The 55,853-nt window shown below is 59.2% G+C and carries 55 protein-coding genes, 1 tRNA gene and 2 pseudogenes (2 of these 58 running past the window's edge); 20 read left to right on the top strand and 38 right to left on the bottom strand.

Annotation, left to right across the window (positions count from 1 at the left end; genetic code table 11):
* The 4 genes and pseudogenes from JOE33_RS08010 to JOE33_RS08025 form a co-directional block, all read right to left on the bottom strand.
* Window positions 1-889 (bottom strand): annotated as a pseudogene (locus tag JOE33_RS08010) (integrase arm-type DNA-binding domain-containing protein); it reaches 288 nt to the left of the window's first position.
* Between the two features lie 310 nt (window positions 890-1,199).
* Window positions 1,200-2,777, bottom strand: coding sequence for a glutamine-hydrolyzing GMP synthase (guaA, locus tag JOE33_RS08015; RefSeq protein WP_003409133.1), 1,578 nt, complete (start codon window positions 2,775-2,777; stop codon window positions 1,200-1,202).
* Between the two features lie 105 nt (window positions 2,778-2,882).
* Window positions 2,883-4,352, bottom strand: a complete 1,470-nt coding sequence (gene guaB, locus JOE33_RS08020) for an IMP dehydrogenase (RefSeq protein ID WP_004406450.1) — start codon at window positions 4,350-4,352, stop codon at window positions 2,883-2,885.
* A gap of 94 nt (window positions 4,353-4,446) precedes the next feature.
* A complete protein-coding gene (locus tag JOE33_RS08025; RefSeq protein WP_187625120.1) occupies window positions 4,447-4,995 on the bottom strand; it encodes a sugar ABC transporter ATPase in 549 nt (182 codons plus the stop codon).
* Between the two features lie 131 nt (window positions 4,996-5,126).
* Here JOE33_RS08025 and xseA point away from each other — a divergent pair, with 131 nt between their 5' ends.
* The 4 genes from xseA (at window position 5,127) to JOE33_RS08045 (ending at window position 10,606) form a co-directional block, all read left to right on the top strand.
* Window positions 5,127-6,506, top strand: a complete 1,380-nt coding sequence (gene xseA / locus JOE33_RS08030; protein WP_161936305.1) for an exodeoxyribonuclease VII large subunit — start codon at window positions 5,127-5,129, stop codon at window positions 6,504-6,506.
* Between the two features lie 7 nt (window positions 6,507-6,513).
* Window positions 6,514-7,338 (top strand): M23 family metallopeptidase, encoded by an 825-nt coding sequence (locus JOE33_RS08035; protein WP_003409128.1) that lies wholly within the window; start codon window positions 6,514-6,516, stop codon window positions 7,336-7,338.
* A 371-nt stretch (window positions 7,339-7,709) separates the two neighbouring features.
* Complete coding sequence (gene leuA, locus JOE33_RS08040) at window positions 7,710-9,380, top strand: 2-isopropylmalate synthase (protein WP_004406457.1); 1,671 nt, start codon at window positions 7,710-7,712, stop codon at window positions 9,378-9,380.
* Window positions 9,381-9,736: 356 nt separating this feature from the next.
* Window positions 9,737-10,606, top strand: a complete 870-nt coding sequence (locus JOE33_RS08045) for an oxaloacetate decarboxylase (protein ID WP_010428294.1) — start codon at window positions 9,737-9,739, stop codon at window positions 10,604-10,606.
* A gap of 122 nt (window positions 10,607-10,728) precedes the next feature.
* On the opposite strand, the gene JOE33_RS08050 is transcribed toward JOE33_RS08045, so the two are convergent.
* The 22 genes from JOE33_RS08050 to trmJ all read right to left on the bottom strand — a co-directional run bounded on the left by JOE33_RS08050 (window position 10,729) and on the right by trmJ (window position 29,941).
* Window positions 10,729-11,175, bottom strand: coding sequence for a FlxA-like family protein (locus tag JOE33_RS08050; protein ID WP_010428296.1), 447 nt, complete (start codon window positions 11,173-11,175; stop codon window positions 10,729-10,731).
* Window positions 11,176-11,234: 59 nt separating this feature from the next.
* Window positions 11,235-12,026 (bottom strand): amidohydrolase, encoded by a 792-nt coding sequence (locus JOE33_RS08055; RefSeq protein ID WP_010428298.1) that lies wholly within the window; start codon window positions 12,024-12,026, stop codon window positions 11,235-11,237.
* Entirely contained in the window at window positions 12,014-13,162 is a 1,149-nt protein-coding gene (locus JOE33_RS08060; RefSeq protein WP_010428300.1) for a pyridoxal phosphate-dependent aminotransferase, read from the bottom strand. Before JOE33_RS08060 ends, JOE33_RS08055 begins: the two co-directional genes overlap by 13 nt.
* 109 nt (window positions 13,163-13,271) lie before the next feature.
* Window positions 13,272-14,744 (bottom strand): ribosome biogenesis GTPase Der, encoded by a 1,473-nt coding sequence (gene der / locus JOE33_RS08065; protein ID WP_003365072.1) that lies wholly within the window; start codon window positions 14,742-14,744, stop codon window positions 13,272-13,274.
* A gap of 138 nt (window positions 14,745-14,882) precedes the next feature.
* On the bottom strand, window positions 14,883-16,037 hold the full coding sequence (gene bamB / locus JOE33_RS08070; RefSeq protein WP_010428301.1) for an outer membrane protein assembly factor BamB: 1,155 nt from the start codon (window positions 16,035-16,037) through the stop codon (window positions 14,883-14,885).
* Window positions 16,030-16,671, bottom strand: coding sequence for a tetratricopeptide repeat protein (locus tag JOE33_RS08075; protein WP_002552488.1), 642 nt, complete (start codon window positions 16,669-16,671; stop codon window positions 16,030-16,032). The genes bamB and JOE33_RS08075 overlap by 8 nt, the downstream gene beginning before the upstream one ends.
* Window positions 16,672-16,710: 39 nt before the next feature.
* Window positions 16,711-18,000 carry a histidine--tRNA ligase gene (hisS, locus tag JOE33_RS08080; protein WP_032613729.1) on the bottom strand — a complete coding sequence of 430 codons (1,290 nt, stop codon included), beginning with the start codon at window positions 17,998-18,000 and terminating at the stop codon, window positions 16,711-16,713.
* Window positions 18,001-18,022: 22 nt separating this feature from the next.
* Entirely contained in the window at window positions 18,023-19,132 is a 1,110-nt protein-coding gene (ispG, locus tag JOE33_RS08085; RefSeq protein WP_003365075.1) for a flavodoxin-dependent (E)-4-hydroxy-3-methylbut-2-enyl-diphosphate synthase, read from the bottom strand.
* 3 nt (window positions 19,133-19,135) lie between these two features.
* Window positions 19,136-20,140 (bottom strand): RodZ family helix-turn-helix domain-containing protein, encoded by a 1,005-nt coding sequence (locus JOE33_RS08090; protein WP_032613731.1) that lies wholly within the window; start codon window positions 20,138-20,140, stop codon window positions 19,136-19,138.
* A complete protein-coding gene (gene pilW, locus JOE33_RS08095) occupies window positions 20,140-20,898 on the bottom strand; it encodes a type IV pilus biogenesis/stability protein PilW (protein ID WP_054992949.1) in 759 nt (252 codons plus the stop codon). Before pilW ends, JOE33_RS08090 begins: the two co-directional genes overlap by 1 nt.
* 26 nt (window positions 20,899-20,924) lie before the next feature.
* A complete protein-coding gene (rlmN, locus tag JOE33_RS08100) occupies window positions 20,925-22,073 on the bottom strand; it encodes a 23S rRNA (adenine(2503)-C(2))-methyltransferase RlmN (RefSeq protein WP_003314177.1) in 1,149 nt (382 codons plus the stop codon).
* Between the two features lie 33 nt (window positions 22,074-22,106).
* Window positions 22,107-22,532: a nucleoside-diphosphate kinase gene (gene ndk / locus JOE33_RS08105; protein ID WP_002552482.1), complete on the bottom strand. Its 426-nt coding sequence runs from the start codon at window positions 22,530-22,532 to the stop codon at window positions 22,107-22,109.
* Window positions 22,533-22,628: 96 nt separating this feature from the next.
* The gene (iscX, locus tag JOE33_RS08110; protein WP_032613734.1) at window positions 22,629-22,829 is read right to left on the bottom strand and encodes a Fe-S cluster assembly protein IscX; all 201 of its coding nucleotides are present in this window, start codon (window positions 22,827-22,829) and stop codon (window positions 22,629-22,631) included.
* Window positions 22,830-22,843: 14 nt separating this feature from the next.
* Complete coding sequence (gene fdx, locus JOE33_RS08115; RefSeq protein WP_003314175.1) at window positions 22,844-23,185, bottom strand: ISC system 2Fe-2S type ferredoxin; 342 nt, start codon at window positions 23,183-23,185, stop codon at window positions 22,844-22,846.
* Between the two features lie 3 nt (window positions 23,186-23,188).
* Window positions 23,189-25,051, bottom strand: a complete 1,863-nt coding sequence (gene hscA, locus JOE33_RS08120) for a Fe-S protein assembly chaperone HscA (protein WP_032613736.1) — start codon at window positions 25,049-25,051, stop codon at window positions 23,189-23,191.
* Window positions 25,052-25,095: 44 nt separating this feature from the next.
* A complete protein-coding gene (hscB, locus tag JOE33_RS08125; protein WP_032613738.1) occupies window positions 25,096-25,617 on the bottom strand; it encodes a co-chaperone HscB in 522 nt (173 codons plus the stop codon).
* Window positions 25,618-25,627: 10 nt separating this feature from the next.
* The gene (gene iscA / locus JOE33_RS08130; RefSeq protein WP_003365093.1) at window positions 25,628-25,951 is read right to left on the bottom strand and encodes an iron-sulfur cluster assembly protein IscA; all 324 of its coding nucleotides are present in this window, start codon (window positions 25,949-25,951) and stop codon (window positions 25,628-25,630) included.
* A gap of 71 nt (window positions 25,952-26,022) precedes the next feature.
* Window positions 26,023-26,409 carry a Fe-S cluster assembly scaffold IscU gene (gene iscU, locus JOE33_RS08135; protein ID WP_002552476.1) on the bottom strand — a complete coding sequence of 129 codons (387 nt, stop codon included), beginning with the start codon at window positions 26,407-26,409 and terminating at the stop codon, window positions 26,023-26,025.
* Window positions 26,410-26,490: 81 nt separating this feature from the next.
* Window positions 26,491-27,705 carry an IscS subfamily cysteine desulfurase gene (locus JOE33_RS08140; RefSeq protein ID WP_003409112.1) on the bottom strand — a complete coding sequence of 405 codons (1,215 nt, stop codon included), beginning with the start codon at window positions 27,703-27,705 and terminating at the stop codon, window positions 26,491-26,493.
* A gap of 44 nt (window positions 27,706-27,749) precedes the next feature.
* Complete coding sequence (gene iscR, locus JOE33_RS08145) at window positions 27,750-28,241, bottom strand: Fe-S cluster assembly transcriptional regulator IscR (RefSeq protein ID WP_002552474.1); 492 nt, start codon at window positions 28,239-28,241, stop codon at window positions 27,750-27,752.
* A 159-nt stretch (window positions 28,242-28,400) separates the two neighbouring features.
* Entirely contained in the window at window positions 28,401-29,177 is a 777-nt protein-coding gene (gene cysE, locus JOE33_RS08150; protein WP_003365098.1) for a serine O-acetyltransferase, read from the bottom strand.
* Window positions 29,177-29,941 (bottom strand): tRNA (cytosine(32)/uridine(32)-2'-O)-methyltransferase TrmJ, encoded by a 765-nt coding sequence (trmJ, locus tag JOE33_RS08155; protein ID WP_010428323.1) that lies wholly within the window; start codon window positions 29,939-29,941, stop codon window positions 29,177-29,179. The genes cysE and trmJ overlap by 1 nt, the downstream gene beginning before the upstream one ends.
* Before the next feature lie 215 nt (window positions 29,942-30,156).
* On the opposite strand from trmJ, the gene suhB reads away from it, so the two are divergent.
* The gene (gene suhB / locus JOE33_RS08160; protein WP_003314166.1) at window positions 30,157-30,972 is read left to right on the top strand and encodes an inositol-phosphate phosphatase; all 816 of its coding nucleotides are present in this window, start codon (window positions 30,157-30,159) and stop codon (window positions 30,970-30,972) included.
* A 66-nt stretch (window positions 30,973-31,038) separates the two neighbouring features.
* Here suhB and JOE33_RS08165 read toward each other — a convergent pair whose 3' ends face one another.
* The 6 genes from JOE33_RS08165 to queA all read right to left on the bottom strand — a co-directional run bounded on the left by JOE33_RS08165 (window position 31,039) and on the right by queA (window position 37,123).
* Complete coding sequence (locus JOE33_RS08165; protein ID WP_002552471.1) at window positions 31,039-31,578, bottom strand: glycine zipper 2TM domain-containing protein; 540 nt, start codon at window positions 31,576-31,578, stop codon at window positions 31,039-31,041.
* A gap of 108 nt (window positions 31,579-31,686) precedes the next feature.
* Window positions 31,687-32,598 carry a protein translocase subunit SecF gene (secF, locus tag JOE33_RS08170; RefSeq protein ID WP_003314165.1) on the bottom strand — a complete coding sequence of 304 codons (912 nt, stop codon included), beginning with the start codon at window positions 32,596-32,598 and terminating at the stop codon, window positions 31,687-31,689.
* 9 nt (window positions 32,599-32,607) lie between these two features.
* Window positions 32,608-34,476 carry a protein translocase subunit SecD gene (gene secD, locus JOE33_RS08175; protein WP_003409102.1) on the bottom strand — a complete coding sequence of 623 codons (1,869 nt, stop codon included), beginning with the start codon at window positions 34,474-34,476 and terminating at the stop codon, window positions 32,608-32,610.
* A gap of 63 nt (window positions 34,477-34,539) precedes the next feature.
* A complete protein-coding gene (yajC, locus tag JOE33_RS08180) occupies window positions 34,540-34,875 on the bottom strand; it encodes a preprotein translocase subunit YajC (protein WP_002552468.1) in 336 nt (111 codons plus the stop codon).
* A gap of 53 nt (window positions 34,876-34,928) precedes the next feature.
* Window positions 34,929-36,044 carry a tRNA guanosine(34) transglycosylase Tgt gene (gene tgt, locus JOE33_RS08185; protein WP_086004366.1) on the bottom strand — a complete coding sequence of 372 codons (1,116 nt, stop codon included), beginning with the start codon at window positions 36,042-36,044 and terminating at the stop codon, window positions 34,929-34,931.
* A gap of 14 nt (window positions 36,045-36,058) precedes the next feature.
* Window positions 36,059-37,123 carry a tRNA preQ1(34) S-adenosylmethionine ribosyltransferase-isomerase QueA gene (queA, locus tag JOE33_RS08190; protein ID WP_187625122.1) on the bottom strand — a complete coding sequence of 355 codons (1,065 nt, stop codon included), beginning with the start codon at window positions 37,121-37,123 and terminating at the stop codon, window positions 36,059-36,061.
* A gap of 117 nt (window positions 37,124-37,240) precedes the next feature.
* Here queA and JOE33_RS08195 point away from each other — a divergent pair.
* Both JOE33_RS08195 and JOE33_RS08200 read left to right on the top strand, forming a co-directional pair.
* Window positions 37,241-37,325 (top strand) — tRNA-Leu (locus JOE33_RS08195).
* A 166-nt stretch (window positions 37,326-37,491) separates the two neighbouring features.
* Window positions 37,492-37,902: pseudogene (locus JOE33_RS08200) on the top strand (hypothetical protein).
* 156 nt (window positions 37,903-38,058) lie between these two features.
* On the opposite strand, the gene JOE33_RS08205 reads toward JOE33_RS08200, so the two are convergent.
* Entirely contained in the window at window positions 38,059-38,478 is a 420-nt protein-coding gene (locus tag JOE33_RS08205) for a hypothetical protein (RefSeq protein ID WP_010428334.1), read from the bottom strand.
* A 424-nt stretch (window positions 38,479-38,902) separates the two neighbouring features.
* Here JOE33_RS08205 and JOE33_RS08210 point away from each other — a divergent pair, with 424 nt between their 5' ends.
* A complete protein-coding gene (locus JOE33_RS08210; RefSeq protein ID WP_096129901.1) occupies window positions 38,903-39,859 on the top strand; it encodes a bestrophin family ion channel in 957 nt (318 codons plus the stop codon).
* Window positions 39,860-39,941: 82 nt separating this feature from the next.
* On the opposite strand, the gene JOE33_RS08215 is transcribed toward JOE33_RS08210, so the two are convergent.
* Entirely contained in the window at window positions 39,942-40,859 is a 918-nt protein-coding gene (locus JOE33_RS08215; protein ID WP_010428338.1) for a LysR substrate-binding domain-containing protein, read from the bottom strand.
* 187 nt (window positions 40,860-41,046) lie between these two features.
* Between JOE33_RS08215 and JOE33_RS08220 the strand changes: the two genes are divergently transcribed.
* The 9 genes from JOE33_RS08220 to JOE33_RS08260 all read left to right on the top strand — a co-directional run bounded on the left by JOE33_RS08220 (window position 41,047) and on the right by JOE33_RS08260 (window position 49,116).
* Window positions 41,047-41,796: an SDR family NAD(P)-dependent oxidoreductase gene (locus JOE33_RS08220; RefSeq protein ID WP_032613754.1), complete on the top strand. Its 750-nt coding sequence runs from the start codon at window positions 41,047-41,049 to the stop codon at window positions 41,794-41,796.
* Window positions 41,797-41,896: 100 nt separating this feature from the next.
* Complete coding sequence (locus JOE33_RS08225; protein WP_003409041.1) at window positions 41,897-43,198, top strand: MFS transporter; 1,302 nt, start codon at window positions 41,897-41,899, stop codon at window positions 43,196-43,198.
* A gap of 18 nt (window positions 43,199-43,216) precedes the next feature.
* Window positions 43,217-44,065 (top strand): transketolase, encoded by an 849-nt coding sequence (locus JOE33_RS08230; protein WP_010428350.1) that lies wholly within the window; start codon window positions 43,217-43,219, stop codon window positions 44,063-44,065.
* Window positions 44,062-45,081 (top strand): transketolase family protein, encoded by a 1,020-nt coding sequence (locus JOE33_RS08235; protein WP_010428354.1) that lies wholly within the window; start codon window positions 44,062-44,064, stop codon window positions 45,079-45,081. The genes JOE33_RS08230 and JOE33_RS08235 overlap by 4 nt, the downstream gene beginning before the upstream one ends.
* Window positions 45,082-45,130: 49 nt before the next feature.
* Entirely contained in the window at window positions 45,131-46,084 is a 954-nt protein-coding gene (locus JOE33_RS08240; RefSeq protein ID WP_122693589.1) for an alpha/beta hydrolase, read from the top strand.
* A 41-nt stretch (window positions 46,085-46,125) separates the two neighbouring features.
* On the top strand, window positions 46,126-46,413 hold the full coding sequence (locus JOE33_RS08245; RefSeq protein ID WP_054992944.1) for a YceK/YidQ family lipoprotein: 288 nt from the start codon (window positions 46,126-46,128) through the stop codon (window positions 46,411-46,413).
* 28 nt (window positions 46,414-46,441) lie between these two features.
* Window positions 46,442-46,927: an ATP-binding protein gene (locus tag JOE33_RS08250; protein WP_054992943.1), complete on the top strand. Its 486-nt coding sequence runs from the start codon at window positions 46,442-46,444 to the stop codon at window positions 46,925-46,927.
* Window positions 46,928-47,145: 218 nt separating this feature from the next.
* The gene (locus tag JOE33_RS08255; RefSeq protein WP_187625123.1) at window positions 47,146-48,891 is read left to right on the top strand and encodes an OPT family oligopeptide transporter; all 1,746 of its coding nucleotides are present in this window, start codon (window positions 47,146-47,148) and stop codon (window positions 48,889-48,891) included.
* 63 nt (window positions 48,892-48,954) lie between these two features.
* A complete protein-coding gene (locus tag JOE33_RS08260) occupies window positions 48,955-49,116 on the top strand; it encodes a DUF2986 domain-containing protein (protein WP_080009190.1) in 162 nt (53 codons plus the stop codon).
* Window positions 49,117-50,194: 1,078 nt separating this feature from the next.
* Here the strand turns inward: JOE33_RS08260 and JOE33_RS08265 are convergent.
* From JOE33_RS08265 to hmpA, 3 genes are all read right to left on the bottom strand, one after another.
* The gene (locus JOE33_RS08265; protein WP_004406575.1) at window positions 50,195-50,821 is read right to left on the bottom strand and encodes a glutathione S-transferase; all 627 of its coding nucleotides are present in this window, start codon (window positions 50,819-50,821) and stop codon (window positions 50,195-50,197) included.
* Window positions 50,822-50,917: 96 nt separating this feature from the next.
* The gene (locus tag JOE33_RS08270) at window positions 50,918-51,334 is read right to left on the bottom strand and encodes an ester cyclase (RefSeq protein WP_122530364.1); all 417 of its coding nucleotides are present in this window, start codon (window positions 51,332-51,334) and stop codon (window positions 50,918-50,920) included.
* A 77-nt stretch (window positions 51,335-51,411) separates the two neighbouring features.
* The gene (hmpA, locus tag JOE33_RS08275; RefSeq protein WP_122591026.1) at window positions 51,412-52,599 is read right to left on the bottom strand and encodes an NO-inducible flavohemoprotein; all 1,188 of its coding nucleotides are present in this window, start codon (window positions 52,597-52,599) and stop codon (window positions 51,412-51,414) included.
* Window positions 52,600-52,910: 311 nt separating this feature from the next.
* On the opposite strand from hmpA, the gene JOE33_RS08280 reads away from it, so the two are divergent.
* Window positions 52,911-54,332, top strand: a complete 1,422-nt coding sequence (locus JOE33_RS08280) for a sugar porter family MFS transporter (RefSeq protein ID WP_032615722.1) — start codon at window positions 52,911-52,913, stop codon at window positions 54,330-54,332.
* 48 nt (window positions 54,333-54,380) lie between these two features.
* Here JOE33_RS08280 and JOE33_RS08285 read toward each other — a convergent pair whose 3' ends face one another.
* Complete coding sequence (locus JOE33_RS08285; protein WP_122693584.1) at window positions 54,381-55,001, bottom strand: LysE family translocator; 621 nt, start codon at window positions 54,999-55,001, stop codon at window positions 54,381-54,383.
* A 170-nt stretch (window positions 55,002-55,171) separates the two neighbouring features.
* On the opposite strand from JOE33_RS08285, the gene JOE33_RS08290 reads away from it, so the two are divergent.
* Together JOE33_RS08290 and JOE33_RS08295 are read left to right on the top strand one after the other, a co-directional pair.
* Complete coding sequence (locus JOE33_RS08290; protein WP_010429001.1) at window positions 55,172-55,651, top strand: Lrp/AsnC family transcriptional regulator; 480 nt, start codon at window positions 55,172-55,174, stop codon at window positions 55,649-55,651.
* Between the two features lie 94 nt (window positions 55,652-55,745).
* A protein-coding gene (locus tag JOE33_RS08295; RefSeq protein ID WP_187625124.1) for a glyoxalase superfamily protein crosses the window boundary here: on the top strand, window positions 55,746-55,853 show its start. Its footprint extends 273 nt past the window's final position; the window shows 108 of its 381 coding nt (coding positions 1-108); its start codon is at window positions 55,746-55,748; its stop codon lies off the right edge, out of view.

The raw sequence follows: 55,853 nt of genomic DNA on the forward strand, positions 1-55,853 counted from the left end.
CAAATCAGAATCGTAACGGGAGGGAAAGACGTAATCTGAACCACCGGCAAACGTCTTCAACGCAATGAAGAAATCCAAAGCCTGCTGAGATAAGAACACCAAATGGGGGTTGCGGCGTTTCATCCGCTCTTTCGGAATAGTCCACAAGGCTTCGCTGAAATTGATCTCGTCCCAGGTGCGCACCATGGTGAGCAACAGCAGCTTAGCGGCCGCCCTTACCGAGGACGCGGTGCCGATGCGGTCCAGGTAGTGATACATCAACGCGATTTCGTCAGGCCCTAAAGCGCGGTCACGTGGCTCGAATTTAGCGATGCTTGTAGGACGTAACAGATCAGCCGGGCTCTCTACCCTCTAGACACGCTCAATCGCCCATCAAAACACCTGCATCACAATCTCGCGGGAGTGCACGGCCGTCGCTGGAGCTCCACGCTCCACGATTGCATCAGTCAGCGTTCGCAGGTCCTCATGATTGATTTCCACCAGTTTCTGATTACCGAATTGCGGCTTGAGCTCGCGCTCGTAAACAGATCGGCGCATGTCACGAGTCGAATCAGCCATCTGATACCACGCAGCCATTTCTCAGCCCACGCATCAAACGTCTCAGCCCCTTTGGTGCGTGCCTTAGCACGGGCTTTCTCTTTGGCAGGTGACTTACCCGCTGAAACCATCTTTTTAGCCTCGCCCAGGCGCTCTCTGGTTCCGCAAGTATGATGCCACCCACGCCATAACGACCGAACGTAATGGTCTCCTGACGGCCATTGATTGAGTAGTTGTAACGAAATGAGATGGAACCGGCAGCAGTGACGGCCACGTACAGCCCGCCGCGGCCGTTCACCTTGTAGAGTTTTTCTTGCGGTTTGAGGTTCCGCAGCTTGGTATCGGTCAGCATGGCAGTTACGGATTCCATGGAAAAAAATACCATGCTCAGAAAAGCACTCATGCACCACGATAAAACCCAATGAAACCGGGCTGATGATGAGATTTGATACCATGCCCTTCCCTACTAGGGTGACATGGTATCGAGCACCGAACATGGCATTTGGCTCAGTCAATGCCCCATCCCATGCCACATAAAACACGGTCCTCGGCGATGCACAAAACCGCCAGAATTCACCAACCCCAAAAAACCAAAAGCCCGCAATTAAGCGGGCTCCAGGGTATTTCTTGCTAGATCGTGCCGGACAATACCGGACGTCCAATCATTCCCACTCAATAGTAGCCGGCGGCTTGCTCGACACATCATAAGTCACTCGCGAGATCCCTTCGATCTCGTTGATGATCCGACCGCTCACCGTCTCCAGCAGCTCATAAGGCAGGTGCGCCCAACGAGCGGTCATGAAGTCGATGGTTTCCACCGCGCGCAGCGCGACGACCCAGGCGTAGCGGCGGCCGTCGCCGACGACGCCGACTGATTTGACCGGCTGGAACACTACGAATGCCTGGCTGACCTTGTGGTACCAGTCGGCCTTGCGCAGTTCTTCGATGAAGATGTGGTCGGCACGACGCAGGATGTCGGCGTATTCCTTCTTCACTTCGCCGAGGATGCGCACGCCCAGGCCTGGGCCTGGGAATGGGTGGCGGTAGACCATGTCGTAAGGCAGGCCGAGTTCGAGGCCCAGGCGGCGGACTTCGTCCTTGAACAGCTCGCGCAGTGGCTCGACGAGCTTGAGGTTCATTTCCTCCGGCAGGCCGCCCACGTTGTGGTGCGACTTGATGACGTGGGCCTTGCCGCTTTTCGCGCCAGCCGACTCGATGACGTCCGGGTAAATGGTGCCTTGCGCCAGGTACTTGATGTTGTCCAGCTTGCAGGACTCGGCATCGAACACGTCGATGAAGGTGCGGCCGATAATCTTGCGCTTCTTCTCTGGATCGCTCTCGCCTGCCAGGTTGTTCAGGAACTGCTCTTCGGCGTTGGCGCGGATCACCTTGACGCCCATGTTCTCGGCGAACATGGCCATCACCTGCTCGCCTTCATGCAGGCGCAGCAGACCGTTGTCGACGAATACGCAGGTCAGTTGATCGCCGATGGCCTTGTGCAGCAACGCGGCAACGACAGAGGAGTCAACACCGCCGGACAGGCCCAGCAACACGTTGTCAGTACCGACCTGAGCGCGAACCTGAGCGATAGCGTCTTCAGCAATCTTCGAAGGGGTCCACAGTGCTTCACAGCCGCAGATGTCGAGGATGAAGCGCGACAGGATGCGACCGCCCTGCTTGGTGTGGGTTACTTCCGGGTGGAACTGCACGCCGTAGTAACCGCGAGCGTCGTCAGCCATACCGGCAATCGGGCAGCTCGGGGTGCTGGCCAGAATGTGGAAGTCTTCCGGCAGTTTGGTGACCTTGTCACCGTGACTCATCCATACGTCGAGGCCAAACAGGCCGTCGGCGTCGATATGGTCTTCGATACCGTCGAGCAGACGGCTTTTGCCGACTACGTCAACGCGAGCGTAGCCGAACTCGCGCAGCTCAGAACCGGCAACCTTGCCGCCCAACTGCTCGGCCATGGTCTGCATGCCGTAGCAGATACCGAAAACCGGCACACCCAGGTCAAATACCGCTTGCGGGCAGCGCGGGCTGTCGGCTTCGTGTACGGACTCGGGGCCGCCGGCGAGGATCACGCCTTTTGGAGCGAATTCGCGAATCGCTTCGTCGTCCATGTCAAACGGATGCAGCTCGCAATACACGCCGATTTCGCGCACGCGGCGGGCGATCAGCTGGGTGTACTGGGAACCGAAGTCGAGGATCAGGATACGGTGGGCGTGAATGTCGAGGGCCATGACTCATTCTCGTCAAAAAACAGAAACGACACGGGGCTGCGTCAACAGCCCCGGCTATGAAACTTGTTGGCCTGCATCGCGGCATACGCCTCGATGCAGTCCGGATCAACCAACGCGATAGTTCGGCGCTTCCTTGGTGATCTGCACGTCATGGACGTGGGATTCAGCCATACCGGCGCCGGTGATGCGAACAAACTCGGGCTTGGTGCGCATCTGCTCGATGTCGGCGCTGCCGGTGTAACCCATGGAGGAACGCAGGCCGCCCATCAACTGATGGATGATGGCCGACAACGGACCTTTATAGGCCACACGGCCTTCGATACCTTCCGGCACCAGCTTCTCGGCACCTGCGGACGAATCCTGGAAGTAGCGATCGGACGAGCCTTGCGCCTGGGACATCGCACCCAGCGAACCCATACCGCGATAGGCCTTGTAGGAACGGCCCTGGAACAGTTCGATCTCGCCTGGCGCTTCTTCAGTACCGGCGAACATCGAGCCCATCATCACGCAGGAGGCACCGGCCACGATGGCCTTGGACAGGTCACCGGAGAAGCGGATACCGCCGTCGGCGATCATCGGCACGCCAGTGCCTTCAAGGGCAGCGGAGACGTTGGCGATAGCGCTGATCTGCGGCACGCCGACACCGGCAACAATACGCGTGGTGCAGATGGAGCCCGGGCCGATACCGACCTTGACTGCATCGGCGCCTGCGGCAACCAGTGCCCTGGCCGCTTCGCCAGTGGCGATGTTGCCGCCGATGACCTGCACCTGAGGGAAGTTTTCCTTGACCCAGCGAACGCGGTCGATCACGCCTTTGGAGTGGCCATGAGCGGTGTCGACTACAACAACGTCAACGCCAGCAGCGACCAGCGCGGTGACACGTTCGGCGGTGTCCTTGCCGGTACCGACTGCAGCGCCGACACGCAGGCGAGCCTGATCGTCCTTGCTGGCCAGCGGGTAAGCCTTGGCTTTTTCGATGTCCTTGACGGTCATCATGCCCTTGAGCGCGAAATTGGCATCCACGATAAGGACTTTTTCAAGACGGTGCTTGTGCAGCAGTTCGCGCACTTCGTTCTTGTCGGCGCCTTCACGCACGGTGACCAGACGCTCTTTGGGCGTCATCACTTCGCGGACAGGGACATCAAGACGATTTTCGAAGCGTACGTCGCGGGACGTCACGATGCCGACCAAGTCGCCATTGTGCAGGACCGGTACGCCGGAAATGTTGTGCATGCGGGTGAGTTCAAACAGATCGCGGACAGTGGCGTCGGCTTCGATCGTGATCGGGTCCTTGACGACACCGGCCTCGAACTTCTTGACCTTGCGTACTTCGGCAGCTTGCTGCTCGATGGTCATGTTCTTGTGGATGATACCGATACCGCCTTCCTGGGCCATGGCAATTGCCAGACGGGCCTCGGTGACAGTATCCATTGCAGCAGAGACCAAAGGTATATTCAGCTCGATGCCACGGGTCAAACGGGTTTTCAGACTGACTTCGTTAGGAAGTACCTCGGAATAACCGGGCACAAGGAGAATGTCGTCGAATGTAAGGGCTTCTTGACTGATACGCAGCATCGCGGGGGCTCCCGGGCGGGAAATTGGAAGCGCGCCATTATACCCACAGACCCCGCCCGGCTCAATGTAAACCTCAGCCTATTATCAAAGCTGTTTATAGACGCACATTAACGCAGGAGACCGGTCGATCCAGACGTTCGGCGAAGTCATCCAGAAAGGTTTGCGTGAACGACGCATCCAGCCAGTTATTGAAGATGAAACCGAGGTTGGAAAACCCGCAGGCGTCGAGAAAAAGAAAGCCGTTGATGTCATCTTCGTGGCGGCATTCAGGGCAGGTAAAGTTATCGGTGTGACCGGGCATCCAGTCTTCCAGGCTGTCGAACAGTGCCTCCCCCACTTCGCGGCGACACTCCGGGCAACCGGCCTCTTCGGCAAAGTCATTCAGCGGGGTATAGATGCAGCGTTTGGTGACGATTTCCAGGCCGTTGACGACCTGCCCGAACGGCAATGCGTCGGGATTCTTCACCACACGCTTCGCTCCGGGCGCCACCGCGTAAGCCATCTTGTTATAGGTGCGTCCGCAAGTGGTCAGCTCCGGCTCGACCACATCGAGCTTAACCATCCAGCGCAGGATCAGCCGCGCCCTGGCCTCGTGCCCGGGAAAGGTGGAAATTTGCGGGACGATGATGCATTGCGTGTTCATAACGGAGCGTCGCTTAAAGCTGTTCGAGGCCGCAGCTTAATGGGCTGGCCATTCAGGTCAAGAAGCAATCCCGCCTTTACCGACGAGACAGGCCTGTGCGCCAGACCGGCATTGCCATTATGATGCCCGGCATGATCAAAGACCCTTTCGCAAGACTCGGCCTCGACCGGGAAGTCCTTACTGTCAGCCAGCTCAACGGCCGCGCGCGCGTTCTGCTGGAAGACGTGTTCAGCAGCATCTGGGTCGAGGGCGAGATCTCCAACCTCTCGCGCCCGGCATCGGGCCATGTGTACTTCACGCTGAAGGACTCTGGCGCGCAGGTCCGCTGCGCCTTGTTCCGACAGAGCGCGGCGCGTGTGCGTCAGGCACTCAAGGACGGCTTGCAGGTCAAGGTGCGCGGCAAGGTCTCGCTGTTTGAAGGCCGCGGCGACTATCAGCTGATTCTCGATACGGTAGAACCTGCCGGTGATGGTGCATTGCGCCTGGCGTTCGATGCGCTGAAAGCCAAGCTCAGCGACGAAGGCCTGTTCAGCGCCGAGCGCAAGGTCGCGCTGCCACTGCACCCGCAACGCATCGGGATTATCAGTTCTCCGACCGGCGCGGTGATCCGCGACATCATCAGCGTGTTCCGCCGGCGCGCGCCACGGGTCGAGCTGACCCTGATTCCCACAGCCGTTCAGGGCCGCGAGGCGATCAACCAGATTGTCCGCGCGCTGAAGCTGGCCGACAGCCGGGGCTTCGATGCGCTGATCCTCGCCCGTGGCGGCGGCTCGTTGGAGGACCTGTGGTGCTTCAACGAAGAAGCGGTCGCCCGCGCCATCGACGCGTGCGTGACGCCGATTGTCAGCGCTGTCGGGCATGAAACCGATGTGTCCATCAGCGACTTTGTCGCCGACGTGCGCGCACCGACGCCCTCCGCTGCCGCCGAACTGCTCGCCCCGGATTCCAGCGACCTGCATCGACGCGTCGACAACCTGCACCGGCGACTGGTCAGTCGCATGCAGGACCGTCTGATGCGCGAGCGGCTGCGTCTCGAGGGCATTTCCCGGCGTCTGCGTCACCCTGGCGAACGCTTGCGTCAGCAGTCGCAACGCCTGGATGACCTGGACATGCGCCTGCGCCGCGCCTTTGAACAGAACATGCATCAACGTCAGGTGCGTCTGGCGCACATGCAGAGCCGCCTTGCTGCCCAGCATCCAGGCCGGACCCTGGCCTTCTTGCGCCAGCGTCTGGATGCCCTGGCCGAGCGTCTGCCGAGAGCCATTCGCGAACAGATCAAGGCACGCAAGCTGCAACTGCAAAGTCAGGTGCAGACGCTCAACGTGGTCAGCCCGCTTGCCACACTGGGACGCGGTTACAGCATCCTGCTCGACGAGCGCGGCCACGCGATCCGTAACGCTGCCCAGACGCAAACGGGCCAGCGGCTTACCGCCAGGCTCGGCGAAGGCGAACTGCAAGTGCGCGTCGAAGACAATCACCTCACACCCGTGACCCTCTCCCTTCTGGACTGACTGCCTGATGCTACGTTTTATCGCCCCGCTGTTCGCCCTGCTGCTCTGTCTCCCCGCCCACGCCGACAGCTTTATTACCCGCGCACTCGACAAGCCGGTACCCGGCGGCGTGGCGGTCATCGATCTGGGCACGGGCGCTCAGGCACCGACCGCCACCTATCAAGGCAAACCGGTGCTGGTGGTCAAGGAACAGGGCACGCGCTGGCTGGCCATCGTCGGCATTCCGCTGACCGTCAAACCCGGTACCCAGCAAGTCACGTCCGGCGGGCGCACGCTCAACTTCACCGTTGGCAGCAAGAAATACCCGGAACAGCACATCACGCTCAAGAACAAACGTCAGGTCAATCCCAATCCTGAAGACAACAAACGTATCGAGGGCGAACTGGCCGAACAACTGCGCGCCTACCGCAGCTTCAGCCCAGGCACGCCAAGCAATCTGATTCTGGACAAGCCGGTCAACGGCCCGTTGTCGAGCAAGTTCGGCGTGCGTCGCTTCTTCAATGGCGAAGAACGCAACCCGCATTCGGGCCTGGACTTCGCTGTGCCGGCCGGCACGCCGATCAAATCCCCGGCAGCGGGCAAGGTCATCCTGACCGGTAATTACTTCTTCAACGGCAACACCGTATTCGTCGATCACGGGCAGGGCTTCATCAGCATGTTTTGCCATATGTCGAAGATCGACGTGAAGGTCGGCGATCTCGTCCCGCGTGGCGGAGTGGTTGGCAAAGTCGGCGCAACCGGTCGCGCAACCGGGCCGCACATGCACTGGAACGTCAGCCTCAACGATGCGCGCGTAGACCCGGCGATCTTCATCGGCGCGTTTCAGCCTTAAGCCTGTTGATGAGCGAGCGCTACGGCGCTCACTCACCTGCCCCCTCATTGCGCACATCGCTTTCGTCCAACAACAACCTGCACATAAAGCTTCAGATTCCGCTATAAAAAATCGCTAAAGACGCCTTTTCGAGAATTTATTCCAATCTTTTTCAAATGCTTGCCATCATCCATGCCAATGGTTACGGTTGGCCTCATGAAAAGCTCTCAAACCCTTATTCTGTTGCGCCAACACCGGTGCCTCAGCCTGGTCAGCGCCCGACTGCCTGGCTAGCGTGCTGTGCCTCGTCCCTGTGTTCGCAATTCCCTGTGCTATCTATCCAGAACGGCAGGCCGCCCAACCCGGCCCCGTGAATACAAAAGGATTTCCTGATGACCATGCTCAAAGACCCCTCGAAGAAGTACCGTGCGTTCCCGACCATCGATCTGCCTGACCGCACCTGGCCTTCGAAGACCATCGACGCAGTGCCGATCTGGTGCAGCTCCGACTTGCGCGACGGCAACCAGTCGCTGATCGAGCCGATGGACGCAGCCAAGAAGCTGCGCTTCTGGAAAACCCTGGTCAGCGTCGGCGTCAAGGAAATCGAGGCATCCTTTCCATCGGCTTCGCAGACTGACTTCGACTTCGTGCGCACCCTGATCGAAGACGGCCACATCCCGGATGACACCACCATCCAGGTACTGACCCAGGCTCGCGAAGACCTGATCGCCCGCACCTTCGAATCGCTGCGCGGTGCCAAGAAAGCCATCGTCCACCTGTATAACGCGACCTGCCCGTCGTTCCGCCGCATTGTCTTCAATCAGGACAAGGCCGGCGTGAAAGAGATCGCAGTCAACGCGGCCAAGCTGTTCGTCAAATATGCAGCACAACAGCCTGAAACCCAGTGGACCTTCCAGTACTCGCCGGAAACCTTCAGTGCGACCGAACTGGAGTTCGCCAAGGAAGTCTGCGATGCGGTGATCGAGGTGTGGAACCCGACGCCCGAGAACAAGGTGATCCTCAACCTCCCGGCCACCGTGGAAGTGGCGACCCCCAACATTTACGCGGACCAGATCGAGTGGTTTGGCCGCAACATTACCCGCCGCGACAGCGTGCTGATCAGCCTGCATACCCACAACGACCGTGGCACGGGCGTTGCCGCTACCGAGCTGGGCCTGATGGCCGGTGCGGATCGCGTCGAGGGCTGCCTGTTCGGTAACGGCGAGCGGACCGGTAACGTCGATCTGGTCACCGTGGCGCTGAACCTCTACACCCAAGGCATCAATCCCGGTCTGGACTTCTCGGATATCGACGGTGTGCGCAAGGTGGTCGAAGAGTGCAACCAGATCCCGGTGCACCCACGTCACCCGTATGTTGGCGACCTGGTTCACACCGCGTTCTCCGGCTCGCACCAGGATGCGATCCGCAAGGGTTTCACTCAACAGAAGGAAGGCGAGTTGTGGGAAGTGCCTTATCTGCCGATTGACCCGGCCGACATCGGTCGCAGCTATGAGGCGGTGATTCGCGTCAACAGCCAGTCAGGCAAAGGTGGCATCGCTTACCTGCTGGAACAGGAATATGGCATTTCCCTGCCACGCCGCATGCAGATCGAGTTCAGCCAGGTGGTTCAGGGTGAAACCGATCGTCTGGGCCTGGAGATGACCGCCGAGCAGATTCACTCGCTGTTGCGTCGTGAATACCTGCAAGCCAACGTTCCTTATGCGCTGATCAGCCATAAGCTGCAGGAAGAGAACGGCAACAGCTCGGTGGATGCCGAGGTGCACGTCGACGGCGAGACCCAGCACTGGCGTGGCAAGGGCAAAGGCGCCCTGGAAGCACTGGTTGCCGGTCTGCCAGTGGCCGTGGAAATCATGGACTACAACGAGCACGCGATCGGCTCGGGCACCACTGCCAAGGCGGCCGCCTACATCGAGCTGCGCGTGAATGGCGAGCGCGCCGTGCATGGTGTGGGCATCGACGAAAACATCACCACTGCGAGCTTCCGCGCCCTGTTCAGTGCCCTGAATCGTTCACTCAGCCAGACCCAGGCCAAGGCTGCCTGATTCGATAGCCGGATGGCGGACGCAGGTCCGCCATCCGCATCGCCCTCTCCCTTCCCCGCCACACGCTGCACCCACCTCTTGCATTCCGCGCATGACCCTGCCTGTTTCGGCATAATCTTTTTCATTTATGCTGTGGTAGCATGCTGCCCTTACTCCAGAGCGCGCCCAATCCAACAGCAATTCATATGCTGACGATGCCTGCTCGGACTTACCTGCCAGCTGCACCTTTCCTATAAAACCAAGACGACTACTGCATTGATTTCCGGACGAAAAGAATGCTCGGGCAGACCCACCGTGCATTGAAATTACCATCGGCCTCGGTACGCTGAGCTGATCCAATCACATTTGGAGCGATTATGCCCAAGGCTTCCCATCAAGATTTGCGCCGCAGCTTCCGTGCGCTCACCTCGTCGAACTCTTGCTTTCACACAGCCTCGGTGTTCGACCCCATGTCAGCGCGAATCGCAGCGGATCTGGGCTTTGAAGTAGGCATCCTCGGCGGCTCCGTGGCGTCGCTGCAAGTCCTGGCAGCCCCTGACTTCGCGCTGATCACCCTGAGCGAATTCGTTGAACAGGCCACGCGCATCGGCCGTGTCGCACAGCTCCCGGTCATCGCGGACGCAGACCATGGTTATGGCAATGCCCTTAACGTCATGCGCACCGTTGTCGAACTGGAGCGTGCCGGCATCTCTGCACTGACGATCGAAGATACCCTGCTGCCGGCGCAGTTCGGACGCAAATCTACTGACCTGATTTCCACTGCAGAAGGCGTTGGCAAGATCCGCGCAGCGCTGGAAGCGCGTATCGATCCGGAAATGTCGATTTTCGCTCGTACCAACGCAGCGATCATTCCGGTTCAGGAAGCCATCAGCCGGGTTCAGCAGTACCAGGCTGCCGGTGCTGACGGCATTACCATCGTCGGCATTCGTGACTTCGATCACCTGGCACAGATATCCGAAGGCGTGACCGTGCCGCTGATGCTGGTGACGTACGGCAACCCGGAACTGCACGACAACGCGCGTCTTGCCGAGATGGGCGTGAGGGTTTGCGTGCATGGCCACGCTGCGTACTTCGCCGCGATCAAGGCCACCTATGACTGCCTGCGCGAGCAGCGCCAGATCCTGGGCAGCGAATCGAACATGAGCGCGACCGAACTGACCCATACCTACACGCAGCCTGAAGACTACGTAGAGTGGGCCCGCAAGTTCATGAACGTGAACGAGTGACAGGCAACGCCGGACACTGCGCCGCCTGAGCAGGAGCGGACGCAAAGCGTCCGCAACTGCAAGCCCACGCAACAGCGTGCGTGGGCTTGATGAGCGTCCCTGCGGACGCCCGACAGGCGATATTACGCGGTGGTGTTTACACCGCCACCGGTTTCCAGCTGCAACAACGAGGCCTGCAGCGTCTGCAGGTTGGCGCTGATAGTCGCTATCTGCCCCTGAATCGCCATGGATTTCTGAGCTTTTTCTTCCGCCGAGCCCTTACCGCTTTGGGCGGCAGCCAACTGCGCCTTCTGCTCAGCGAGTTGCTTCTGAGCGTCCTTGATCTGCTGCTTTATCTGTTCGATGGTCTGATTGAGAGACGATTCGCTGGAGCCACCAACACTGCCGCCGCCACCCGCCGCACCGGCCTTGCCACCTTCAGTTGACGCCTGATCAGAGCTTTTCTCTGTTTCAGTCGTCGAGGTCGCAGCGGCAGTGACGGCTTTGTTCGTTTCAGCGTCGGCAGGCTTGACCGCTAGCGTCAACGAGCTTGAGTAACTGTTCAGCGTGGATGTATTGATAGTAGTCATGACGGTCTCCTGGAGGTCTGAAACAGCTATCGGCCGACCTGAAACATTCTGAAGTACTTTTATTCAATATTAAAAGAGTCCGCATCCAGACCCGCTGGAAACCGTGTGCGATAGGCTTGCAGGTCTGCCGCGCTGAGCGTTGCCCTGAACACGCCGTCCGCTTCGCCCACGCTCAACAGGCTCTCGCCTTGGAAATCCAGGACCTGGCTGTCGCCGGTGTACGCAAAGCCCTTGCCATCCGACCCGACGCGATTGACTGCCGCCACATAGCACAGGTTTTCAATGGCTCTGGCAGGCAGCAGGCGATTCCAGTGCAGGCGCCGCGCACCCGGCCAGTTGGCGGTGTACAGCAACAGGTCGGTGTCCTGCGCATCACGGCTCCAGACCGGAAAGCGCAGGTCGTAGCAGATCAGCGGGCGCACGCGCCAGCCGTTGAGCTCAAACATCACCTGGCGATCACCCGGCGTGTAGTGTTGGTGCTCACCGGCCATACGAAACAGGTGGCGCTTGTCGTAATGCAGCAGCTCACCGTCCGGTCGTGCCCACAGCAGGCGATTGCGATGACTGCCATCGGCAGCGCGCATCATGACGCTGCCGGTCACCACGGCGTCGATGCGCCTGGCCTGCGCCAATAGCCATGCCGATGTAGGCCCGGCTTCAGGCTCTGACAGGGCCTCGGACTCCATCGAGAAACCGGTGGTGAACATTTCCGGCAGGATCACCAGATCCGCGCCACGCGCCTGATCCAGCAATTGCTCGAAATGCTCGAGATTGGCCTCGCGATCATGCCACGCCAGCGTGGTCTGGATCAGCGCCAGGTCAAGGTTCGGCAGCCCGCTTATATCGCGCATAGTTTCTCCGCCGCCTGACGCAGCGTCTCTTCCTGCTTGGCGAAGCACAAGCGGATCAGGCGCTGCCCTGCTGGCGGGCTTTGATAGAACACAGAAATCGGAATGCTCGCCACACCATGCTCACGGGTCATCCACAAGGCCATGTCGACGTCATTGAGGTCGGGCCTGATCTGCGAGTAATCGACCAACTGGAAATAAGTCCCGCCCACCGGCCGGAAGCTGAAACGCGACTCGGCCAGATGACCACAGAAAAAGTCGCGCTTGGCCTGATAGAAGCCTGGCAGCTCATCGACATGCTCCGGGTGCTCGGCCATGAAATCGGCCAACGCGTACTGCAACGGCGTGACACCGCAGAAGCTTACATACTGGTGCACCTTGCGCAGCTCGGACGTCAGCGCAGGAGGCGCGACCACGTAACCGGTTTTCCAGCCTGTAACGTGATACGTCTTGCCGAACGAGCTGACGACGAAGGCACGCTGATACAGCGCTTCGTGGTCGAGCACACTGACATGACGTGCGCCGTCGAACACCAGGTGTTCATAGACCTCGTCGCTGAGCAGGTAAATATCGCGATCGGCAATCAGCGCGGCCAGTCGATCGAGCTCTGCACGGCTGATCAACGCGCCACTGGGGTTGTGCGGGCTGTTGATGACGATCATGCGGGTACGCGGGCTCAGCGCATCGCTCAGCTTTTGCCAGTCGATGGAGAAGTCATCCAGCCCCAGTTGCACATGAACGCAGCGCCCACCGGCCAATTCGACGGCAGGCTCGTAGCTGTCATAGCACGGGTCGAAGATGATCACTTCGTCGCCAGCACGAATAACGCTGTGGATCGCACAGAAAATCGCCTGGGTGGCCCCCGGTGTGATGGTGATTTCGCTGTCCGGATTGACCGTACGCCCATAGCTGCGGGCGATCTTTGCCGCGACTTGCTGACGAAGCGCAGGCAGCCCGGTCATCGGTGAGTATTGGTTATGTCCTTGAGTGACGTGTCGGCAAACCGCATCACGCAGCGCCTGCGGGCCGTCAAAATCGGGAAACCCCTGGGACAGGTTGATAGCGCCGGTTTCGGCGGCCAGCTGTGACATGACGGTGAAGATAGTGGTGCCCACATTGGGCAACTTGCTGTCGATCATGGAACCCTTTCCCTGCAATCTCCCGGCACCGGGCGGCACGGGTCAGGCAGGATAGCCCATTAAACGGACACAAAAAAAGGCGCCGAAGCGCCTTTTTCCCGATGCTGACTCAGCGCTTGTCGCGGCGCTTCTTGTCGGCCTTCTTGTGGTGCGACATCATCCGACGCTTCTTGTTGACCTGACGGTCGGTGAGCGTGTTCTTGTTGCCTTCATACGGGTTCTCGCCGCCCTTGAACTCGATACGGATCGGCGTACCGACCAGCTTGAGCACACGCCGGTAAGTGTTTTCCAGGTAACGGACGTAGGACTTGGGTACCTTCTCGACCTGGTTACCATGGATCACGATCAGCGGCGGGTTGGCACCACCCAAGTGGGCGTAGCGCAGCTTGATGCGGCGGCTGCCGACCATCGGTGGCGCATGCTCGCTGACCGCATCTTCGAGAATCTGGGTCAGGCGGCTGGTCGGCCAGCGCGTTACCGCGGACTTGAACGAGTTCTGTACCGACTGATACAGGTTGCCCACGCCCGTGCCGTGCAGCGCGGAAATGAAGTGGATGTCGGCGAAGTCGACGAAGAACAACCGGCGCTCCAGCTCGATCTTCACGAAATCGCGTTCGCCCGGCGTCATGCCGTCCCACTTGTTCAGCGCGATGACCAGCGCACGGCCCGCTTCAAGGGCGAAGCCCAGCAGGTTCAGGTCGTGGTCGACCACACCTTCGCGGGCATCCATCACAAAGATCACCACGTTGGCGTCCTTGATGGCCTGCAGCGTCTTGACCACCGAGAACTTCTCGACTTCCTCGTGGATCTTGCCGCGCTTGCGCACACCGGCGGTGTCGATCAGCGTGTACTTCTCTTCGTTACGCTCGAAGGGAATGTAGATACTGTCGCGCGTGGTGCCTGGCTCGTCATAGACGATAACCCGGTCTTCACCCAGCATGCGGTTGACCAGCGTCGACTTGCCCACGTTGGGACGACCAATGATGGCGATCTTGATGCCGTCTTTCTCGCTCGGGCCGGGAATGCGCTTGGCTTCCTGACCTTCGGCGACTTCCTCGACCTCAACGCCCTCTTCAGGCTCATCCTCGTCCCTGGGGAATTCCCGCAGAGCGATTTCGAGCATCTGCGAGATGCCACGACCGTGGGCACCGGCCACCGGAATGGCGTCGCCCAGACCCATCGGGCTGAACTCGGCACGCGCCAGGTTCTCGTCGATGTTGTCGATCTTGTTGGCAACCACGTAGGAACGCTTGTTGCGCTTGCGCAGGTGCTCACCAATCATCTGATCAGCAGCGGTGTAGCCCGCACGGGCGTCCACCAGAAACAGCACCACATCGGCTTCTTCAATGGCCAGCAGCGACTGCTCGGCCATCTTTTCGTCCATGCCATGCTCGTCACCGGAGATACCGCCGGTGTCGATCAGAATATAGGAGCGCCCTTGCCACTTCGCCTCTCCGTATTGGCGATCACGGGTAAGACCGGACAGATCGCCGACAATGGCGTCGCGAGTCCTGGTCAGGCGATTGAACATGGTGGACTTGCCGACGTTCGGTCGACCCACCAGGGCGATTACGGGAACCATGCGGCTCTCCACTTCGTTATTTCAGAAAATACAAAAGCCGCTGCAGGGCAGCGGCCGGAGTTCGGGGCGATGCCACAAAGGCACCGCAGCCTTGCCGAAGCAAGGGCACCCGGGGCCATTGGCCCCGGGCATGGACACTTATTGCTTGATGGTCAGGGCTTCCAGTTTGCCGCTGTTGCCATACACGTAAATCATGTCCCCAACCACCAGCGGACGAGCACGCAGGCCGTCGCTGTCGATACGTTCGCGACCGACAAAACGACCGTCCACCTGGCTCAACAGGTGCAGGTAGCCTTCCATGTCACCGACCGCTACATAGCTGGAATACACTTCCGGTGCGCCGAGCTGGCGGCGAGCCAGTGATTCGTTGCTCCACAGTGCAGAGGACGAACGCTCGTCGATACCTTCGACAGTACCGGAGGCCAGAGTGGCGTAGACGCTGCCAAAGCCCTGGGCGACACCCGAGTAGCTCGAAGCATCACGCTGCCAGAGCACACGACCGCTTTCCAGATCGAGACCGGCGACGCGACCCTGATAGGTAGCGACGTACAGGGTACCGCCGGACAGCAGCAGGCCGCCGTCGATATCGACAACGCGATCCAGTTCCGAGCGACCTTGCGGGATAGCAACACGCTGTTCCCAGATCGGCACGCCGTTGGTGATATCCAGAGCGACTACCTTGCCGGTCGACAGACCTGCCACGGCAAGACGGTTGGTTGCCAGTGGAGCACCCGTGCCGCGCAGGGTAAGCACCGCTGGCGTACTTTCGTAGATCCAGAGCTGCGAACCGGTAGAAGCGTCGAAACCGACGATGCGGTCATCCTGAGTCTGGACAACAACCACAGAACCGTTGGTGGCAGGCGGAGCCAGTACTTCACTGGTCACGCGAGCGCGCCACTTTTCCTCACCGGACGTGGCGTCCATGGCAATCACTTCACCCTTGAGGGTGCCGATCATTACCAGGCCATAGCCCACGCCGACTGCACCGGAAACGGGCAGGTCGAGATCCTTCTTCCAGATCACGTCGCCGGTCAGACGGTCCAGCGACACGACTTCTCCAGTGACGTCAGCCGCATAGATGCGGTCGCCATCAATGGCTGGCACGAGCATGTTGTAAGTCTTGCCCTGGCCGTCGCCAACGGAACGGCTCCACTGCTTGTGCAAAACCACTTCTTCTTTGAAGTCGGTCAGCTCGGCCGGAGGCAATTCCTTTTTGCTGTTGCTGCTGCAACCCGCGGCCAGAATGGCCAGAGCCAGCAATGCTGCATGTTTCCAACGAATCACGTCACGCATCCCCTTTCGCCAGATCGTCGAGCTTCATTTGCAGGCCACCCACTGCTGCGTCTTCGGACAGAGCAGATTTGGCCTTTTGGTATGCAGCATACGCCTCGTCGGTACGACCCAGCTGTACCAGCAGGTCACCCTTGAGTTCTTCACGACTGGCGAGGAAAGCCTTGTCGGCATCGCCGTCGAGCAGCTTCAGCGCGTCATCGGTCTTGTTCTGCGCAGCCAGCACGCGCGCCAGACGCTGACGGGCAATCTCGCCCAGCGTGTCGTTGGCAGGCTTGTCGGCCACGGTTTTCAGCTCGGCTGCAGCATCATCCAGCTTGCCGGCATCGACCGCCACCTTGGCGACGAACAGGCTACCGAACTGTGCGTAGGTAGTGCCACCGAATTCGCTTTTCAGTTTGCCGGAGATCTCGGCGACACGTGCGGTGTCTGCCTGGCCACTGGGCGTCAGTGCGGTTTCCAGCAACTGCTGATAAAGCATCGAGGCGCCTTGCGACTGGCTGGCCTGATACCTGTGCCAGAACTGCCAACCCAGAACCACGACCAGCGCCAGCAGACCACCGGTCAACAGAGGTTTGCCGTTGCGCTGCCACCAGTCCTTCATTACCGCCAGCTCTTCATCTTCGGTACCCGACACCCCAATACTCCTATTCGCTAAACGGCTGTTAAATCAGCTTCAACCCTGCACGACGCAGGAGGCCAGGTGCTCTGACAGAGCATCCCAGGAAATATTTTGTTGTTCACCCTGGCCACGCAGGGGTTTGACGCCAATGACCTTTGCCGCCAGTTCTTCTTCGCCGAGGATCAGCGCGTACAGCGCACCGCTCTTGTCGGCTTTCTTGAACTGGCTCTTGAAGCTGCCGGCACCGGCGTTGACCTGCAACCGCAGGGTCGGCAACTGATCACGCACCTTTTCGGTAAGTGCCAGGGCCGCCAGTTCGGCCGCTTCGCCAAACGCGCACAGGTAGACATCGACCTGACGGGCAATTTCTTCCGGCACCTGCTCAAGGGTTTCAAGCAGTAGAACCAGTCGCTCGATACCCATCGCGAAACCGACGCCTGCAGTAGGCTTGCCGCCCATCTGCTCGACCAGTCCATCGTAACGACCGCCTGCACAGACCGTACCCTGAGCACCGAGTTGATCGGTGACCCATTCGAAAACGGTCTTGCTGTAGTAATCCAGGCCACGCACCAGCTTCGGATTGATCACATAAGGAATACCGGCTGCGTCCAGACGGGCCTTCAGGCCTTCGAAGTGAACGCGGGATTCGTCATCCAGATAGTCCGCCAGTTTCGGCGCATCGACCAGCACAGCCTGGGTTTCAGGGTGCTTGGTGTCCAGCACGCGCAGCGGGTTGGTTTTCAGTCGGCGCTGGCTGTCTTCGTCCAGTTGGTCGAGACGTGCCGAGAGGTATTCGACCAGCGCATCGCGGTAACGCGCACGCGCCTCGCTGGTGCCCAGGCTGTTCAGTTCGAGCTTGACGGCGTTGCGAATGCCCAGCAGGCCCCACAGGCGCCAGGTCATGACAATCAGTTCGGCATCGATATCCGGACCGTCAAGGTTGAAAACTTCTACACCGATCTGGTGAAACTGACGATAACGGCCTTTCTGTGGACGCTCGTGACGGAACATCGGACCGATGTACCACAGTTTCTGAACCTGGCCGCCGCCAGTGATGCCGTGCTCGAGGACTGCGCGCACGCACGCGGCAGTGCCTTCAGGGCGCAGGGTCAGAGAGTCGCCGTTGCGGTCGGCGAAGGTGTACATCTCTTTCTCGACGATATCGGTCACTTCACCGATGGAGCGCTTGAACAGCTCGGTGAATTCGACGATAGGCATACGAATCTGCCGGTAACCGTAGTTATCCAGCAGACGTGCAACAGTGCCTTCAAAGTGACGCCACAGTGGCGTCTGCTCGGGCAGAATGTCGTTCATGCCACGAATGGCTTGTAGAGACTTACTCACAGAAAATCCTTAGCAATCCGGGTTAGCCGCGCACGATGACCGAGGCGTCGGCTTCGGCTTTTTCAGCCGCTTTCTCGCGAATCAAGCGTTCCAGCTCATTCACGAGATTGTCATTGGTCAGTTTCTGCGCGGGTTTGCCGTCGATGTAGATCAGGTTCGGCGTGCCACCGGTGAGGCCGATATGCGCCTCCTTGGCTTCGCCCGGACCATTGACCACACAACCGATGACCGCGACATCCAGCGGAACCAGCAAATCCTCGAGGCGACCTTCCAGCTCGTTCATGGTCTTGACCACATCGAAGTTCTGCCGCGAGCAGCTCGGGCAGGCGATGAAGTTGATTCCACGCGAACGAAGGCGCAACGATTTGAGGATGTCGTACCCGACCTTCACTTCCTCGACCGGGTCAGCCGCCAGCGAGATGCGGATAGTATCGCCAATTCCCTCGGCAAGCAGCATACCGAGACCGACAGCCGATTTCACCGTGCCCGAACGCAGGCCACCGGCTTCGGTAATGCCCAAGTGCAGCGGCTGAACAATCTCTTTGGCCAGCAGACGATAGGCAGCGACAGCCATGAAAACATCGGAAGCCTTGACGCTGACCTTGAAGTCCGGAAAGTTCAGGCGCTCCAGATGCTCGACATGGCGCAGCGCAGATTCTACCAGCGCCTCTGGCGTAGGCTCGCCGTACTTCTTCTGCAGGTCTTTTTCCAACGAACCGGCATTGACGCCGATGCGGATCGGGATGCCCCGATCACGCGCAGCATCGACCACGGCACGGACACGGTCTTCACGACCGATATTGCCAGGGTTGATACGCAGACAGTCAACGCCCAGCTCGGCCACACGCAGGGCAATGCGGTAATCGAAGTGGATATCGGCGACCAGCGGCACCTTGACCAGCTGCTTGATGCGGCCAAAGGCTTCGGCAGCGTCCATGTCCGGCACCGACACACGCACGATGTCGACACCCGCGGCTTCCAGACGATTGATCTGTGCCACGGTAGCGGCCACATCGTTGGTGTCGCTGTTGGTCATGCTCTGCACCGCGATCGGCGCATCACCACCGACCGGTACGGAACCGACCCATATTTTTCGGGATTCGCGACGCTTGATTGGAGATTCGCCGTGCATGACTTATTGCCCTAGCTTCAGGCGAGCAGTTTCGCCGCTGGTAAAAGGTGCTACATCCACAGGCTGACCGTTGTAGCTGACCTGCGCACCGCGCGCATAGCCAAGACGCAGGGTCAACGGCGGCTTGCCGCTGACATCCAGGCTGTCGCCCTTGCGCTTGAGACCGCTGACCAGCACTTTGCCGTTTCCGTCAGTGACCTGGGTCCAGCAATCGGCGACGAACTGTACGGTCACCTGACCGCCACCCGCCATGGCAGGCGCTGGCTGCTCGGCAGGTGCAGTCGGCATCGACGGCACGGTCGGCGCAGCCACGGGAGCTTGCGGCGTGCTCGCCGGTGGCGTGGCGGCAGCAGGCGTCTGTGGTTGTGCGGTTGCGTGACTTGTAGCGTTGGAAGCCGGGGCCGCAGGCGCAGCAGCGGGTGCCTCACTGGCAGGCGCACCGGTATTCAACGGCAAGGAAGTTTGTCCGGAGGCAGGCGTTTCGGCCACAGCAGGCTCTTCCGGCTCGTCAAGCGGGTGAATCTGCGTAGTGCCGTCAGCGCTTTCGACTTCGACATGCTCCATGTTCAGCCCGGACTGGTCCTTGCCGCGCAAGGTGGCCTGATCCTGCCACCAGAAGAAACCGCCGCCGACCAGGATCACCAGCAACAGCAGGCTGACAATACGCAGAATGTTGTGCGACAGCCTGACCGGCTCTTCGATACGGCCCAGCGCGTGAACCGAACTGCCTTTGCCGTCGGTGCCGGTGAACTGATCGAACTGCTCGACGAGCGCCGTCTGATCAAGGTCAAGCAGTTTGGCGTAGGCGCGCACATACCCCCGGGCGAACGTATGCCCGGGCAGCTTTTCAAACTGGCCGTTCTCCAGATTGGTCAGGGAGGTCACGGTGAGATTGAGTCTCAAGGCCACATCTGGCAGCGACCAGCTCCTGCTCTCGCGGACCTGGCGCAGGGTTTCTCCAGGGTTCACGCGATTGGTTGCTACAACTTCGGGATGCGCCGCTTTCATCATTGCTCCGACAGGTATTGCTGATATTCCGGCGTACCGGGATAGAGTCTTTTCAACAGCAGACCATAGCTGGCTGCCTTGTTACGATCATCATATATCTTCGCCAGCCGTGTACCGAGCAATAGACTACGTGCATTTTGCTCGCTGAGTTGGCTAAAACGGTCGTAATAGTCACGCGCTGGCACATATTGCTTGTCTTCGTAGGACAGCTGAGCCATTTCCAGCAAGGATACTGGCAACTGCCGGTCCAGGCGCAATGCCTTGGTAAATTGCTCGCGAGCCTGCTCGCGGTTGCCCAGCTTCAGCGAGGTCATGCCCAGGCTTTCAAAAACCCGTGACCGCTCAGGATACAGGTTGTCGGCAGCCGCCTGTTCAAAACGCTCGTAGGCTTCCTTGTAACGCTTTTGCTCGAACAGAAAGCTGCCGTAATTGTTGACGATACGTGTTTCGTTATTGCTGGCGGCCAATGCCTTGCGAAAGTACTGCTCTGCCAGCTCCGGCTCCATTTCGGTCTGGAATACCAGAGCCAGTGCGGCGTTGGCCTGCGCGTCGGAGCTGTCGAGTTCGAGCGCCTTCTTCAGCGGAACCTTGGCCCGCTCCGTCTGCCCCTGCTGAAAATACCCCAGCCCGAGCTGCACATAAGCCTTGCGCGCTTCCTCGCGCCCCTGAGCCGTCGTCAACGGGTTGACGTTGCCTGTGGACACGCATGCTGTCAGCAAGACGACAAAACATAGCAGCAGCGAGGCACGCACAGACATGGAGTCTCTCTCGGTCAGGTTCGCAGTCAGGTTCGAGTCACCGCAACAGGGGCCGCATCGGCCTCGGCGCTCAACTCACGCACGGCTATATAGCGTTCGCTACGACGTGTGCGGTCCATCACCTGCCCGACCAATTGGCCGCATGCAGCATCGATGTCCTCACCACGTGTGGTACGCACAGTGACGTTATAACCGGCCTGATGCAACAGGTCCTGAAAACGACGTATCGCGTTATTGCTGGGACGCTCGTAACCGGAGTGCGGAAACGGGTTGAACGGGATCAGGTTGATCTTGCAAGGCGTGTCCTTGAGCAGTTCGATCATCTCGACCGCGTGTTCTACCTTGTCGTTGATGTCCTTGAGCATGGTGTACTCGATGGTGAGCACACGTTTTTCGCCCAGACTGGACATGTAGCGACGGCAGGACTCGAGAAGCACTTTCAACGGGTATTTCTTGTTGAGCGGCACCAACTGGTTGCGCAGCGCATCGTTCGGTGCGTGCAGCGACAAGGCCAGGGACACGTCGATGTGCTTGGAAAGCTCATCGATCATCGGTACCACACCGGAAGTGGACAAGGTCACCCGGCGTTTGGAAATGCCATACCCCAGGTCATCCATCATCAGATGCATGGCGGCAATGACATTGTCGAAGTTCAGCAGCGGCTCACCCATGCCCATCATCACCACGTTGGTGATGGCACGGTCGACGGTAGCCGGGACGCTGCCAAAGGATTTGTTGGCAATCCACACCTGACCGATGACTTCGGCGGCGGTGAGGTTGCTGTTGAAGCCTTGCTTGCCCGTGGAGCAGAAACTGCAATCCAGGGCACAGCCCGCCTGGGACGAAACACACAAGGTGCCGCGCTTGCCCTGCGGAATGTAGACGGTCTCGACACAGCTGCCGGACTCTACGCGCACGACCCATTTACGGGTGCCGTCGCTGGAGATGTCCTCGCTGACCACTTCAGGACCGCGAACTTCAGCACAGGCCTTGAGCTTTTCGCGCAGGGCCTTGCTGACGTTCGTCATCGCGTCGAAATCGTCGACGCCGAAGTGGTGAATCCACTTCATGACCTGACCGGCACGGAAGCGCTTCTCCCCGATAGAGTCGAAGAATTTCTCCATTTCCTGTTGAGTCAGCCCCAGCAGGTTGGTTTTACCAGTCGATGCAATCATGAATTCACCCTTCACTCGTCAGTCAAAAATGACTTAGCGAGCGGTTACTTCGGTAGCTGCGAAGAAGTACGAGATTTCGCGAGCGGCGGCTGCTTCGGAATCGGAGCCGTGAACAGCGTTGGCGTCGATGGAATCAGCGAAGTCAGCACGGATGGTGCCGGCAGCAGCTTCTTTAGGGTTGGTAGCGCCCATCAGCTCGCGGTTCAGAGCGATAGCGTTTTCGCCTTCCAGAACCTGAACGACAACCGGACCGGAGATCATGAAGGCAACCAGGTCGCCGAAGAAACCGCGAGCGCTGTGCTCAGCGTAAAAACCTTCAGCTTCGGCCTTGGACAGTTGCTTCAGCTTGGAAGCGACAACGCGCAGACCGGCTTTTTCGAAACGAGTGGTGATCTCGCCGATTACGTTCTTGGCAACGGCGTCAGGCTTGATGATGGAGAAAGTACGTTGAACAGCCATGGTGAAACTCCAGAAGCAGTGATTGAAGCGAAAAATTAAACCCGCGAATTATACGCGGGTTCTGGTGTATTGCCTAACTGCGCGCGTTACTGAACGTCAATCCAGCTCTTCGATCCACAATGTCTGGATCGCCTCCAGGACCTTTTCCCCGCTGCGGTCCCGGTGGTCATCGAATTCAGGCAAGGCCATGACCAGATCACGCAGCCTGGGGAAACTGACGGTGAGCGGATTTACTTCCGGGTGGCTTTCAGCCAGCTGGATGGCGATTTCCTGCACATCAACCCATTTGAGACTCATGAGCAATCCTTGAATCAGTGCGGCGCTTCAGCGGCGTGGTTGAGCGAATACTTGGGTATTTCGACCGTGAGGTCTTCGTTGCCGACAATGGCCTGACAGGACAGACGCGACTGTGGTTCCAGCCCCCACGCCTTGTCGAGCATGTCTTCTTCCAGCTCATCGGCTTCATTCAGCGAATTGAACCCTTCGCGAATGACGCAATGACAGGTGGTGCACGCACACACGCCACCACAGGCGCTTTCAATCTCGATGTGGTGCTCGTGGGCAATGTCGAGAATAGACGTGCCGGGCTCCACTTCTACAACCAGCCCGTCCGGGCAATGCTCGGCGTGGGGCAGAAAAATCACCTGCGGCATCAGTTATTCCTCAATCTCATTCAAGTTGCGCCCGGCCAGTGCGGCTTTTACCGTCGAATCAAGGCGTCGGGCAGCAAATGCATCGGTCACCTGCGACAGACGCTTGGTCTGCTGCTCGATGGCATAACCATCGGTGCCTTGCATCAGTTCACGGAGTTCGTCCATCTGCAGGTTGATGACCAGACGCTCTTCCTCGTCGAGAAGACGCTCTCCATCGGCTTCCAGGGCACCCTGAACAGCCTCGAGCAGGCGCTCGGCATCGACCTGATGTTCACGCAGCACACGAGCAACCTTGTCGTCGCCGGCATACTCGAAGGAATCCTTGAGCATGCGAGTGACCTCGTCATCCGTCAGCCCGTAGGAAGGCTTGACCTGAATGCTCGACTCGATGCCCGAGCCCATTTCACGCGCCGAGACACTGAGCAGACCGTCTGCATCGACCTGGAAGGTGACACGAATCTTTGCCGCACCCGCGACCATCGGCGGAATGCCACGCAGTTCGAACCGCGCCAGCGAACGACAGTCGCTGATCAATTCACGCTCGCCCTGCAGGACATGAATCTTCATGGCCGTCTGGCCATCCTTGTACGTGGTGAATTCCTGACCACGCGCAACAGGAATGGTGGTGTTGCGCGGAATGACCTTCTCCATCAGCCCACCCATGGTTTCCAGCCCCAGCGAGAGCGGAATCACATCGAGGAGCAGCAGTTCGCCACCGTCACGCTTGTTGCCGGCCAGGGTATCGGCCTGGATCGCAGCCCCGATGGCCACCACTTGATCCGGGTCGATCTCGGTCAACGGCTGACGACCGAACAGCTCGGCCACCGCTTCGCGTACTCGTGGAACACGGGTCGAACCGCCGACCATGACCACTGCCTCGACTTCTTCAAGCTCGATACCGGTGTCACGGACCGCACGGCGACAGGCCTTGAGACTGCGCGCAATCATAGGTTCGATCAGCGCATTGAGCGCCTCGCGAGTCAGCGTGCCACGCCACTCGCCGTAGACGACCTCGACAGACTCGGCGTCAGTCAGCGCTTCCTTGGCCGAGCAGGCAGCCTGCAGCAGGCTGCGTTGCGCAGAAGGGTCAATATCGGCAGACAGACCGGCATCAGTAACGATCCAGCTGGCTATCGCATGATCAAAGTCATCGCCACCCAAAGCGGTATCGCCGCCAGTGGCCAGTACTTCAAACACACCACCGGTCAGACGCAGAATCGAGATATCGAAGGTTCCGCCGCCCAGGTCATAGATGGCAACGACGCCTTCGGCCTTTTGATCCAGACCGTAGGCAACGGCAGCAGCCGTGGGCTCATTGAGCAGGCGCAGCACGTTGAGGCCTGCGAGTCTGGCAGCGTCCTTGGTCGCCTGACGCTGAGCGTCATCGAAATAGGCAGGAACGGTGATCACCGCGCCTACCAGCTCGCCACCCAGCGAGGCTTCTGCGCGCTGGCGCAGGACCTTGAGGATGTCGGCGGAGACTTCGACGGGGCTTTTCGGCCCCTGCACGGTGTCGATGAACGGCATATGCGACTCACCGCCGACAAACCGGTACGGCAGTTGCTCGCCCAGCTGCTTGACGTCGGTCAGACCGCGACCCATGAGACGCTTGACCGACAGAACGGTGTTGAACGGGTCCTGGGAGGCGGCGACTTTCGCTGACTGCCCTACTTCGACACGATCAGCGTGATAGCGCACGGCAGACGGCAGAATGACCTGCCCATCTGCATCGGCCAGCGGTTCGGACAGGCCGCTGCGTACTGCAGCAACCAGAGAATTGGTAGTGCCCAGGTCGATACCCACAGCCAGACGACGCTGGTGCGGTTGAGGACTCAGGCCGGGTTCGGCGATCTGCAGTAAAGCCATGCTGTTCAGAATAATCACTGGCGCGCGGCCGAAGCCGCGCGGGGTTAATCGTCGAGGCGCTCTTCTAACTGGCGCACTTCGTGAGAGAGCTTGTCGAGAAACTGCATACGCCGCATCAGCTTTTCAGCGTGCTCGCGTTGTGCAGCATCATTCCAACAGGCCGCGAAGCTCTGGTTCAGTTCGTCCTGAGCGACCTTGAGCTGACGCTTGAAGGTCGCAACGCCGGCCAGATCAGCCTCGTCCTGCAAGTCCTCGAGGTCTTCGCGCAATTGCATCTGCTGCAGAAGAAACTCGGGATCATGCACCGTGACTTCGAGCGGCACTTCGTTGCCGTTCATTGCCAGCAGGTAGCGCGCCCTTTTCGGCGGGCTTTTCAGGGTCTGATAGGCCTCGTTGAGACTGGCCGAGCGCTCCAGCGCAACACGCTGCTCACGCTCGGGGGCATCCGCAAAACGATCCGGGTGCACGTTGCGCGCAAGCTCGCGGTAGCGCGTAGCCAACTGATCAAGATCAAGCTGAAACTCGGGCTTGAGGTCGAACAGGGCGAAGTGACAGGGAGTACCCACAATAAAAGCCTCAGACGTTGAAGCTTTCGCCACAGCCGCACTCACCGCGCGAGTTGGGATTGTTGAACTTGAAGCCTTCGTTCAACCCTTCGCGCACGAAGTCGAGCTCGGTGCCATCCAGATAGACCAGACTTTTCGGGTCAATGATCACCTTGACGCCGTGCATTTCAAACACGGTGTCTTCGCTGGCCGCCTCATCGACGAACTCGAGCACATAGGCAAGACCTGAACAGCCTGTGGTGCGGACACCCAGACGAACGCCGTCACCCTTGCCGCGCCCCTCGAGGGAGCGTCGTACGTGGTTAGCGGCAGCTTCTGTCATGCTGATAGCCATCGGAACTCCTTAGCCTGTTGCATTAGCCTGTTGCAGTTAACTCTGTCGCAAGCCTCTCTTGAAAAGCCTGCTTACAGCAGACCTTTCTTCTGCTTGTAATCGCGAACGGCCGCCTTGATGGCGTCTTCAGCGAGTACCGAGCAGTGAATCTTCACCGGCGGCAGTGCCAGCTCTTCAGCCAGCTGAGTGTTCTTGATGGTCTCTGCTTCATCCAGAGTCTTGCCTTTCATCCACTCGGTCGCCAGGGAGCTGGACGCAATGGCCGAACCACAGCCATAGGTCTTGAACTTGGCGTCTTCGATAACGCCCTGCTCGTTGACCTTGATCTGCAGGCGCATCACGTCGCCGCACGCAGGAGCGCCGACCATGCCGGTGCCAACATCAGGATCTTCCGCGTTCATCTTGCCGACGTTACGTGGATTTTCGTAGTGGTCGATGACCTTTTCGCTGTAAGCCATGATTCTATTCCTCTCACATCAGGGAGCCGCTCTGCAGGTCACGCGCAATGGCGCATGACCTGTGTTGGAGGCGACTTTAAATTAGTGCGCCGCCCACTCGATCTTGGAGATGTCGACGCCGTCTTTGAACATGTCCCACAGCGGCGAAAGTGTGCGCAGCCGGGTGACAGCCTCGCAAACCTTCTGCGCGGCGTAATCGATTTCTTCTTCGGTGCTGAAACGGCCGAAGGTGAAACGAATCGAGCTGTGCGCCAGCTCATCGTTGCGACCCAGGGCACGCAGCACGTACGAAGGCTCAAGCGAGGCCGAGGTACAGGCCGAACCGGACGATACCGCCAGATCCTTGAGCGCCATGATCAGCGACTCGCCTTCGACGTAGTTGAAGCTCAGGTTCAGGTTGTGCGGTACGCGTGCAGTCAGGCTGCCGTTGACGTACAGCTCTTCCAGATTTTCGACCTGCTTGAAGAAACGATCGCTGAGTGCCTTGATGCGCACGTTTTCAGCAGCCATTTCTTCCTTGGCGATACGGAAGGCTTCGCCCATGCCGACGATCTGGTGGGTGGCCAGGGTGCCGGAACGCATGCCGCGCTCGTGACCGCCGCCGTGCATGGTCGCTTCAAGGCGAACACGCGGCTTGCGGCTGACGTAGAGTGCGCCGATGCCTTTCGGGCCGTAGGTCTTGTGAGCAGAGAACGACATCAGGTCAACCTTGAGGCTGGCCAGATCGATTTCAACCTTGCCGGTCGACTGCGCGCCATCGACGTGGAACAGCACACCACGCGAACGGGTCAGTTCACCGATCGCGGCGATATCGTTGATCGTGCCGATCTCGTTGTTCACATGCATGATCGAAACCAGAATGGTGTCGTCACGCAGTGCCGCTTCAATCATCGAAGGCGTGATCAGACCGTCTTCACCCGGCTCGATATAGGTCACTTCGAAACCTTCGCGTTCCAGCTGGCGAGTGGTGTCGAGGACAGCCTTGTGTTCAACCTTGGAGGTGATCAGGTGCTTGCCTTTGCTGGCATAGAAATGCGCAACACCCTTGATGGCCAGGTTGTTGGATTCGGTAGCACCCGAGGTCCAGACGATTTCGCGAGGATCGGCGCTGACCAGGTCGGCGACCTGACGACGGGCGTTCTCGACCGCTTCTTCGGCTTTCCAGCCAAAGACGTGGGAGCGCGAGGCCGGGTTACCGAAGTTTCCTTCGACGGTCAGGCAATCGATCATTTTCTGCGCGACACGCGGATCGACAGGGGTCGTCGCGGAGTAGTCGAGGTAAATTGGCAATTTCATTGAAGCTCTCCTATCAGGCAGGCGCACCGCTCATTCATCTGCGTTCATTCGACGGCGGACGTTTCGATCTTACCCAGTTGCGACATGTGGTTATGACCACGGCGCATATCCTGGCGCTGAGCGACTTCTTGTACCTCACGGCGAGTGACAAGATCCGCCAAGCTGATACCGCTTAGAAATTCGTGAATCTGCTGGCTCAGATCGCACCACAGGTGGTGGGTCAGGCAGGTATCGCCAGCGTGGCAATCGCCCAGACCCTGACACCGCGTGGCATCGACCGATTCATTGACTGCATCGACAACCTGAGCAACCTGGATGCCTTTCATGTCGCGCGACAGCTGGTAACCACCACCCGGACCGCGAACACTGGAAACCAGATTGCCGCGACGCAGCTTGGCGAACAGCTGCTCGAGGTAGGACAGGGAAATCCCCTGCCGCTCGGAGATGTCGGCCAGAGACACTGGCCCGTTCTGCGCATGCAACGCCAGGTCAAGCATGGCTGTTACAGCGTATCGGCCTTTAGTAGTCAGTCGCATGGCGTATACCGCAGAGGTTCGGAATGAGAGCGAGTATGCTATTCCCGAGTAAATGAGTCAACTATTAGACCAAGTAAAACAGTCGGGATTAGCGAAAAGTGCGGGCTGCATCATAGCAAAGGTGCGGCGCAATGGCACGCACCCCGGCCGCCCTGGAACCTAGCCGACCTTGCCTTCCTGGCAGTCCTTGACGCAGTCGAAAACCTCGTCACGCAGCTCCGGCAGCTCCTTGGCGCGGTAATCGCTGCCCAGCCTGCCGAGCGCATCGCACATACCCTCAAGACGCCCGTCGACAGCCTGCAAATGGTCAAGCAACTGGCCAATGGCGCGCGCGACCGGATCAGGCATATCCGCACTGACACCATAGGCATCGAAGCCGAGTTTTTCAGCCATTGCCTTGCGCCTGGCCTCGACCTCGTCGTCCGACTTGACGATGATCCGCCCCGGGATGCCCACTGCGGTTGCGCCCGCAGGCACGGCCTTGGTGACCACTGCGTTGGAGCCGATCTTGGCACCCGCCCCCACCGTGAATGGCCCGAGCACCTTGGCACCCGCCCCGACCACTACGCCGTCTTCCAGCGTCGGATGGCGCTTGCCGGCATTCCAGCTGGTGCCCCCCAGGGTTACGCCCTGATAAAGGGTGACGTCATTGCCGATCTCGGCGGTTTCACCGATCACGATACCCATGCCGTGGTCGATGAAAAAACGGCGACCGATGCGCGCACCCGGATGGATCTCGATACCGGTCATCCAGCGACCGAAGTTCGACACCACCCGTGCCGGCCATTTCCAGCCATTGCGCCACAGAATGTGGGCGAAGCGATGCAGCCATATGGCGTGCATCCCCGGATAGCAGGTCAGGACTTCAAACGCGTTGCGCGCCGCAGGATCGCGGTGGAACACGCTTTGAATGTCTTCTCGCAGACGCTCGAACATTACTGATCCTTTCGCTTGTAGGGTTCACCGCGTGCGGCCTTCTGGGTCTCAGTGAGCACTCCGCGCAGGATACTCAGCTCGGATCGCTCGACTTCACTACGCCCATACAGCCTGCGCAGCCGGGCCATCAGATGCCGTGGCTTTTCGGGATCAAGAAAGCCGATGGCTACAAGCGTGGCTTCAAGGTGGGCGTAGAAACCTTCCATTTCGTCCATCGTCGCCAGCTCGGCATTGTGCGCCGATGCAGGCCTTGAAGCATCGCCCTGCTCTGCGGCGGCCAGCCAGGCCACACGCACCTCATAACTGAGCACCTGTACGGCAGCCGCCAGATTCAGAGAACTGAACGCCGGGTCTGACGGGATGTGCACATGGAAGTGGCAGCGCTGCAGCTCTTCGTTGGTCAGGCCCGCATGTTCGCGACCGAACACCAGCGCCACCTCGGCACCCTCGCCGGCCTGCTCGATGACTTTTTCACCCGAGGCACGCGGATCCAGCATGGGCCACGGCAGGCTTCGATCCCGCGCACTGGTGCCCAGCACCAGACGGCAGCCGACCAGCGCTTCTTCGAGGGTCGCCACCACCTGCGCGCCCTCGAGAATATCGGTGGCGCCGGACGCGCGCGCATCGGCATCGGGCGAAGGGAAGATCCGCGGATCGACCAGCACCAGGCGCGAAAGCCCCATGTTTTTCATGGCGCGAGCAGCCCCGCCGATATTTCCGGGATGGGTAGTGCCGACCAGGACAACACGAATGTTCTGCAACAAGGCGAACGCTCACTGACACGAATTAGGGGTGCAAATCTTACAGAAACGGCTCGGCTAACGCTATGAAGCCGTGCGGGCCGCAACAGTAGAATCGACCGCACCGGACGCAAAAAAACACACACGAACCTGACAACCGTAACAACGCAAGGCTGGAAATAATTCGAATCAGCCCATAGAATGCCCGGCTCTCTTTAACAACCTTAGGTGAATTATCCATGCAGCCCATGCTGAATATCGCGCTGCGCGCCGCCCGCAGCGCCAGCGAATTGATTTTCCGCTCCATCGAGCGCCTGGATACCATCAAGGTTGACGAAAAAGAAGCCAAAGACTACGTAACAGAGATCGACCGCGCCGCCGAGCAAAGCATCATCACCGCTCTGCGCAAGGCCTACCCGACTCACGGCATTCTCGGCGAAGAAAGCGGCCTGCACGAAGGCAGCGGCGAAGGCACCGACTACCTGTGGATCATCGACCCACTGGACGGCACCACCAACTTCGTTCGCGGCATCCCGCACTTTGCCGTCAGCATCGCCTGCAAATACCGCGGCCGCCTTGAGCACGCCGTGGTTCTCGACCCGGTCCGCCAGGAAGAATTCACCGCCAGCCGTGGTCGTGGCGCAGCCTTGAACGGTCGCCGCCTGCGCGTCAGCCAGCGCAAGAGCCTGGAAGGCGCCCTGCTCGGTACCGGCTTCCCATTCCGTGACAACCAGATGGACAACATCGAGAACTACCTGGGCATGTTCCGCAGCCTGGTAGGCCAGACCGCCGGCATCCGCCGCGCCGGTGCTGCCAGCCTCGACCTGGCTTATGTAGCTGCCGGTCGCTTCGATGCGTTCTGGGAGTCGGGCCTGTCCGAGTGGGACATGGCTGCAGGCGCTCTGCTGATTCAGGAAGCAGGCGGTCTGGTCAGCGATTTCACCGGTGGTCACGACTTCCTCGAGAAAGGCCACATCGTTGCCGGCAACACCAAGTGCTTCAAGGCAGTACTGACTGCGATCGCACCGCACCTGCCAGCTTCGCTCAAGCGTTAAGCTGCAGGCATAAAAAAACCGGCGCAAGCCGGTTTTTTTATGTCTTGTGAAGCTCAGCGGCTGGCGTTACTGCGCCTGACCCAATATCAGCTGACCGTTCTTGTCGACCGGAATCTGGCTACCCGGATCACGCTCCATACGAACCTGACCCACCTTCTCGTTCAACTTGTATTTGACGTTGTAGCCCACAACCTTGTCGCTCACATCGTTGACCGTTGTGCAGCGGTTCTGCGTAGTGGTGTAGGTATCACGCTCCTGCATGCCTTCCTGAACCTTGTTGCCCGCATAACCACCACCTACCGCACCCGCGACGGTAGCGATCTTCTTGCCGTTACCGCCACCGATCTGGTTACCCAGCAAGCCACCGGCAACCGCGCCAATAACGCTACCGACGATCTGGTGCTGGTCCTTGACCGGCGCCTGACGGGTAACGGTTACGTCCTTGCAAACTTCACGGGGGGTTTTGATCTGCTGGTTGATCGGCTCTACCGCCAATACATCCGCATACTCAGGACCACCCTTGACCAAGCTATAGGTGGCAACGGCGCCGCCAGCCGTCACGACAGCAGCACCTAACACAGCACCAACAAGCATAGACTTGTTCACTTGAACCTCCTGACCAATCGAAACGCAGCATGACTGCGCAATGCCTAGCCTTGGAGCATAAAAAAAGGCGCGAGTTCAGCACTCGCGCCTTTTTTATGATGGCCGGGCCTACGGGAGGTCGTCAGCCTTCTCGACAACCACTGGAGGAATCAGATCCTCGGTGGTCAGGTTCAGCCAGATCAGCACCACGTTGGCGATGTAGATCGACGAGTAGGTACCCGCCAGTACACCGATGAACAACGCGATGGAGAAGCCTTCCAGGCTGTCACCACCAAATACCCACAATGCCACGATCGCCAACAGGGTCGAAACCGAGGTAGCAATGGTACGCAGCAGTGTCTGCGTGGTGGAGATGTTGATGTTCTCGATCAGCGAAGCCTTGCGCAGCAGACGGAAGTTTTCGCGTACCCGGTCGAAGACCACGATGGTGTCGTTCAGCGAGTAACCGATGATCGCCAGCACTGCCGCCAGCACCGTCAGGTCGAAGGTGATCTGGAAGAACGACAGGATACCCATCGTCACCACCACGTCGTGGATCAGCGAGATGATCGCCCCGACTGCGAATTTCCACTGGAAGCGGAATGCCAGGTAGATCAGCACACCGCCCAGCGCCATCAGCATGCCGAGGCCGCCCTGATCGCGCAGCTCTTCACCCACCTGTGGGCCGACAAATTCGACACGCTTGACCACCGCCGGGTTATCGGCACCAGCCTTGCGTAGCGCCTCGGCAACCTGAGTGCCCAGCTGCGGGTCTTCGCCCGGCATGCGCACCAACAAGTCAGTGGTGGCGCCAAAGCTCTGTACAACGGCTTCGTGATAGCCCGCCGAAACCAGCTCCTGACGGACCTTGCCCAGGTCGGCGGGACGTTCGTAGGTCAGCTCGATGAGCGTACCGCCGGTGAAGTCCAGACCAAAGTTGAGCCCTTTATGGAACCAGCTGAACAACGCCAGTGCGGTAAGGAGCATCGTGATGGCGAACGCAACATTGCGAACGCCCATGAAGTTGATGGTACGTAACATGGCAGCCCCTTAAATCCACAACTTCTTGAAGTCACGACCGCCGTAGATCAGGTTGACCATAGCGCGGGTCACCATGATGGCCGTGAACATCGAGGTAAAGATCCCGAGCGACATGGTCACCGCAAACCCTTTGACCGGGCCGGTGCCCATCGCAAAGAGAATGCCGCCGACCAGCAGCGTCGTCAGGTTGGCGTCGAGGATCGCCGTGTAGGCACGATCGAAACCTTCGTTGATAGCACGCTGAACCGTCATGCCGTTGGCGATCTCTTCACGAATCCGCGAGAAGATCAGCACGTTGGCGTCCACCGCCATACCCATGGTCAACACGATACCGGCGATACCCGGCAGGGTCAGTGTGGCGCCCAGCAAGGACATCAATGCCAGCAGCATGACCATGTTGAGGGCCAGTGCCACGGTAGCGATCAGACCGAAGAAGCGGTAGATCGCCATGATGAACAGCGAGACGAACAGCATGCCCCACAGGGAAGCGTCGATACCCTTGGTGATGTTGTCGGCACCCAGGCTAGGACCGATGGTGCGCTCTTCAGCGAAGTACATCGGTGCCGCCAGACCACCGGCACGCAACAGCAGCGCCAGCTCGGAAGATTCACCCTGGCCGTTCAGACCGGTAATCCGGAACTGGCTGCCCAGTGGCGACTGGATGGTCGCCAGGCTGATGATCTTCTTGTCTTCCTTGAAGGTCTGCACCGGCACGTCTTTCTCGACGCCGTTGACCATCTGCTTGGTATAGGTGGTGGTCGGACGCTGCTCGATGAAGATCACCGCCATGCTGCGCCCCACATTGCTGCGGGTTGCACGGCTCATCAGTTCGCCACCGTGACCATCGAGGTTGATGTTCACCTGGGGACGACCATGCTCGTCGAAGCTGGCCTTGGCGTCAGTCACCTGATCACCGGTAATGATCAGACCACGCTCCACCGCCGCTGCCGGACGACCGCCTTCGCGGAACTCGAACATCTCGGTGGTGCCTTTCGAATCATCCGGGCCTGCACCCAGACGGAACTCGAGGTTGGCGGTCTTGCCCAGAATACGCTTGGCTTCGGCCGTGTCCTGCACACCCGGCAGCTCGACCACGATGCGGTTGGCACCCTGGCGCTGAACCAGCGGCTCGGCAACACCCAGCTCGTTGACCCGGTTACGCACAGTGGTCAGGTTCTGCTTGATCGAGTATTCGCGAATCTCGGCCAGCTTGGCCGGCGTCAACGCCATGCGCAGTACCGGGATACCGTTCAGCTCGGCAGGCGTGATTTCGAAATCGGTAAAGGTCTTGCGTACCAGTGCACGCGCCTGCTCACGCTCTGCATCGTCGGTAAAGCCAAGCTGAATCACATTGCCCAGCTGCGGCAGGCTGCGATAACGCACCTTTTCCTTGCGCAACAGGGATTTGACTTCGCCTTCGTAGACTTTCAGACGTGCATCGATCGCCTTGTCCATGTCGACTTCCAGCAGGAAGTGCACACCGCCGGACAGGTCGAGACCGAGCTTCATCGGGCTTGCACCCAGGTTACGCAACCAGGTCGGCGTGGTACGCGCCAGGTTCAGTGCGACGACATAGTCGTCACCCAACGCCTTGCGCACGACATCCTTGGCTGGCAACTGGTCTTCCTGCTTGCTCAGACGCAACAAACCGCCCTTGCCATTCTCGGCCAGAGAAGAAGCCTTGACCGAGATGCCAGCATCGGCAAGCGCCTTGGCTGCACGATCCACGTCCGCCTGATTGACCTGCAGCGCAGTGCTTGCGCCGCTGATCTGGATGGCAGAATCATCAGGGTAGAGATTGGGTGCGGAATAAATAAAACCGACCACCAGCACCGCCAGGATCAGTACGTATTTCCACAGAGGGTATTTGTTCAGCATCACGCCGCCCGCTTAAAACGCGGGGCGCCTTGCGCGCCCCGTCGATGGGTAAAAAGTTGTTGCTCAGATCGCTTTCAGGGTGCCTTTAGGCAGAGTGGCCGCGATGGCGCCCTTCTGGATTTTCAGCTCAACGGTGTCAGACACTTCGATGACCACGAAGTCATCGGTCACTTTGTTGATCTTGCCCGCGATACCGCCACTGGTGACAACTTCGTCGCCTTTCTGCAGGTTGCCCAGCAGGTTTTTCTGCTCTTTGGCGCGCTTGGCCTGTGGACGCCAGATCATCAGGTAGAAGATGACCAGGAAGCCGACCAGGAAGATCCACTCGAAACCACTGCCCGCAGGACCGGCAGCCGGTGCAGCAGCATCCGCAAAAGCGGGAGAGATGAAAAAGCTCATTTGTCGCTCCAGTTACATAATTAGTATAAAAAGCAGGAAAAACTCGTTCTGTTTCAACCCAGAGGCGGCGTTGGGAGGCCGCGTTTGGCATAGAAGGCATCGACGAAGGCGGCCAATGTACCCTGTTGAATAGCCTCGCGCAAACCAGCCATAAGCAGCTGGTAGTGCCGCAAATTGTGGATTGTATTGAGCATGCTCCCCAGCATTTCCCCGCACTTGTCCAGGTGATGCAGATAAGCGCGCGAGAAGTTCTTGCAGGTGTAGCAATCGCAGGTCGGGTCCAGCGGCGTATTGTCGTGGCGATGGAACGCGTTACGGATTTTCAATACGCCCGTATCGGTGAACAGATGGCCGTTGCGGGCATTGCGGGTGGGCATCACGCAGTCGAACATGTCGACGCCACGACGCACACCTTCGACCAGATCTTCCGGCTTGCCTACGCCCATCAGGTAACGAGGTTTGTCTGCCGGCATGAGGCCTGGCAGGTAGTCCAGCACCTTGATCATCTCGTGCTTGGGTTCGCCTACCGACAGGCCACCGATCGCCAGACCGTCGAAACCGATTTCGTCCAGGCCTTCCAACGAGCGCTTGCGCAGGTTCTCGTGCATGCCGCCCTGAACGATGCCGAACAGCGCGGCGGTGTTTTCGCCGTGGGCAATCTTGGAACGCTTGGCCCAGCGCAACGACAGCTCCATGGAGACACGCGCCACATCTTCATCGGCCGGGTAAGGCGTGCATTCGTCGAAGATCATCACAACGTCCGAACCCAGATCGCGCTGGACCTGCATCGACTCTTCCGGCCCCATGAACACCTTGGCACCATCGACCGGAGAGGCAAATGTCACGCCCTCTTCCTTGATCTTGCGCATGGCGCCCAGGCTGAACACCTGAAAACCGCCGGAGTCGGTCAGAATCGGCCCCTGCCATTGCATGAAATCGTGCAGGTCGCCGTGGCCCTTGATGACCTCGGTACCCGGACGCAGCCACAGGTGGAACGTATTGCCCAGAATCATCTGCGCACCGGTCGCCTCGATATCACGGGGCAGCATGCCCTTGACCGTGCCATAGGTGCCCACTGGCATGAACGCCGGGGTTTCCACCACGCCACGCGGGAAGGTCAGCCGACCGCGACGGGCTTTGCCATCGGTGGCCAACAACTCGAAAGACATACGACAGGTGCGACTCATGCGTGATCCTCTGGTGCCGATTCCTGTGGGGCCGTCGGCGCGGGATTGCGGGTGATGAACATCGCATCACCGTAACTGAAGAAGCGGTAGCCGTGTTCGATGGCCGCCGCGTAGGCCGCCATCGTCTCGGGATAACCGGCGAACGCCGAAACCAGCATCAACAGCGTGGATTCAGGCAAATGGAAATTGGTCACCAGGGCATCGACCACGTGAAACGGCCGGCCTGGATAGATGAAGATGTCGGTATCGCCGCTGAACGGCTTCAATACGCCATCACGCGCGGCACTCTCCAGCGAGCGCACGCTGGTGGTGCCGACGGCAATCACCCGCCCGCCCCGTGCACGGCACGCGGCCACAGCGTCGACCACGTCCTGGCCCACTTCCAGCCATTCGCTGTGCATGTGGTGATCTTCGATCTGCTCGACACGCACGGGCTGGAACGTACCTGCGCCGACATGCAGGGTGACGAACGTGGTTTCCACGCCCTTCGCGGCAATCGCCTCGAGCAGCGGCTGATCGAAATGCAGGCCGGCAGTCGGCGCAGCCACAGCACCCGCACGCTGCGCATAAACGGTCTGATAGCGCTCGCGGTCCGCGCCTTCATCCGGACGGTCTATATAAGGAGGCAACGGCATATGGCCTACACGCTCCAGCAGCGGCAGCACTTCTTCGGCAAAGCGCAGCTCGAACAGCGCGTCGTGCCGCGCCACCATCTCGGCCTCGCCGCCGCCATCGATCAGAATCGACGAGCCCGGCTTTGGCGATTTGCTGGAGCGCACATGGGCCAGCACACGATGGCTGTCCAGCACGCGCTCGACCAGAATCTCCAGCTTGCCGCCGGAGGCCTTCTGCCCGAAAAGGCGTGCGGGAATGACACGGGTATTGTTGAACACCATCAAATCGCCCGGGCGCAGATGCTCGAGCAAATCAGTGAATTGACGGTGTGCCAGCGCCCCCGTCGGCCCATCAAGGGTCAACAGACGACTGCTGCGACGCTCGGCCAGTGGATGGCGAGCAATCAGGGAATCGGGGAGTTCGAAGGTAAAGTCAGCGACGCGCATGATCGGGTTCGTTTAGCAGGGCCGGGAAGTTTATCCGGTTTGACGGCATTAGTAAAAAACCTGCGTAAATCCCTGTTGACCAACAGAAAACTCATCCTTATAATTCGCCGCCATTGAGCCCTGATGGCGGAATTGGTAGACGCGGCGGATTCAAAATCCGTTTTCGAAAGAAGTGGGAGTTCGATTCTCCCTCGGGGCACCACCTTTAAAAAAGACCTTGAATTTCAAGGTCTTTTTTTTCGTCTGCTGGAAAGTGCCATGACTGAATCCGCGATCTGCCCACCTGCCCGGAATCGGCCGCAGAACACCCAGAGTCGCCTTCCGGCGCAGCATGTGGGAACGGAAGTCACACAACCAAGGATAACGCCATGAACAAGATCGTCTACGTAAAAGCTTACTTCAAACCCATTGGAGAATAGGTCACGGTTAAGGTGCCTACCGGCGAAATCAAACAAGGCTTTTTCGGCGAGAAAGAAGTAACGAGAAAAGAGACCCAATGGCAGCAAACCGGCTGGTCTGACTGTGAGATAGACGGTGAACGGCTATCGAAAGACGTCGAAGACGCAGTGGCGCGACTCAATGCTGACGGTTATGAGATTCAAACGGTATTGCCTATATTGTCCGGGGCGTATGATTATGCGCTCAAATACCGATACGAAATACGTCACGATAGATCTGTCTTGAACTCAGGAGATCAGTCATATGTCTTCGGTTATGGCTACAGCTTCACCGAAGGTGTGACTCTGGTGGCGAAAAAATCTCAGTCATCTACAAGCTGAATAAATAATAGTGACTTCCTGTCACTGACGCCGCTCTGCCCTTTGATACGAAAACGCCTGCCTCAACAAGAGGCAAGTGCTCACGCGCAAAAGACCTGCCCGTATCAGCAAGCGCAAGACGCTCGCTTCCACGAAATAACGCGACAGGTCGCGTTGCTACTTTTTGGCGGCAGAGGACGCGCCACCGTCGTATTTGTCGGTGTTGTTGTCGTTATCAAGATCGCGGTCATTTCCGCCGAAGGCCGCATCAGTGTGGTGATCGTTGTCCATGTCCTTGTCGTTACCACCAAACGCTGCATCCGTGTGGTTGTCGTTGTCCAGGTCCTGGTCGTTGCCACCAAACGCCGCGTCGGTGTGGTGGTCATTGTCCATATCTTTGTCATTGCCGCCAAATGCCGCGTCAGTCACGTTGTCGTTATCCAGGTCTCTGTCGTTGCCGCCACAGGTGGCGTCGGTGCTGTTGTCGTTGTCCAGATCACAATCGTTTACAGCGTAAGCAGGTAATGAAGCCCCCACGATGGTCAACGCAAGAAGAAGGCCGCCGATCTTTGCAGTCAGAGTTTTATACGCAAGCATCACTGTTTATCCCTGAAGGTAGAGGAAAAGTACGAGGGTGATTGAATACCGTGATCCGTCAGTCAGACCGTCTGGCTCTAGTTCATTTACCAGACGCTCCGAGCCCGTCTAATCCCGAACGCTTGTGCAGTGCAGCTTTACAGTATCTGACTCTATGACCTGCGTTCTTGAAAATTAGTCATAAGCAGAGCGATGAGTTTTTTATTGCTTAACGTGCGAATCGATACATTATCGTCGTCCGTCCGAAGACTGGACTGTCGCCGGGGGTTCAGTTGTTGGCATGGGCAGTCATGGCCAACACAGCCATGACTGTTTCGCCACCATGGAGAATTAAGCGAGCTTTAAGGCTGGGTCAGTAAGTTTGCAGCGTGGTGTGTTGATTGACCGCGCCAAACCTCTTCCAACCCAGCAAAGGAGTGCCGCAATGCCTGGTCCTTTTGAAAAAAAATGGCTGTGCATCAGCAGAACGGTCACCTACGTTGGCTGGTCACTGTTCTGGCTTCTGCTCTGGGACGTGGCCGTGACCATGGACTTCATGTTGATCCAGGGTGCGGGGATAGATCTCCCACTGATGCCACTCACGCTGCTTTGCTCGGCATTGATCGTGCTGATCAGTTTTCGCAACACCAGCGCCTACAACCGCTGGTGGGAAGCACGCACGTTATGGGGCGCGATGGTCAACAGCTCGCGCAGCTATGGCCGCCAGGTGCTGACCTTGATTGAAGGCAACATTGAAGACAATGCCGATGAGCGCGGCAATCCGGTGAAAGAAGTGCTGTTCAATCGTCACGTGGCTTATCTGCGGGCACTGCGCGCTCATTTGAAAGGCGATGTCAGCAAAGCCAGACTCGAAGGGCTGTTATCGGATTCCGAGATTCAGCGCGCACAAGAGAGCAACAACTTTCCCAATGACATCCTCAACGGCTCGGCGGCCATGATCTCCGAGGAGTTTGCTGGAGGGCGAATCGACAGCATTCGCCTGGCGCGACTGGAATCGACCATGGTCGAACTGTCCAACTGCCAGGGCGGCATGGAGCGCATCGCCAATACACCGCTGCCCTACCCGTACGTCTATTTCCCCAGACTGTTCAGCACCCTGTTCTGCATCATCATGCCGCTGAGTATGGTGACCACCCTGGGCTGGTTCACCCCGGCGATATCCACGGTGGTCGGCTGCATGCTGCTGGCAATGGACCGCATCGGCACTGACCTGCAAGCCCCGTTCGGCGCCAGCCAGCACCGGATCCGCATGGAAGACCTGTGCAACACCATCGAGAAGAACCTGCGCTCGATGTTTGATGCGCCGGCGAGGCAAAAGCTGATGACTGACCCGCAAGACCCGCAGGGCAGTGCCTGGCAACCGCATCGACTGGTCGTTTAGAAGCAGTTGACTGGCGTGCCCATGCTCCACGTCGGCACGCCGGACATTGAGCATCACATTGCCAGACCACAGGCAGTGCGATTCAAAACACAAATCCCTGCCCCAGTTCGCTTTCCATCCATTCCAGAAATCGCCTGACTCTGGGAAAGCCGGAGTGCGCTTTGGGGAATACCAGATGGTGCGCTGCGACTGGTGCAGTCAGGGTTTGGGGGGCGACTTCGATCAGCTCGCCAGTGGCCAGGTACTTTTGCGCCAACAGCGTACTTTCCAGCGCAAAACCCAGCCCGTGGCTGGCCGCTTCGAGTGTCATGTACGAGCGGTCGAAACTCAGCGCGTAGGGTTTTTCCGGGCGAGCCAAGCCATGCCGGGCAAACCATTCAGGCCATTTCAGCAATGTGGCTTCGGAGAGAATCAGTTCGCAGTCGAGCAAGCCTGCGGCGCTCTCTACCGGGCGCCGCGCCAATAATTGCGGAGACGCCAGCACAGCAAATTTCTCGTCACGCAAGGTGCGCACTTCATAGCTTGGCCAGTTCGGCCTGCCATGGCGGATATCCACGTCGATCTTGTCCCTGCTGAAATGCAACGACTCATAGGAACACGACAGGTTGATCTGAATGTCCGGGTGGCTTACCCGAAAGGCTTCCAGCCTCGGCATCAGCCACAGCAGCCCGAAACTGGGCGCGGAATGCAGACGCAGGCAATCAAGGCTGACATCACTGGCGGCACGCTCGGTGGCGACGGCAAGACTGTGCAGCACGCCAGAGACATCTTTCAGGTACTGCTCACCGACTGGCGTAAGGGTCACACCACGGGCGGCCCGAACGAACAGCTGGCGACCAATCAATGCCTCCAGACGAGCCAGCTGGTGGCTGACTGCCGACGGCGTCAGGTCCAGCACTTCGGCTGCTCTGGCCAGATTGCCAAAGCGCGCCGTCTGCTCGAAGGCCTGAAGCGCTTTCAGCGGTGGCAGGCTCTGAGGTGCATCGTCATCAGGCCGCATGGATGCTCCGATGTGTCCGATTATTTGAGTTTCTTTCATTCAACCACTCGCCTGCCGAATTGACGAGAGGTGAATTTTTTTCAGCATCCAGTGATTTTTGCGGCATTGCTCAGGACCGGCACCGGGAACACTCTGAAGTCATCGATCACCCGAATCGAACCCATAACAATAATCAGAGGTAACCCTCATGCTTCTTCAAGGCAAAATTGCAGTGATCACCGGCGCGGCGTCGGCGCGCGGTATCGGTCGCGCAACCGCGATCACCTTCGCCAGCCACGGCGCACGCGTGGTGATTATCGATCTCGACGAGTCCGCGGCACGTGATGCCGCCGCCGCACTGGGCGAAGGCCATCTGGGTCTGGCAGCCAACGTCGCTGACGAAAAACAGGTTCACGAGGCCGTCACGAAAATCATCGCGCACTACGGTCGCATTGACATCCTGGTGAATAACGCCGGTATCACACAGCCGATCAAGACCCTGGACATCCGCCCTTCCGATTACGACAAGGTGCTCGACGTCAGCCTGCGCGGCACCTTGCTCATGTCGCAAGCGGTGATCCCGACCATGCGCGCCCAAGCCTCGGGCAGTATCGTGTGCATGTCTTCGGTCTCCGCCCAGCGCGGCGGCGGCATTTTCGGCGGGCCTCATTACAGCGCAGCGAAAGCCGGCGTACTGGGCCTCGGCAAAGCCATGGCCCGGGAATTCGGCCCCGATCAGGTGCGTGTCAACTCCATCGCCCCCGGCCTGATCCATACCGACATCACCGGCGGCCTGATGCAGGACGAGCGACGCCACACGATTATCGATGGCATCCCGCTGGGTCGTCTGGGCGCGGCGCAGGACGTGGCCAATGCCGCGCTGTTTCTGGCCAGCGACCTGTCGTCCTACCTCACCGGTATCACGCTGGATGTGAACGGCGGCATGCTGATTCACTGACCGCGAGTGGACGGGCTGGCAAACAGCCTGTGTTTGTTCTGGATCGACGATACGCCAGGCGGTTGCCTGGCGGTCTATAAAAACAAGAGATCAGACCATCATGATAACCACCATGACCCTCGACGCGGTGTCGACCACGCGCGCCAATGCCTACCGCAAGACCGCCTGGCGACTGATGCCGTTCCTGATGCTGTGCTACCTGTGCGCTTATCTCGATCGCGTCAATGTCGGCTTCGCCAAGCTGCAGATGATGAACGACCTGGCCTTCAGCGAAACCGTCTACGGGCTGGGTGCAGGCATGTTTTTCATCGGTTATTTTCTTTGTGAGGTGCCCAGCAACCTGATTCTTCACCGGGTCGGTGCCAGACGCTGGATCGCCCGCATCATGATCTCCTGGGGGATCATTTCCGCACTCTTCGCCTTCGTCGAAACCGCCTGGCAGTTCTACGCCCTGCGCTTTCTGCTCGGGGTGGCGGAAGCCGGACTGGCACCCGGTCTGCTGCTGTACCTGACGTACTGGTTCCCCTCTTATCGCCGCGCGCGCATGACCGTGCTGTGGTTCATCGCCATCCCACTGTCCGGCATGATCGGCGGCCCGCTGTCGGGCTACATCATGACCCGCTTCGCAGGCGTTCATGGCTGGGCCGGCTGGCAATGGATGTTCGTCCTCGAAGCGATCCCGACAGTGATCGTCGGCCTGCTGGTCCTGAGCTATCTGAAGGACGGCGTGCATCAGGCGACATGGCTGTCCGCTGAAGAAAAGGAGCTGGTCAACAAGGAGCTGCAAGAAGACAACAGCCAGAAAGTGGTACACGCGTCGGTAGGCGCCTTCATTCGCGACAAGCGTCTGTGGCTGCTGGCGTGCATCTACTTCTGCGTGGTGATGGGCCAGTACGCGATCACCTTCTGGCTGCCGACGCTGATTCGCAATGCGGGCGTTTCCGACCCGCTGCATATCGGCCTGATGACCAGCCTTCCCTACCTGTGCGCAATCGTCGTGATGCTGTTGATGGGGCGCAGCGGCGACAAGCATCGAGAACGCCGCTGGCACCTGGTCGGCCCGATGATCGCAGGCGCGCTCGGGCTGAGTCTGGCGGCGCTGTTCGGCGGCAATCTGCTGCTGTCGGTGCTCAGTCTGTGCCTCGCCGCAGCGGGCATTCTCTCGGCATCATCAATGTTCTGGATGCTGCCCACCACCCTGCTGGGCGGGGTATCGGCGGCCGCCGGGATCGCCGGAATCAACAGCTTCGCCAATCTCGCGGGCTTCTGTTCGCCCTACCTGATCGGCTGGATCACCACCACGACCGGCTCAAGCGCCATCGGCATGTACCTGATTACCGGCGTGCTGTTCATCGGCGCTTATCTGGTGCTGCGCATCCCTGCCGCCTCGGTCAATCGTTGAGTCAACGGAGTAATCACCATGACAGCCACTACTTTATCTGCGCCTGCCACCTCACTGGCGCAGCGTGCCCATAACATTCGCCGGCACGCATTACGCATGGGTCAGGTTCAGGGCCAGGGTTACGTCGGACAGGCGCTGGGCGCTGCGGACCTGCTGGCCGTGTCCTATTTTCACGCGCTGAACTATCGCCCTGAAGACCCTGACTGGGAACAGCGCGACCGTTTTTATCTGTCGATCGGCCATTACGCCATTGCGCTGTACGCGGCGTTGATCGAGGCCGACATCATCCCGCTCGACGAACTGGAAACCTACGGCTCCGACGACAGCCGACTGCCCATGTCAGGCATGGCCACGTATACCCCGGGAATGGAAATCACCGGCGGCTCACTGGGTCATGGGCTGGGCATTGCCGTGGGGGCCTGCCTGGGTTTGAAGCGCAAGAACTCCAGTTCCTTCGTCTACAACCTGCTGTCGGACGGTGAACTGAACGAAGGCTCCACCTGGGAAGCGGCCATGTCCGCCTCGCACTGGAAGCTGGACAACCTGATCGCGATTATCGATGTGAACAACCAGCAGGCCGATGGCCACTCCAGTGAAGTACTGGCGTTCGAACCCATTGTCGATCGCTGGCAGGCGTTTGGCTGGTTTACCCAACGGGTCGACGGCAACGATCTTGACGCGCTCGTCGCAGCTTTCGACAAGGCGCGCCAGCATGACGGCACGCAGCCCAGGGTGATCATCTGCGACACAAAAATGGGCAAGGGCGTGGCGTTTCTGGAGACCCGTGAGAAGACCCACTTCATCCGTGTGGATGAGCATGAATGGGACGTCGCACTGAATAATCTCGACGAGGGGAAAACCGTATGAGCTCTGCCAATCACACCTCGGCTCCGTCCGTGGCCACGAAGAAAAAACTGACCACCTCGGCGATGATCGCGTCTATCGCATCCGAGGGTCAGGCCACTCGCCCGGCTCCGTTCGGCCATGCATTGGCGGCGCTCGCGGAGCAACGTCAGGACATCGTCGGGCTGTCGGCTGACCTGTCGAAATACACAGACCTGCACATCTTCGCCAAGGCGCATCCCGAGCGTTTCTATCAAATGGGCATGGCCGAACAGTTGCTGATGAGCGCAGCGGCCGGCATGGCCCGGGAAGGTTTCGTACCGTTTGCGACCACTTATGCCGTGTTCGCCTCCCGCCGCGCGTATGACTTCATTTGTATGGCGATTGCCGAAGACAACCTCAATGTCAAAATCGTCTGCGGTCTGCCGGGCCTGACCACCGGGTACGGACCCAGCCATCAGGCCACCGACGACCTGGCGATCTTTCGCGCCATGCCCAATCTGATGATCGTCGACCCCTGTGATGCACTGGAAATCGAGCAGGCCGTACCGGCGATCGCAGCGCATCAGGGCCCGGTGTACATGCGCCTGCTGCGCGGTAACGTGCCTTTGGTGCTGGACGAGTACGGTTACACATTCGAGATCGGCAAAGCCAAGACACTGCGCACTGGCAACGACGTGCTGATCATTGCCACCGGCCTGATGACCATGCGCGCACTGGAAGCGGCCAAGCAGCTGCAGGCTGACGGTATCGACGTGGCAGTGCTGCACGTACCCACCATAAAACCGCTGGACGAACAGACCATTCTCGCTGAGGCCAGAAAGCCAGGCCGACTGGTGGTGACGGCCGAAAACCATTCGGTCATTGGCGGGTTGGGCGAGGCAGTGGCGACGGTGCTGCTGCGCAATGGCGTGACGCCCACGTTCAGGCAGATCGCCCTGCCGGACGCTTTTCTCGACGCTGGCGCGCTGCCTACACTGCATGACCGTTATGGCATTTCCACGCCCGCCGTCTGTACGCAAATCAAGGCGTGGCTTTAAGCACTGGCAGGCGCAGGGGCTTATACCCCTTGTGCCTCGGGAGCACGTATTGAACGCCAATGAACTACTGGATCCGGCCTATCGCTCGTTCATGGATGAGCCGTCGAGCTACTGGACACTGCACACGCTTGCCGAGATAAGGGCTCGCGTCAGCGCCACCTGGTCAGCCGCCGCCACAGCATGCAGCGAACAACACTGGACTTCCTCCGATTCAGACAACGGCATCAGGCTGTGTCTTTATCGCCCGAACCTTTCGCTCCCTCATAAGGGGCTCCCCGTCATCCTGTATATCCATGGCGGCGGCTTTGTACTTGGCAGCCCGGAGATGGCCGATGATTACCTAGCAAAGCTGGCCGCCGAGCTCAAGGCAATAGTCATTGCCGTCGACTACCGGCTTGCCCCCGAGCATCCGTTCCCGATCCCGCTGGAGGACTGTTACGCAGCGCTGAAGTGGATATTCTGCAATGGGCCGGTGCACGGCATGAACACCGGCCACGTGGTGATCATGGGCCACAGCGCCGGCGGCGGGCTTGCTGCCGCGCTTGCCCTGCTTGCAAGAAACAGGGGGATTACGGCAATCGCCGGCCTGGTGCTGATCTACCCGATGCTGGATCACCGCACAGGCGCGCCCGACACTCCGCCAGCCAACCCGACTACCGGCACTTTCAGCTGGTCGCGTCAGGCCAATCATTTTTGCTGGGAATGCCTGCGCGGTGACTACGCACTGGACGATGATCGCAAGGCCCTGTTCTCCCCGGCACTGGCCAACGAACTGAGCGATCTGCCGCCCACCTTTATCGGCGTCGGCGCACTCGATCTGTTTCTGGAAGAGGATCTGGCCTTCGGGCTGAGCCTGTCACGCTCGGGGGTGCCGGTGGAATTGCATGTCTACCCAGGCGTGCCACATATGTTCGATCAGTTGCCGGGGGAGCAGACCACGCAGGCTACGCAAGATATTGCCCGCGCCGTGCGCAGGATGATCGCCGCAGGGTTATGCGACTAGAATGACGCACATGTTGCATCAATCCGGAAACAAGGGAATGTATGTTCAAGCAATGCCTGTTACTCGCTGCGTCGATATCACTGAGCGGCTGCTGGAGCCTGATGTATCACCTCGATGGTGAACGTTGCGTCTATCCCGGCACACGGCACGGCTGGGCATGGGGTACCAAAGACGTCGCATCGACCTGGCCCTGGCTGATAGACGTGCCGTTCTCTCTGGCGCTGGATACGCTGCTTTTGCCCTACGACCTCACCGCTTTTCTGCCGGAAAACCTTGGCGGTGATGATCGCGAGTGCCATTTCAATGATGGGCTGAATGTGCTTGGTTGACAGGCACCCACAGAGTAAGGACACGTTGATGCTCGCCACCAGACTTCACCTCCTGTGCGGCAAGATCGCATCCGGTAAATCGACACTGGCAAAATCAATCGCGACCGAGCATTCAGCGATCCTGCTGAGTGAAGATCAATGGCTCTCTCGGCTCTACCCCGACGAGATCACATCAGTGGCGGACTACGTGCGCCTGGCCCACCGGATTCGCGACATCATCGGCCCTCTGGTCATCGACATGCTGAAGGCCGGCATGTGCGTGGTTCTGGATTTCCCTGCCAATACGCTCGCCGACCGCCAGTGGCTTCGCAGCCTGGCTGACGACGCGCAGGTTAAGCATCGACTGCACTTTCTTGATGTGGAAGATGATATTTGCCTTGCCAGACTGCATGCCCGCAACGAAAGAGCCGAGCATGACTTTGCGGCTACAGATGCGCAGTTCAGGCTCATCACCCGCTACTTCCAGACTCCCCACACTGATGAGGGGCTGGATATTCTGGTTCACGGCCTGTAACTCACCGCCTGTAACTCACCAAAGGGTGCGTGGCGATGTCCTTCCGGCACTCTGTTTTCTGAGGTTCCTGCAACAGGCACCCTGCTTAGCCGGTCGGCGAAGATCGGAACAGACGGATGCCTTCACGCCACTACGCAACGAAACCTGTCATATGAACCTTCGGCCGATATGGCGCTCACTTTATAGGTTGCCTTGTCTCATTGCCGAAAGGAATTCGCATGCTTTCGACCTCACCAGCGACCCGTCTTGTCAGCCCTGTCGAGCGTGAGCTCAGTCTACGCGCGGTCATTACCGGGGTTGTGCTCGGTATCCTGTTGACGCCTTCCAATGTGTACGCCGGGTTGAAGATCGGCTGGTCGTTCAACATGTCGATCATTGCGCTGTTGATCGGTTATGCGATCTGGCAAGGGCTGTCGAAGCGCTCGTCCGCGCAGCTGCCGTGGACGCTGCATGAGAGCAACATCAATCAGACTGTCGCCTCCGCCGCTGCGTCGATCATTTCCGGCGGGCTGGTCGCGCCGATTCCGGCTTATACCTTGCTGACCGGCCAGCAACTGGATGCCGTCCCGATGATCGCCTGGGTCTTCTCGGTGAGCTTTCTGGGGATCTGGATTGCCTGGTATTTGCGGCCGTCACTGCTCAATGACACATCGCTGAAATTTCCCGAAGGCATGGCCACTCTGGAAACCCTTCTGCACATCTACAATCATGGACGTGAAGCTGCGACGCGCCTCAAGGTCCTGCTCAGTACCGCGTTGCTGTCGGCGCTGGCCAAATGGATCGACACGTTCATATGGGCGTTCCCGCGCTGGTCGCCAACGGCTCAGCTGGAGCGCCTGACCTTCAGCGCTGACCCCTCGCTGCTGCTGGTGGGGTTCGGGGCGATTATCGGTATTCGCGTCGGCTTGACCCTGCTGATCGGTGCCTTGCTGGCCTGGGGTGGCCTGGCGCCGTGGCTGCTGGAACAGGGGCTAGTGACGTTACCGGCCGACAGCAGCGGCCCGCAGTTCGCTGCGCTGGTGGAATGGTTGCTGTGGCCAGGCGTGAGTCTGATGGTCTGTTCGACGCTGGCTTCTCTGGCCATCCGCCTGTGGACACTGCACGCTTCCACCAAGGCCAGTGGCGGGACGCCCTGGTCAATGCCCAGGCCCGGACCGGCCGCCGGTTTTGCGCTGGCGATCCTGCTGGTCGTCAGCCTGCAGGCGCTGTTGTTCGGTATCAATCTGTGGATGGCACTGCTGACCATTCCTCTGGCGATCTGCCTGGCGGCCGTGGCAGCTCGCGTGGTGGGTGCCACGGGTATTCCGCCTATCGGGGCAATCGGGCAGTTGTCGCAACTGAGCTTCGGCATCGTCGCGCCCGGTCAGGTGCCAATCAACCTGATGAGCGCCAACACGGCCGGCGGTTCAGCCGGGCAATGCACCGATTTGATGAATGACTTCAAGGTAGGCCGGGCGATCGGTGCCACACCGCGTAAACAGCTGATTGCCCAGACCCTGGGGATTTTCGTCGGCAGTATCGTCGGGGTCCTGGCCTATATGGCGCTGATCCCGGACCCGCAATCAATGCTGCTCACCGAAGAGTGGCCAGCCCCGGCAGTGGCGACCTGGAAAGCGGTGGCGCAGACGCTGACGCACGGTCTGGACTCGCTGTCGGCGAGCATCCGCTGGGCAATTTTCATCGGTGGTCTGGCCGGTTTGCTGCTGGGCATCCTCGACAGCACACTGCCCGCGCACCGCGCACGGTACTTGCCCAGCGCTGCAGCATTGGGCCTGGCCTTCGTACTGCCAGCCTCGGTGTCGTTGATGATGGCGCTCGGTGCAGTGCTCACCTGGCTGGTGAACTGTCGCTGGCCATCGCTTACCGAACGCTTCGCCATCACCGCAGCGGCTGGCCTGATTGCCGGCGAGAGCATTACCGGCGTAGGTGCGTCGTTGTGGCAGATGGTTCAGAACGGCGGGTAGCCGGGTGCCTGGCGCGACAGACAAACTGCTATGCTTCGCGCCTGTGCAAGCGAGTTGAAGAACATGAATCGTCGCAAGAAAATCCAGCAGTTGCTGAAAGCCCACGCCAAAAAGGCCAGCGCCAAACTGGCCCCGCAGAGCAAGGCCAAATACATCAGCAAGGCCGACCGCATGAAGCTGGCGGCCGAAGCGGACCAGGACTCGATCAGCCCGTCCGAAGGCTGACCCGCCACGTAAGCGCCATCGTGCGATGCTCTGCGTCTTGTGCCGTTCCGGACGCTTTGCGTCCTCCTGCGACGCAGAGCTTCGAGAGCTGCATTCCCACGCTGGAGCGTGAGGAACGATCAACCCCAATATCGTGCGACGCTCCGCGTCTTGTGCCGTTCCGGACGCTTTGCGTCCTCCTGCGACGCAGAGCTTCGAGAGCTGCATTCCCACGCTGGAGCGTGCGGAACGATAATCTCAACTATCGTGCGACGCTCTGCGTCGTATGCCTTTCCGGACGCTCTGCGTCCTCTTGCGACGCAGAGCGTCGGGAACTGCATTCCCACGCTGGAGCGTGCGGAACGATCAGCCAAAATATCGTGCGGCGCTCCGCGTCGTATGCCTTTCCGGATGCTCTGCGTCCTCTTGCGACGCAGAGCGTTGAGAACTGCATTCCCACGCTGGAGCGTGCGGAGCGATCAACCCCAATATCGTGCGACGCTCCGCGTCGTATGCCTTTCCGGACGCTCTGCGTCCTCTTGCAACGCAGAGCGTTGAGAACTGCACTCCCACGCTGGAGCGGCGGAACGATCAGCCCGAATATCGTGCGACGCTCCGCGTCGTATGCCTTTCCGGACGCTCTGCGTCCTCTTGCAACGCAGAGCGTCGAGAACTGCACTCCCACGCTGGAGCGGCGGAACGATCAGCCCGAATATCGTGCGACGCTCCGCGTCGTATGCCGTTCCGGACGCTCTGCGTCCTCTTGCAACGCAGAGCGTCGAGAACTGCACTCCCACGCTGGAGCGGCGGAACGATCAGCCCGAATATCGTGCGACGCTCCGCGTCGTATGCCGTTCCGGACGCTCTGCGTCCTCTTGCAACGCAGAGCGTCGAGAACTGCACTCCCACGCTGGAGCGGCGGAACGATCAGCCCGAATATCGTGCGACGCTCCGCGTCGTATGCCTTTCCGGACGCTCTGCGTCCTCTTGCGACGCAGAGCGTCGAGAACGGCATACGACGCGGAGCGTGCGGAACGAGAGGTGTCCGGGAGAACACTTCTCGTAAATATGCGCAGTGCAAGCGCTTCAGGCACGCCTGTTACTTGGCGAAAGAATACTCCCCGCCCTGCTCCAACGCCTTGCGGTACGCAGGCCTGCCTTGCAGTCGTTCAACCCACGCGGTCACGTTCGGGTAGGACTGCAGCATTCCCTGGGCTTTGGCGAACTCGCCGATAAAGCTCATCTGAATATCCGCACCACTCAACTCGTCGCCAAGCAGATAAGGCGTCAGCCCCAGGGCTTCGTTCAGATAGCCCAAATAGTTGGCCAGCTCCGACTGGATACGCGGATGCAGCGGCGCACCCGCGTCACCCAGGCGTCCGACATACAGGTTGAGCATCAGCGGAAGAATCGCCGAGCCTTCGGCGAAGTGCAGCCATTGCACGTATTCGTCGTAGGTAGCGCTGGCAGGGTCAGGCTGCAGACGACCGTCGCCATGACGGCGAATCAGGTAGTCGACAATGGCGCCGGACTCGATGACGACATGCGGACCATCTTCGATGACAGGTGATTTGCCCAGCGGATGCACGGCCTTGAGCTCGGGTGGCGCCAGGTTGGTTTTCGGGTCGCGCTGATAACGCTTGATTTCGTAGGGCAGGTCGAGCTCTTCGAGCAACCACAGAATACGCTGCGAACGTGAGTTGTTCAGGTGATGGACAGTGATCATGTCGGGCTCCGCCGGGTGAGAGTGTCTAAAAAAGACTGCGCTACTACCCCGGAGTGCCCTGAAATGATTTTACTTCGATGAACGTACAGGAATCGTTCAGGCGCTTCTGTCACTCGAGGCGCCCGCCGCTTCGCCACGAAGCTCGCGTTCCACTGCCGCTTTATCAATGACCGACCAGACGCCGACGATCTTGCCGTCGCCAAAGGTGTAGAACACGTTTTCGCTGAAGGTAATGCGCTTGCCACGCGCCTCCAGCCCGAGAAAACGGCCTTGCGGCGAGCAGTTGAAGAGCAGACGGGCGGCAACCTGTGGTGCTTCGACCACCAGCAGGTCGATATTGAAACGCAGGTCGGGGATGATCCTGACGTCGTTTTCCAGCATCGCCCGGTAACCGGCCAGACTGATCCGCTCGCCGTTGTAGTGCACGCCGTCGTCGACGAAATCGCTCAGGTCCTGCCAGCGACGGTCGTTGAGGCAGGCGAGGTAGGCACGGTACTGATCGGCCAGGTTCATGTTGCGCCCTCCTTTTCAAAGATACCGACGCAGCCTCGTTGAAAAGGCTGCATACAATTGCGGCCTTACTGTAGCGCTTATGCCAACGCCTGCGCCGGACCAAAAAACTCGTAATGGCTTTGCCGATCCGGTACGCCCAACTCGTGCAGCGCACGTTTCATGAAGGCCATGAACGGCTGCGGGCCGAGAAAGTAGACCTCGATATCCCGACTGGCAGGTAACCACTGCCTCAGATGTGCCAGCGAAGGAAGCCCTGTCAGCCGCCCCGCAGACACATCGCCGGGCATCAAGTCGCTATGCACAACGTGTGCAGCGAACTGCGGATAGCGCTCGCGCCATTCATCAATGACAGTCTGGAATCCCTGTACGCTGGCGTTACGCGCGTAGTGGATAAACACGACGTCTCGATTGCCTGCCTGCAACGCTGTTTCAGCCATGGCCAGCGTCGGGGTGATGCCAACGCCGCCGCTGATCAGCACCAACGGCCTGGCACTGTCGATGAGGACAAACTCGCCCGAGGGCGGGAACAGTTCGACGGTGTCATCCACCATGATCCGGTCGTGCAGATAGCCGGAGGCAACCCCGCCTTGCTGGCGCTTGACGCTGATGCGATAGCCGAGGCCATTGGCCGGCGCAGAGAGCGAGTAATTTCGACGAACCTCGCCACTTTCCGGGTTCAGACGAATACCGATGTACTGACCGGCCTTGTGCGCGATCACCGGTTTACCATCCACAGGCTGCAGATAGAACGAGGTAATTTCGCTGCTTTCCGCGACCTTGCGGGTGACCTTGAATTGCCGTGCGCCCCGCCACCCACCTGGCGCAGCGGCGATGCTCTGGTAAACGTCGTGCTCGGCATTGACCAGCAGGTCAGCCAGTTGCTGATACGCCGCAGCCCAGGCATCAATCACATGATCCGTGGCGGTCTCTGCGCCCAATACCTCGCGAATGGCCCGTAACAGACAGGCACCGACAATCGGATAGTGCTCCGGCAGTATCTGTAGCGCGACATGCTTGTTGACGATCTGCGACGCCAGCGGCCCTAGGTTTTCCAGGTGATCGATGTTGCACGCGTACATCAACACTGCATTGGCCAGCGCTCGCGGCTGTGCGCCATTGGCCTGGTTGGCCTGATTGAACAGGGGGCGAACCTCGGGATAGCCGTCGAGCATGATTCGATAGAAATGCGTGGTCAGCGCTTCGCCACCCGTCTCAAGGATCGGTACGGTGGCTTTGATGATGTCGCGCTGGGTGGTGGTGAGCATGATCGACTCCAGAAATACTCAGGCAGGTTCCTGTAGTGATAGCAACGCGCATGCCAGATAAAAACTACTTGAAAATCAATGAAAAGCATTTTTCTATAGTCAAAAAGACCTAGTCTTATTGACAACAATTGCGAAATTTCTTGTCATTATGACCAGAGAAAGTTAATCGTTTCAGCAGCCTCGCACGCAAGGCTTTTGCCAAGAAAACAATCCCGAGCGGGTTTGTAGGGAACTAGCGCGACCGACGTCGCCCTAAGCGTGACATCCATGTACTGGCGCAACGCTGGTTTCAAGCCAAGGACTTCAGATTCATGTCTTCTAGTAGCACCTCAGCAGCGGCGGGTCAGCAAAGCCGGCAACGCGCCTCATCGAATCGACTCATCTTTATCTCCGTGCTTGTGGCGACCATGGGCGCGCTGGCGTTCGGGTATGACACTGGCATCATCGCCGGCGCCCTGCCGTTCATGACCCTGCCCGCCGATCAGGGCGGACTGGGTCTGGATGCCTACAGCGAAGGAATGGTCACCGCTTCCCTGATTGTCGGCGCCGCATTCGGCTCGCTTGCCAGTGGCTATATCTCCGACCGTTTCGGACGCCGCCTTACATTGCGACTGCTGTCAGTGCTGTTTATCGCCGGCGCACTCGGCACCGCCATTGCGCCGTCGATTCCGGTCATGATCGCAGCGCGCTTCCTGCTGGGTATCGCAGTGGGTGGCGGTTCTGCAACAGTGCCGGTGTTCATCGCCGAGATCGCAGGCCCGTCACGGCGTGCGCGGTTGGTAAGCCGTAACGAACTGATGATCGTCAGCGGCCAGTTGCTCGCCTATGTGCTGAGTGCGGTGATGGCGGCCTTGCTGCATACGCCGGGGATCTGGCGTTACATGCTGGCCATCGCCATGGTGCCAGGGGTGTTGCTGCTGGTCGGTACGTTCTTCGTACCAGCGTCGCCACGCTGGCTGGCCTCCAAAGGCCGTTTCGACGAAGCGCAGGATGTGCTGGAGCAACTGCGCCCCAGCACACAGGACGCGCAGCGCGAAGTCGACGAGATGAAAGCACAGGACGAAGAAGCTCGCCATCGTCCGAAAGCAAGAGAATTGCTGCGTCAGCGCTGGGTCATCAAGCTGTTGCTGATCGGTATAGGTCTGGGCTTTACCGCGCAGTTCACGGGGGTGAACGCGTTCATGTACTACACGCCGATCATTCTCAAGAACACCGGAATGGGCACCAACGCTGCGTTGACCGCGACGATCGGCAACGGCGTGGTGTCAGTCATCGCGACCCTGTTGGGGATCTGGGCCATCGGCCGCTACGGGCGTCGGCATTTGCTGATGACCGGTCTGGTCATCGTCATTCTGATGCAGGCAGCGCTCGGTTGCGTATTGCAGTTCATGCCGCAGAACATGACCCAGAGCTATACCGCCCTCGCCTGCATTCTGGTGTTTCTGCTGTTCATGCAAATGTGCATCTCGCCGGTCTACTGGTTGCTGATGTCAGAACTGTTTCCCATGCAGGTGCGCGGCCTGCTGACCGGCACAGCGGTATCGATGCAATGGTTGTTCAACGCATCGGTAGCGTTCACGTTCCCGATTGCAGTCGATACCATCGGCAACCCGACGTTTTTCATCTTCGCCGCCATCAACATTGGCTCGTTGATTTTCGTGTTCCTGTGCCTGCCGGAAACCAAAGGCAAGTCGCTGGAGCAGATCGAAAAGCATTTGAAGAAAGAGCTGTAACGGCGACCGGATGAGGTCGTCAACGGCCTCATCCACCCTCCAGGCAGATCAGCGCACCAGCATCGAAGCTGCCGCCGCTACCATGATTGCCGCCGCACCGCGAAACAGTTTTCTTTGCGCGCTCTCACTCGACAGCAAATGTCGAATGCGCAAGGCGGCAAATATGAACACGGCCCCGACCGCCAGCAGTACCAGCATCGTCAGCGGCACCAGAACCAGCCCCCACGTCTGCACAGAGACCGTTTCAAGATTGATGACCAACGGCAAAAGCGCCAGATAAAAGGCAATGGTCTTGGGGTTGCCCAAGGTGATGGTCAGTCCGGACGCGGCCGCGGACAGCAACTCTTTTTTCTTCGCTGATTTTCCGATGTCTATGGCTTGATGATCTGCGAACCAGAACTGCCAGGCCAGATAGCACAGATAAATCGCCGCCCCCCAGCGCACTACCTGAAACAACGCATTGAAGTGTTCGGCAATCATGGCAAGGCCAAATACTGCAAATGAAAGATAGGTCAAGTCACCGAGGATCAGCCCGGACAGCAGGCAAAAGCCTGACACAGCCCCGCCGCTGACACTGCGTGCGACCAGCGCGGCCATACCGGGGCCAGGAATGGCGGCGGCAATACCCAACGCTGCCGCATAGGTAAGAACCTGAGTCAGATCAAGCATGTCGCACTCCTTGAGTCATGGCGCTGATTGCAGAGTTCCTGAGCTCCATCAGACGAGCCCCTGTGCCGAAAAATACTACGCGTTTCAATGCGGTAAAAATCGTCTGTTCTTACTGGCTGAATGGCTAAAATCGGTATAAATTTCCCGCTCTATACGGAGTAACGGTATTTATGACCAAACCGACGTTAGGCCCGATTGATGTCAGGATACTCACGGCGCTGCAGCAGGATGGCCGTATCACCAATCAGACCCTGGCCGACCAGATCGGCATGTCTGCCTCGCCCTGCTGGCGACGGGTCAGGCAGCTTGAAGAACATCGCTATATCCAGGGTTACAGAGCCGTACTGGACCGTCGCAAGATCGGGCTTGGCGTGATGGTGTTCATTCGTATCAGCATCGACAGTCATAGTGAGGCCGAGGCCAGAAAATTCGAGAAGGAAGTCATGCAACTGGAAGATGTCGTGGCGTGCTACAGCATCGGCGGCGATGCGGACTTTCTGCTTCAGGTCGTAGCGCCCGATCTGGATTCCTTTGCTGACTTCGCCATGACCGTGGTCAGACGATTACCCGGCATCAAGGAAATGCAGAGCATGTTCGTGCTCAAGGAAATAAAACCGTTCGTCTCGTTCCCGGTAAAGCAGCCCGCATAGCGATGCCTGGCTGTCGCCGCAGATACCGTCAGGTATCAATGCGTGCATCGGCATTAATGACTGCACGCCCATCATTTCAAATAAAGGAATAGCAATGTCTGCGAAGGAGCCAGCGACCGTGACCTTCACCAGTGCCATCCCGATTCTGCGGATATTCGATGAACGCAAAGCGCGTGAGTTTTACATCGACTTTCTCGGTTTC

Source organism: Pseudomonas sp. PvP027, assembly GCF_017833005.1.
GTDB classification, from domain to species: Bacteria; Pseudomonadota; Gammaproteobacteria; order Pseudomonadales; family Pseudomonadaceae; genus Aquipseudomonas; species Aquipseudomonas congelans.

What these genes read in the sequence shown, in the direction of transcription:
- guaA (WP_003409133.1), bottom strand. Translation starts at nt 2,777, where the DNA reads ATGGCCCTCGACATTCACGCCCACCGTATCCTGATCCTCGACTTCGGT.
- guaB (WP_004406450.1), bottom strand. Translation starts at nt 4,352, where the DNA reads ATGCTGCGTATCAGTCAAGAAGCCCTTACATTCGACGACATTCTCCTT.
- JOE33_RS08025 (WP_187625120.1), bottom strand. Translation starts at nt 4,995, where the DNA reads ATGAACACGCAATGCATCATCGTCCCGCAAATTTCCACCTTTCCCGGG.
- xseA (WP_161936305.1), top strand. Translation starts at nt 5,127, where the DNA reads ATGATCAAAGACCCTTTCGCAAGACTCGGCCTCGACCGGGAAGTCCTT.
- JOE33_RS08035 (WP_003409128.1), top strand. Translation starts at nt 6,514, where the DNA reads ATGCTACGTTTTATCGCCCCGCTGTTCGCCCTGCTGCTCTGTCTCCCC.
- leuA (WP_004406457.1), top strand. Translation starts at nt 7,710, where the DNA reads ATGACCATGCTCAAAGACCCCTCGAAGAAGTACCGTGCGTTCCCGACC.
- JOE33_RS08045 (WP_010428294.1), top strand. Translation starts at nt 9,737, where the DNA reads ATGCCCAAGGCTTCCCATCAAGATTTGCGCCGCAGCTTCCGTGCGCTC.
- JOE33_RS08050 (WP_010428296.1), bottom strand. Translation starts at nt 11,175, where the DNA reads ATGACTACTATCAATACATCCACGCTGAACAGTTACTCAAGCTCGTTG.
- JOE33_RS08055 (WP_010428298.1), bottom strand. Translation starts at nt 12,026, where the DNA reads ATGCGCGATATAAGCGGGCTGCCGAACCTTGACCTGGCGCTGATCCAG.
- JOE33_RS08060 (WP_010428300.1), bottom strand. Translation starts at nt 13,162, where the DNA reads ATGATCGACAGCAAGTTGCCCAATGTGGGCACCACTATCTTCACCGTC.
- der (WP_003365072.1), bottom strand. Translation starts at nt 14,744, where the DNA reads ATGGTTCCCGTAATCGCCCTGGTGGGTCGACCGAACGTCGGCAAGTCC.
- bamB (WP_010428301.1), bottom strand. Translation starts at nt 16,037, where the DNA reads ATGCGTGACGTGATTCGTTGGAAACATGCAGCATTGCTGGCTCTGGCC.
- ispG (WP_003365075.1), bottom strand. Translation starts at nt 19,132, where the DNA reads ATGCACGGCGAATCTCCAATCAAGCGTCGCGAATCCCGAAAAATATGG.
- JOE33_RS08090 (WP_032613731.1), bottom strand. Translation starts at nt 20,140, where the DNA reads ATGAAAGCGGCGCATCCCGAAGTTGTAGCAACCAATCGCGTGAACCCT.
- pilW (WP_054992949.1), bottom strand. Translation starts at nt 20,898, where the DNA reads ATGTCTGTGCGTGCCTCGCTGCTGCTATGTTTTGTCGTCTTGCTGACA.
- rlmN (WP_003314177.1), bottom strand. Translation starts at nt 22,073, where the DNA reads ATGATTGCATCGACTGGTAAAACCAACCTGCTGGGGCTGACTCAACAG.
- ndk (WP_002552482.1), bottom strand. Translation starts at nt 22,532, where the DNA reads ATGGCTGTTCAACGTACTTTCTCCATCATCAAGCCTGACGCCGTTGCC.
- iscX (WP_032613734.1), bottom strand. Translation starts at nt 22,829, where the DNA reads ATGAGTCTCAAATGGGTTGATGTGCAGGAAATCGCCATCCAGCTGGCT.
- fdx (WP_003314175.1), bottom strand. Translation starts at nt 23,185, where the DNA reads ATGCCGCAGGTGATTTTTCTGCCCCACGCCGAGCATTGCCCGGACGGG.
- hscA (WP_032613736.1), bottom strand. Translation starts at nt 25,051, where the DNA reads ATGGCTTTACTGCAGATCGCCGAACCCGGCCTGAGTCCTCAACCGCAC.
- iscA (WP_003365093.1), bottom strand. Translation starts at nt 25,951, where the DNA reads ATGGCTATCAGCATGACAGAAGCTGCCGCTAACCACGTACGACGCTCC.
- iscU (WP_002552476.1), bottom strand. Translation starts at nt 26,409, where the DNA reads ATGGCTTACAGCGAAAAGGTCATCGACCACTACGAAAATCCACGTAAC.
- JOE33_RS08140 (WP_003409112.1), bottom strand. Translation starts at nt 27,705, where the DNA reads ATGAAATTGCCAATTTACCTCGACTACTCCGCGACGACCCCTGTCGAT.
- iscR (WP_002552474.1), bottom strand. Translation starts at nt 28,241, where the DNA reads ATGCGACTGACTACTAAAGGCCGATACGCTGTAACAGCCATGCTTGAC.
- cysE (WP_003365098.1), bottom strand. Translation starts at nt 29,177, where the DNA reads ATGTTCGAGCGTCTGCGAGAAGACATTCAAAGCGTGTTCCACCGCGAT.
- suhB (WP_003314166.1), top strand. Translation starts at nt 30,157, where the DNA reads ATGCAGCCCATGCTGAATATCGCGCTGCGCGCCGCCCGCAGCGCCAGC.
- secF (WP_003314165.1), bottom strand. Translation starts at nt 32,598, where the DNA reads ATGTTACGTACCATCAACTTCATGGGCGTTCGCAATGTTGCGTTCGCC.
- secD (WP_003409102.1), bottom strand. Translation starts at nt 34,476, where the DNA reads ATGCTGAACAAATACCCTCTGTGGAAATACGTACTGATCCTGGCGGTG.
- yajC (WP_002552468.1), bottom strand. Translation starts at nt 34,875, where the DNA reads ATGAGCTTTTTCATCTCTCCCGCTTTTGCGGATGCTGCTGCACCGGCT.
- tgt (WP_086004366.1), bottom strand. Translation starts at nt 36,044, where the DNA reads ATGTCTTTCGAGTTGTTGGCCACCGATGGCAAAGCCCGTCGCGGTCGG.
- queA (WP_187625122.1), bottom strand. Translation starts at nt 37,123, where the DNA reads ATGCGCGTCGCTGACTTTACCTTCGAACTCCCCGATTCCCTGATTGCT.
- JOE33_RS08205 (WP_010428334.1), bottom strand. Translation starts at nt 38,478, where the DNA reads ATGCTTGCGTATAAAACTCTGACTGCAAAGATCGGCGGCCTTCTTCTT.
- JOE33_RS08210 (WP_096129901.1), top strand. Translation starts at nt 38,903, where the DNA reads ATGCCTGGTCCTTTTGAAAAAAAATGGCTGTGCATCAGCAGAACGGTC.
- JOE33_RS08215 (WP_010428338.1), bottom strand. Translation starts at nt 40,859, where the DNA reads ATGCGGCCTGATGACGATGCACCTCAGAGCCTGCCACCGCTGAAAGCG.
- JOE33_RS08220 (WP_032613754.1), top strand. Translation starts at nt 41,047, where the DNA reads ATGCTTCTTCAAGGCAAAATTGCAGTGATCACCGGCGCGGCGTCGGCG.
- JOE33_RS08225 (WP_003409041.1), top strand. Translation starts at nt 41,897, where the DNA reads ATGATAACCACCATGACCCTCGACGCGGTGTCGACCACGCGCGCCAAT.
- JOE33_RS08230 (WP_010428350.1), top strand. Translation starts at nt 43,217, where the DNA reads ATGACAGCCACTACTTTATCTGCGCCTGCCACCTCACTGGCGCAGCGT.
- JOE33_RS08235 (WP_010428354.1), top strand. Translation starts at nt 44,062, where the DNA reads ATGAGCTCTGCCAATCACACCTCGGCTCCGTCCGTGGCCACGAAGAAA.
- JOE33_RS08245 (WP_054992944.1), top strand. Translation starts at nt 46,126, where the DNA reads ATGTTCAAGCAATGCCTGTTACTCGCTGCGTCGATATCACTGAGCGGC.
- JOE33_RS08250 (WP_054992943.1), top strand. Translation starts at nt 46,442, where the DNA reads ATGCTCGCCACCAGACTTCACCTCCTGTGCGGCAAGATCGCATCCGGT.
- JOE33_RS08255 (WP_187625123.1), top strand. Translation starts at nt 47,146, where the DNA reads ATGCTTTCGACCTCACCAGCGACCCGTCTTGTCAGCCCTGTCGAGCGT.
- JOE33_RS08260 (WP_080009190.1), top strand. Translation starts at nt 48,955, where the DNA reads ATGAATCGTCGCAAGAAAATCCAGCAGTTGCTGAAAGCCCACGCCAAA.
- JOE33_RS08265 (WP_004406575.1), bottom strand. Translation starts at nt 50,821, where the DNA reads ATGATCACTGTCCATCACCTGAACAACTCACGTTCGCAGCGTATTCTG.
- JOE33_RS08270 (WP_122530364.1), bottom strand. Translation starts at nt 51,334, where the DNA reads ATGAACCTGGCCGATCAGTACCGTGCCTACCTCGCCTGCCTCAACGAC.
- hmpA (WP_122591026.1), bottom strand. Translation starts at nt 52,599, where the DNA reads ATGCTCACCACCACCCAGCGCGACATCATCAAAGCCACCGTACCGATC.
- JOE33_RS08280 (WP_032615722.1), top strand. Translation starts at nt 52,911, where the DNA reads ATGTCTTCTAGTAGCACCTCAGCAGCGGCGGGTCAGCAAAGCCGGCAA.
- JOE33_RS08285 (WP_122693584.1), bottom strand. Translation starts at nt 55,001, where the DNA reads ATGCTTGATCTGACTCAGGTTCTTACCTATGCGGCAGCGTTGGGTATT.
- JOE33_RS08290 (WP_010429001.1), top strand. Translation starts at nt 55,172, where the DNA reads ATGACCAAACCGACGTTAGGCCCGATTGATGTCAGGATACTCACGGCG.